The 57,671-nt window shown below is 34.2% G+C and carries 48 protein-coding genes and 1 tRNA gene (2 of these 49 only partly in view); 34 read left to right on the forward strand and 15 right to left on the reverse strand.

The window, feature by feature from the left end:
* Nucleotides 1-183 carry the start of a DJ-1/PfpI family protein gene (locus tag ACM40_RS15580; RefSeq protein ID WP_048503657.1) on the reverse strand. It extends 414 nt beyond the left edge of the window, so 183 of the gene's 597 nt are visible here — the first part of the coding sequence; it begins with the start codon at nucleotides 181-183; the stop codon falls past the left edge of the window.
* Between the two features lie 28 nt (nucleotides 184-211).
* On the reverse strand, nucleotides 212-1,063 hold the full coding sequence (locus tag ACM40_RS15585; protein ID WP_048503658.1) for a hypothetical protein: 852 nt from the start codon (nucleotides 1,061-1,063) through the stop codon (nucleotides 212-214).
* Between the two features lie 77 nt (nucleotides 1,064-1,140).
* Here ACM40_RS15585 and ACM40_RS15590 point away from each other — a divergent pair, with 77 nt between their 5' ends.
* From ACM40_RS15590 to ACM40_RS15620, 7 genes are all read left to right on the forward strand, one after another.
* Entirely contained in the window at nucleotides 1,141-1,659 is a 519-nt protein-coding gene (locus ACM40_RS15590) for a Crp/Fnr family transcriptional regulator (RefSeq protein ID WP_048503659.1), read from the forward strand.
* A 54-nt stretch (nucleotides 1,660-1,713) separates the two neighbouring features.
* Nucleotides 1,714-2,262, forward strand: coding sequence for a DinB family protein (locus ACM40_RS15595; RefSeq protein ID WP_048503660.1), 549 nt, complete (start codon nucleotides 1,714-1,716; stop codon nucleotides 2,260-2,262).
* Nucleotides 2,263-2,303: 41 nt separating this feature from the next.
* On the forward strand, nucleotides 2,304-2,816 hold the full coding sequence (locus ACM40_RS15600) for a methylated-DNA--[protein]-cysteine S-methyltransferase (protein ID WP_048503661.1): 513 nt from the start codon (nucleotides 2,304-2,306) through the stop codon (nucleotides 2,814-2,816).
* A 29-nt stretch (nucleotides 2,817-2,845) separates the two neighbouring features.
* Nucleotides 2,846-3,451 (forward strand): DUF2911 domain-containing protein, encoded by a 606-nt coding sequence (locus ACM40_RS15605; RefSeq protein WP_048503796.1) that lies wholly within the window; start codon nucleotides 2,846-2,848, stop codon nucleotides 3,449-3,451.
* Nucleotides 3,452-3,621: 170 nt separating this feature from the next.
* Nucleotides 3,622-4,482, forward strand: a complete 861-nt coding sequence (locus tag ACM40_RS15610; protein WP_228376188.1) for a hypothetical protein — start codon at nucleotides 3,622-3,624, stop codon at nucleotides 4,480-4,482.
* A 68-nt stretch (nucleotides 4,483-4,550) separates the two neighbouring features.
* Nucleotides 4,551-5,081, forward strand: a complete 531-nt coding sequence (locus tag ACM40_RS15615) for a GNAT family N-acetyltransferase (RefSeq protein ID WP_048503663.1) — start codon at nucleotides 4,551-4,553, stop codon at nucleotides 5,079-5,081.
* Nucleotides 5,078-5,440, forward strand: a complete 363-nt coding sequence (locus ACM40_RS15620; RefSeq protein ID WP_048503664.1) for a cupin domain-containing protein — start codon at nucleotides 5,078-5,080, stop codon at nucleotides 5,438-5,440. The genes ACM40_RS15615 and ACM40_RS15620 overlap by 4 nt, the downstream gene beginning before the upstream one ends.
* Before the next feature lie 94 nt (nucleotides 5,441-5,534).
* Here ACM40_RS15620 and ACM40_RS15625 read toward each other — a convergent pair whose 3' ends face one another.
* The 3 genes from ACM40_RS15625 to ACM40_RS15635 all read right to left on the reverse strand — a co-directional run bounded on the left by ACM40_RS15625 (nucleotide 5,535) and on the right by ACM40_RS15635 (nucleotide 7,653).
* The gene (locus ACM40_RS15625) at nucleotides 5,535-6,278 is read right to left on the reverse strand and encodes a dienelactone hydrolase family protein (protein ID WP_048503665.1); all 744 of its coding nucleotides are present in this window, start codon (nucleotides 6,276-6,278) and stop codon (nucleotides 5,535-5,537) included.
* A 120-nt stretch (nucleotides 6,279-6,398) separates the two neighbouring features.
* A complete protein-coding gene (locus tag ACM40_RS15630) occupies nucleotides 6,399-7,010 on the reverse strand; it encodes an HAD family hydrolase (RefSeq protein ID WP_048503666.1) in 612 nt (203 codons plus the stop codon).
* A gap of 211 nt (nucleotides 7,011-7,221) precedes the next feature.
* Nucleotides 7,222-7,653 (reverse strand): type I restriction enzyme HsdR N-terminal domain-containing protein, encoded by a 432-nt coding sequence (locus ACM40_RS15635; RefSeq protein ID WP_048503667.1) that lies wholly within the window; start codon nucleotides 7,651-7,653, stop codon nucleotides 7,222-7,224.
* 7 nt (nucleotides 7,654-7,660) lie between these two features.
* Here ACM40_RS15635 and holA point away from each other — a divergent pair, with 7 nt between their 5' ends.
* From holA to ACM40_RS15655, 4 genes are all read left to right on the forward strand, one after another.
* Entirely contained in the window at nucleotides 7,661-8,698 is a 1,038-nt protein-coding gene (holA, locus tag ACM40_RS15640) for a DNA polymerase III subunit delta (RefSeq protein WP_048503668.1), read from the forward strand.
* Nucleotides 8,699-8,981: 283 nt separating this feature from the next.
* On the forward strand, nucleotides 8,982-9,923 hold the full coding sequence (gene trxB / locus ACM40_RS15645) for a thioredoxin-disulfide reductase (protein WP_048503669.1): 942 nt from the start codon (nucleotides 8,982-8,984) through the stop codon (nucleotides 9,921-9,923).
* 245 nt (nucleotides 9,924-10,168) lie between these two features.
* Nucleotides 10,169-10,381 carry a hypothetical protein gene (locus ACM40_RS15650; protein ID WP_048503670.1) on the forward strand — a complete coding sequence of 71 codons (213 nt, stop codon included), beginning with the start codon at nucleotides 10,169-10,171 and terminating at the stop codon, nucleotides 10,379-10,381.
* Between the two features lie 142 nt (nucleotides 10,382-10,523).
* Nucleotides 10,524-10,608, forward strand: a tRNA-Ser gene (locus tag ACM40_RS15655).
* Nucleotides 10,609-10,799: 191 nt separating this feature from the next.
* On the opposite strand, the gene ACM40_RS15660 is transcribed toward ACM40_RS15655, so the two are convergent.
* Nucleotides 10,800-12,491, reverse strand: a complete 1,692-nt coding sequence (locus ACM40_RS15660; protein WP_083996877.1) for a recombinase family protein — start codon at nucleotides 12,489-12,491, stop codon at nucleotides 10,800-10,802.
* A gap of 894 nt (nucleotides 12,492-13,385) precedes the next feature.
* Here ACM40_RS15660 and ACM40_RS15670 point away from each other — a divergent pair.
* The 10 genes from ACM40_RS15670 (at nucleotide 13,386) to ACM40_RS15715 (ending at nucleotide 24,915) form a co-directional block, all read left to right on the forward strand.
* A complete protein-coding gene (locus ACM40_RS15670; protein WP_048503672.1) occupies nucleotides 13,386-14,624 on the forward strand; it encodes a GTPase-associated system all-helical protein GASH in 1,239 nt (412 codons plus the stop codon).
* A gap of 1 nt (nucleotide 14,625) precedes the next feature.
* The gene (locus tag ACM40_RS15675; protein WP_048503673.1) at nucleotides 14,626-15,588 is read left to right on the forward strand and encodes a TRAFAC clade GTPase domain-containing protein; all 963 of its coding nucleotides are present in this window, start codon (nucleotides 14,626-14,628) and stop codon (nucleotides 15,586-15,588) included.
* Nucleotides 15,589-16,425, forward strand: coding sequence for a hypothetical protein (locus ACM40_RS15680; RefSeq protein ID WP_048503674.1), 837 nt, complete (start codon nucleotides 15,589-15,591; stop codon nucleotides 16,423-16,425). It abuts the gene before it with no gap.
* Nucleotides 16,422-18,953 carry an effector-associated domain EAD1-containing protein gene (locus tag ACM40_RS15685; RefSeq protein ID WP_048503675.1) on the forward strand — a complete coding sequence of 844 codons (2,532 nt, stop codon included), beginning with the start codon at nucleotides 16,422-16,424 and terminating at the stop codon, nucleotides 18,951-18,953. Before ACM40_RS15680 ends, ACM40_RS15685 begins: the two co-directional genes overlap by 4 nt.
* A gap of 2 nt (nucleotides 18,954-18,955) precedes the next feature.
* Nucleotides 18,956-20,095 carry a hypothetical protein gene (locus tag ACM40_RS15690; protein ID WP_048503676.1) on the forward strand — a complete coding sequence of 380 codons (1,140 nt, stop codon included), beginning with the start codon at nucleotides 18,956-18,958 and terminating at the stop codon, nucleotides 20,093-20,095.
* Entirely contained in the window at nucleotides 20,096-21,127 is a 1,032-nt protein-coding gene (locus tag ACM40_RS15695; protein ID WP_048503677.1) for a trypsin-like peptidase domain-containing protein, read from the forward strand.
* The gene (locus tag ACM40_RS15700) at nucleotides 21,111-22,052 is read left to right on the forward strand and encodes a DNA/RNA non-specific endonuclease (protein ID WP_048503678.1); all 942 of its coding nucleotides are present in this window, start codon (nucleotides 21,111-21,113) and stop codon (nucleotides 22,050-22,052) included. The genes ACM40_RS15695 and ACM40_RS15700 overlap by 17 nt, the downstream gene beginning before the upstream one ends.
* Before the next feature lie 654 nt (nucleotides 22,053-22,706).
* Entirely contained in the window at nucleotides 22,707-23,948 is a 1,242-nt protein-coding gene (locus ACM40_RS15705; RefSeq protein WP_048503679.1) for a site-specific integrase, read from the forward strand.
* 108 nt (nucleotides 23,949-24,056) lie between these two features.
* Complete coding sequence (locus ACM40_RS15710; RefSeq protein ID WP_117614875.1) at nucleotides 24,057-24,299, forward strand: VOC family protein; 243 nt, start codon at nucleotides 24,057-24,059, stop codon at nucleotides 24,297-24,299.
* 109 nt (nucleotides 24,300-24,408) lie between these two features.
* Nucleotides 24,409-24,915: a DUF421 domain-containing protein gene (locus tag ACM40_RS15715; RefSeq protein WP_048503681.1), complete on the forward strand. Its 507-nt coding sequence runs from the start codon at nucleotides 24,409-24,411 to the stop codon at nucleotides 24,913-24,915.
* Nucleotides 24,916-25,036: 121 nt separating this feature from the next.
* On the opposite strand, the gene ACM40_RS15720 is transcribed toward ACM40_RS15715, so the two are convergent.
* The 3 genes from ACM40_RS15720 to ACM40_RS15730 form a co-directional block, all read right to left on the reverse strand.
* Nucleotides 25,037-26,197 (reverse strand): serine hydrolase domain-containing protein, encoded by a 1,161-nt coding sequence (locus ACM40_RS15720; protein WP_048503682.1) that lies wholly within the window; start codon nucleotides 26,195-26,197, stop codon nucleotides 25,037-25,039.
* A 69-nt stretch (nucleotides 26,198-26,266) separates the two neighbouring features.
* A complete protein-coding gene (locus tag ACM40_RS15725) occupies nucleotides 26,267-26,749 on the reverse strand; it encodes a DUF6265 family protein (protein ID WP_048503683.1) in 483 nt (160 codons plus the stop codon).
* Nucleotides 26,750-26,829: 80 nt separating this feature from the next.
* The gene (locus ACM40_RS15730; RefSeq protein ID WP_048503684.1) at nucleotides 26,830-27,645 is read right to left on the reverse strand and encodes a helix-turn-helix domain-containing protein; all 816 of its coding nucleotides are present in this window, start codon (nucleotides 27,643-27,645) and stop codon (nucleotides 26,830-26,832) included.
* Between the two features lie 674 nt (nucleotides 27,646-28,319).
* Between ACM40_RS15730 and ACM40_RS15735 the strand changes: the two genes are divergently transcribed.
* The 8 genes from ACM40_RS15735 to ACM40_RS15770 all read left to right on the forward strand — a co-directional run bounded on the left by ACM40_RS15735 (nucleotide 28,320) and on the right by ACM40_RS15770 (nucleotide 37,233).
* Complete coding sequence (locus ACM40_RS15735; protein WP_048503685.1) at nucleotides 28,320-28,580, forward strand: helix-turn-helix domain-containing protein; 261 nt, start codon at nucleotides 28,320-28,322, stop codon at nucleotides 28,578-28,580.
* A gap of 25 nt (nucleotides 28,581-28,605) precedes the next feature.
* On the forward strand, nucleotides 28,606-28,938 hold the full coding sequence (locus tag ACM40_RS15740; RefSeq protein WP_048503798.1) for a hypothetical protein: 333 nt from the start codon (nucleotides 28,606-28,608) through the stop codon (nucleotides 28,936-28,938).
* 264 nt (nucleotides 28,939-29,202) lie between these two features.
* Nucleotides 29,203-30,099, forward strand: coding sequence for a DUF4007 family protein (locus tag ACM40_RS15745; protein ID WP_048503686.1), 897 nt, complete (start codon nucleotides 29,203-29,205; stop codon nucleotides 30,097-30,099).
* Nucleotides 30,083-33,298, forward strand: coding sequence for a hypothetical protein (locus ACM40_RS15750; RefSeq protein WP_048503687.1), 3,216 nt, complete (start codon nucleotides 30,083-30,085; stop codon nucleotides 33,296-33,298). The genes ACM40_RS15745 and ACM40_RS15750 overlap by 17 nt, the downstream gene beginning before the upstream one ends.
* Nucleotides 33,295-34,401 carry a phosphoadenosine phosphosulfate reductase family protein gene (locus ACM40_RS15755; RefSeq protein ID WP_048503688.1) on the forward strand — a complete coding sequence of 369 codons (1,107 nt, stop codon included), beginning with the start codon at nucleotides 33,295-33,297 and terminating at the stop codon, nucleotides 34,399-34,401. The genes ACM40_RS15750 and ACM40_RS15755 overlap by 4 nt, the downstream gene beginning before the upstream one ends.
* Nucleotide 34,402: 1 nt before the next feature.
* Complete coding sequence (locus ACM40_RS15760) at nucleotides 34,403-35,515, forward strand: hypothetical protein (protein ID WP_165579314.1); 1,113 nt, start codon at nucleotides 34,403-34,405, stop codon at nucleotides 35,513-35,515.
* Nucleotides 35,515-36,135, forward strand: coding sequence for a hypothetical protein (locus tag ACM40_RS15765; protein ID WP_048503690.1), 621 nt, complete (start codon nucleotides 35,515-35,517; stop codon nucleotides 36,133-36,135). The genes ACM40_RS15760 and ACM40_RS15765 overlap by 1 nt, the downstream gene beginning before the upstream one ends.
* Before the next feature lie 6 nt (nucleotides 36,136-36,141).
* Nucleotides 36,142-37,233, forward strand: a complete 1,092-nt coding sequence (locus tag ACM40_RS15770; RefSeq protein ID WP_048503691.1) for a hypothetical protein — start codon at nucleotides 36,142-36,144, stop codon at nucleotides 37,231-37,233.
* Nucleotides 37,234-37,312: 79 nt separating this feature from the next.
* On the opposite strand, the gene ACM40_RS15775 is transcribed toward ACM40_RS15770, so the two are convergent.
* From ACM40_RS15775 to ACM40_RS15785, 3 genes are read right to left on the reverse strand one after another with little or no spacing between them, the layout of a single operon-like run.
* Nucleotides 37,313-39,874 (reverse strand): tetratricopeptide repeat protein, encoded by a 2,562-nt coding sequence (locus ACM40_RS15775; RefSeq protein WP_048503692.1) that lies wholly within the window; start codon nucleotides 39,872-39,874, stop codon nucleotides 37,313-37,315.
* Nucleotides 39,875-39,922: 48 nt separating this feature from the next.
* Nucleotides 39,923-42,325, reverse strand: coding sequence for a hypothetical protein (locus tag ACM40_RS15780; RefSeq protein WP_048503693.1), 2,403 nt, complete (start codon nucleotides 42,323-42,325; stop codon nucleotides 39,923-39,925).
* The gene (locus ACM40_RS15785) at nucleotides 42,318-43,499 is read right to left on the reverse strand and encodes a cysteine desulfurase family protein (RefSeq protein ID WP_228376189.1); all 1,182 of its coding nucleotides are present in this window, start codon (nucleotides 43,497-43,499) and stop codon (nucleotides 42,318-42,320) included. The genes ACM40_RS15780 and ACM40_RS15785 overlap by 8 nt, the downstream gene beginning before the upstream one ends.
* 1,107 nt (nucleotides 43,500-44,606) lie before the next feature.
* Between ACM40_RS15785 and ACM40_RS15790 the strand changes: the two genes are divergently transcribed.
* The 3 genes from ACM40_RS15790 to ACM40_RS15800 all read left to right on the forward strand — a co-directional run bounded on the left by ACM40_RS15790 (nucleotide 44,607) and on the right by ACM40_RS15800 (nucleotide 49,942).
* The gene (locus ACM40_RS15790) at nucleotides 44,607-45,710 is read left to right on the forward strand and encodes a helix-turn-helix domain-containing protein (protein WP_048503695.1); all 1,104 of its coding nucleotides are present in this window, start codon (nucleotides 44,607-44,609) and stop codon (nucleotides 45,708-45,710) included.
* 116 nt (nucleotides 45,711-45,826) lie between these two features.
* Nucleotides 45,827-48,718, forward strand: coding sequence for a TonB-dependent receptor (locus ACM40_RS15795; protein ID WP_228376190.1), 2,892 nt, complete (start codon nucleotides 45,827-45,829; stop codon nucleotides 48,716-48,718).
* Nucleotides 48,719-48,733: 15 nt separating this feature from the next.
* Nucleotides 48,734-49,942: a Ca2+-dependent phosphoinositide-specific phospholipase C gene (locus ACM40_RS15800; protein ID WP_053077120.1), complete on the forward strand. Its 1,209-nt coding sequence runs from the start codon at nucleotides 48,734-48,736 to the stop codon at nucleotides 49,940-49,942.
* Between the two features lie 107 nt (nucleotides 49,943-50,049).
* On the opposite strand, the gene ACM40_RS15805 is transcribed toward ACM40_RS15800, so the two are convergent.
* The 3 genes from ACM40_RS15805 to ACM40_RS15815 all read right to left on the reverse strand — a co-directional run bounded on the left by ACM40_RS15805 (nucleotide 50,050) and on the right by ACM40_RS15815 (nucleotide 52,935).
* Nucleotides 50,050-51,201, reverse strand: a complete 1,152-nt coding sequence (locus tag ACM40_RS15805) for an FAD-dependent oxidoreductase (protein WP_048503696.1) — start codon at nucleotides 51,199-51,201, stop codon at nucleotides 50,050-50,052.
* Nucleotides 51,202-51,225: 24 nt separating this feature from the next.
* A complete protein-coding gene (locus ACM40_RS15810; RefSeq protein ID WP_048503697.1) occupies nucleotides 51,226-51,978 on the reverse strand; it encodes a helix-turn-helix domain-containing protein in 753 nt (250 codons plus the stop codon).
* A 537-nt stretch (nucleotides 51,979-52,515) separates the two neighbouring features.
* Nucleotides 52,516-52,935 carry a fatty acid desaturase family protein gene (locus ACM40_RS15815; RefSeq protein WP_228376195.1) on the reverse strand — a complete coding sequence of 140 codons (420 nt, stop codon included), beginning with the start codon at nucleotides 52,933-52,935 and terminating at the stop codon, nucleotides 52,516-52,518.
* A 954-nt stretch (nucleotides 52,936-53,889) separates the two neighbouring features.
* Between ACM40_RS15815 and ACM40_RS15820 the strand changes: the two genes are divergently transcribed.
* Nucleotides 53,890-55,461 carry a tetratricopeptide repeat protein gene (locus tag ACM40_RS15820; RefSeq protein WP_048503698.1) on the forward strand — a complete coding sequence of 524 codons (1,572 nt, stop codon included), beginning with the start codon at nucleotides 53,890-53,892 and terminating at the stop codon, nucleotides 55,459-55,461.
* 491 nt (nucleotides 55,462-55,952) lie between these two features.
* On the forward strand, nucleotides 55,953-57,671 hold the 5' portion of the coding sequence (locus ACM40_RS15825; protein WP_048503699.1) for a hypothetical protein. 87 nt of this gene lie beyond the right edge of the window; the window shows 1,719 of its 1,806 coding nt (coding positions 1-1,719); the start codon lies at nucleotides 55,953-55,955; its stop codon lies off the right edge, out of view.

The raw sequence follows: 57,671 nt of genomic DNA on the forward strand, positions 1-57,671 counted from the left end.
ATATTTCGGATTAACGGAAAGTCCATTAACAGCAGAAATTGCATTACTATCCCTCGCAACAGTAAACACATTAAAGAGTTCAGAATCTTTTAATTCTGAAGCTACCGAAAACACTTCGAAGGGACCTGCAAAATCAAGCACTTCAGCATTATCGAAAATGAGAATAGCGACATTTTTTTTCATTATTCAGTTTATTTGATTTTTTTGTCCCTTAATTGATCTTATAATACGGTTCCGAAAAATATTTATTCGGCTTGATATAAGCTGTTTTCCTATCTGCATCAAAGATCCAGTTGAACCTTCTCAGCATATCTGCCCCGAAATAATTGACCGTCTGGGTTTTCAGGTCCCCGGCAAAAAATCCTGCTGAAACATCTTTCAGAACAGCATTGCCTAATTTGAAGCGAGGAAGTACTCCCTGCTTGGTAACTACACTTTTTCCACTCGAGTTTTTCAGAGTTTTTTCACCTGTAATCTTTAGCTTTTTGTCCAGTCCTTTTTCGTCTGCAAACTCATTGCTGTACAGCAGTCCGCCCGAGTATCCTGACTGCAGGAGAAAATAAGCTTCTTCTTGTTGATCATCAATCACACTATCCCCGGCGATGAAAAACTGTTCATGATCATAAAGAAGCGTAATAGGCTGGTAGCCCACCAGATCAGGCTGTTTGTCATAAATTACAAACTGATTGTTGTCATAATCGATCTTAAAAGCCTTTCCTGAAAACATGCCCGTCCCGATTTTTCCATCCGCTTCATGCCCTGTCAGTTCATGATCAAAAAACCGGACATTATTCAGGGTGAATTTTCCAATCTGTACAGTGTTTTTTTCACTGATTCCATCTTTATTGAAAACAATATGATCTGCTTTGCGCTGTGTTTCCGGAGAAATAGAAGCATCCTTCATGGCAATCTGGAACATCAGATCCAGGGAATCTTTTTGATTGACCAGCGTTTTTACAATGATGTTGTTATGTTTGGTTATCCTAAAGGGAATAGTATGCTGCGCATGTACACTGGAAAAAAAAGCTGAAAACAGTAGAATAAGACTTGTTTTTTTGAACATTCTGATAGGATTATTGGTTAAGTTCCGGAATTTTAAAATTACCCATTATCTTTGGAACAGCAAACAATAAAAATCAGATGATTCAGAAACTGCTCGAAAGTGGTCTTCACTGGGAAAAAAAAGAATTCAGAAGAAATGATTTTCTGAAGCTTTCAGGAAGTGCCGATACTCAAATTTATTTTATAGAAAAAGGAAGTGTGAGGATCTTTATGACGGACGAAAATGAAGAAAGGATCATCCGTTTCGGATATACAGGAAATATTATTACTTCTATGGATTCCTTTTTGTCCGGAAAACCTTCTGATCTTTGTATTCAGGCTATCAAAAAAACAACTGTAAAAACAGCTTCAAAAAAAGACTTCTCCGAATTTATTCAGAAGAATGACAACAACCTTCATTTTTGGATCAATATTCTCGAAGATCTGGTACTCCAGCAGCTCGAAAGAGAAAAAGACCTGCTGATCAGCTCACCCGGGGAGCGTTTTGAAAGAGTCTTAAAAAGGAGCCCAAAACTTTTTCAGGAAATTCCCAATAAATACATTGCCAATTACCTAAGAATGTCTCCGGAAACTCTGTCCCGACTTAAAAAATCTTGAGTTCAGTCAAGATTTATCAAAAAGACGATTCCGAAATTTGCATAAAAATCATCAATGAAAATTTCTACATCACAATTATTAGATGAATTAAAAACACAGACTGAGAATCATGTTCAATATGCAGAAAAACTGTTGGAACTGCCGGATGAAAAGCTTAATTCGAGAGTTTCAAATGACAGCTGGAGCACATTGGAATGCTTTGAACATCTCAACCGTTATGGTAACTTTTATATTCCCGAAATTAATAAAAGAATTTCTTCTTCAGAAACTTCTTTCACGTCTGTTTTTAAATCCGGGATTTTAGGGAATTACTTTGCTAAATCTATGCTTCCCAAGGAAAAACTGAATAAAATGAAAACTTTCAAAAGCATGGATCCAATCAATAGCCAGCTCGACAAAAATGTAGTGAAAGAATTTATAAAACAACACAACCAGTTAATAGCATTACTCCAAAAGGCTAATCATGTCGATCTTAATAAAGTGAAAACCGACATCAGCATTTCAAAATTAATAAAACTTAGGTTGGGCGATACTTTCCGTTTTATAATCAGCCATAATGAAAGACATATTCAACAGGTTGAAAGAATTTTGATGAATCTTTAACCTTTCGTGGTAAATATCCGGAAATTGATTAATTTTAATTAATGGAAATCATCTATCGTAAAATCATACAGACTCCACTTGGAGAAATGGCCGCTTGTGCTATAAACCAGGGAATCTGCCTACTCGAATTCACCGACCGGAAGAATTTTGATAACCAGTTTATCTCCTTATCAAAAGCATTAAAATCTGATATTAAAGACGGTGAGCACAGCCACTTCATACAGCTTGAAAAGGAATTAAAAGAATACTTTGAAGGAAAAAGGACAAAATTTGATGTGCCTTTATACATCACCGGTACCCAGTTTCAGGAAAAGGTCTGGCAGCTTCTTCGTGAAATTCCGATGGGAGAGACCAGAACTTACAAACAGCAATCAGAATTTCTTGGAAATCCCAAAGCAATACGTGCAGTAGGAACTGCAAACGGAATCAATAAAATTGCCATTCTGATTCCCTGTCACCGCGTCATAGGATCAAACGGTGAGTTGGTGGGCTATGCGGGAGGAATCTGGAGAAAGCAAAAATTATTGGAATTGGAAAAGGCTATTTTGTTTTGATTTTTGTAAATTTAGGCAAAAATTTACACGTGAAAAAGTTACTATTTGCACTTTGCATATCAGCTTCGGCTTTAAGTTTTGCCCAGGATTACTCGGTACCGGCAGTAAGTCCGCGTCAGAAAGTAGAACAGCAGTTTTCCATGTCTAAAATTACAATAGATTACGGAAGACCAGGAGTAAAAGGGCGTAAAATCTTCGGAGAACTGGTTCCTTATGGACAGGTTTGGAGAGCGGGAGCCAATTCATCAACCAAAATCACATTCGGACAATCCGTTAATTTCGGAGGAAAAGTTGTTCAGGCAGGAACATATGGACTTTTCATCGTTCCTACAGAAAAAGAATGGAAGGTAATATTAAATAAAGATTTTCAGCAGTGGGGGGCTTATACCTATGATCCGAAACAGGATGTAGTAGACGTAACCGTACCGGTAAACAAGTTGGCCGACAAACAGGAGTGGTTTGAAATTACGCTCAACCCAACTGATGAAAACTCAGGAAATCTGGTTATCAAATGGGATATGGCTCAGGCAGAAGTTGCTTTGAAACCTGCCAAGCCGGATGCTGTCATCAAAATTTCAGATAAACTGAAAGAAATTAAGAAAATAGAAGCTGACGCTGCAAAAACAAAAAGCTAAACAATATTGTTCTATTGATAAATCCTCTTCAAGTAAGAGGATTTTTTTTGTAATATTTATGAAAAAAAGTAAATGATATTTTTTAGTTAAGATAAAATTTTTATATAATTTGAAGAAATTTTAAAATGTTATTTTAAATAATTTTGATGCCTACTATTTATGATGAAATTATGACTTTTCAAAAATTGTTTTACTTATTATTCTTTGTTTTATTAATCTCCTGTACAGGTGGAAATGAAGATGATGTTACAGCAACACAAAATACTGTATCCAACAGAATATTAAAATTTTATGGCCCGGATCCTGCTCTAACTACTCCAATTGCTCAAAATCAAAGTTTTACAATTGCAAATGGAAAAGTTACCAATTACGATTTTGGAGCATGGGCTGGAAAAGGTGAAATTTTTTATTCGGGAAATAAGATCACAAAAATTATAACATCAAATTACCTTACTCCTGTGTATTCAAATGTAGAATTCTTTTTTGAATATGATAATAATGTCCTGAAAAAAATAAAAGGTGTTTATTCAGGTGGAACTGTTGAAAGAATAGATGTTCTTAGAATATTTTATGAGAATAGTAAAATTAGCAGACTGGTAAATAGTCAGTATCAGGATGAGTATGATATAACAACAAATAATTATAATGCTCTTTCCAGGCAATATGCATTTGCTTACTCTGGTGAAAATATTGCAGAAATTATACAGAATATAGGATATTACAGTGAAGCGCAAGGTTTTAGTGCAGGAATTAATGCTCCAACCAGATTTATTTATGAAGACTATACAGATCAGAAAAATCCATTTTCTACATTTCCTGTCGAGTTAAGAGTATTTTTATCTTCTGTAATATCAACCAATTTTCAGATACAGTGTAAAAATTTTCCTAAAAAGAAGACATTTAAAAATCCCAATTATTATGATTCAGTGGAGCAGGCTGAGTTTAAAAGTGATTCCGAAGGTTGGATTATCTCAGAACATGAACCCAATAATCCTCTTGCAAGAGCGGTTTTTCTTTATGAGATTTACTAAAGAAATCTTTTGTAATATTCAAAAATTATCTTAAATTTAGGTAAAAGTTGATTAGCATATTATTAAAAATGAAAACATTCTCTATACAACTTGTTTTAGAAAATCAGGACTATAAATTAATCCCCTTACAGCAAGGGGATTTTGAGTCTTTATATGAAGTGGCATCCGATCCCAGAGTTTGGGAACAGCATCCGAATCCGGACCGTTATAAAAGAGAAGTTTTTGAATCTTTTTTTAAGGGTGCTATGGAAAGCGAAGGAGCCTTTAAAATTATTGAAAAATCATCCGGTGATGTTTTGGGAAGCACCCGTTTTTATAATTATGATGAGGACGACAACCATATTTTCATAGGATATACTTTCTACGGAACAAAATCCTGGGGAAAAGGAATTAACCCCCAGATAAAAAAAATAATGCTTGATTATATCTTTCAGTTTGTAGATAAGGTACATTTTCATGTCGGGAAAGAAAATCTCCGCTCTCAGATTGCCATGGAAAGAATCGGCGGTAAGAAAATCGCGGAAGAAGAAGTCGCTTATTATGCAGAACCTTCAAGAACCAATTTCGTCTATGAAATCAAAAAGGAAGATCAGTCATGAAGAAATATAAAATCCAGAAATCACCGTTTGCAGTGCCTACTACAGACGGGAAACTTATAGAAGAGCACTGGGGAAATTCTACGGGAAACTCAAATGTTTCCATTGCCCACATGGTAGCACCGCCGGATTGGAGCGAACCGCATCAGACCCCGGATTTCGATGAGTTTACCCTGATTATTTCGGGAAAAAAGCAGTTTGAAATAGACGGGGAAGTTATTATCCTCGAAAAAGGACAGAGCATTTTAATAGAAAAAGGAGCAAGGGTACGTTACAGCAATCCGTTTTCGGAATCGTGCGAGTACATTGCCATTTGTCTTCCTGCATTTTCTATGGATTTGGTCAACAGGGAAGAAGCTTAAATAATATAACAGTTTAACAGTGCAACAATTTACCAATTCCGGTTTTGGTTAAAGTATTGTTACACTGTTAAACTGTTATTGCTACATTAAAAAATTATTTCAAGATCTCCTTCAGAAACATCAGTGTATGATTCCAGGCTCTTTTGGCCATCACTTCATTATAATCCGGTGATTTCGGATCTGTGAAAGTATGCTTTGAATGGGCATAGGTGATGATCTGCCAGTCTGCATTGCCCTCGTTCATTTCTTTGATGAGGTTATTGTAATCTTCCGGAGTCACGCCTTGGTCATCTGCCGGATTTTCAACCAATATTTTCGTGGAAATAGGTCCGTTTTTTCTTGTCTGGTCCTTTCCGATACTTCCGTGAATGGAAACCACTCCTACAACAGGGAGACTTCCTCTTGCAGATTCCAATGCACCCGTTCCCCCGAAACAATATCCGATCACGGCAATTTTATCAGAGATCGCTCCGTTTTTCTTCAACTGTTCCAAAGCCAGGGAAATCCGTTTCTGGTAGGCATCATAATTCTGTTTGTAATATCCCGCTGTTTTGCCTGCAGAAGCATTGTCGGTAGGAATATTTCCTTCACCGTAAATGTCAGCAATAAAGGCGATATATCCTTGCTTTTCAAGTTCGGCTGCGGCAGTTTTGGCCTCATCATCGATCCCTTTCCATGCCGGAAGAATCAGAACTCCCGGAAGTTTTTTCCCTGCGTTGGAAGTGACCAGGCCATTCAGTTTCTGTGAACCATCCTGATAGGAAACACTCTTAAGTTTCTGGCTGAAAACAGTTCCTGCGCTCATCAGGAAAGCCGCTAATAAAAGGGTACGTATCATATTTTGTAATTTTTGTGGATTGTTAAGCTGGTTTCAAACTATAATCAATATAAATTTCCAACTAAATTAATGAAAATAACTCGTATTGAGGATAATAGTGTACTTTCGGTCAGAAATTGTTCAGACTTTAATTCCCATACCTGCCAGTTCCTGTTCCAGATCTGTATCAGGGTCAATTTTGATGGTTTTAAAGCCCAAAGACTCGGCCATTTCAATATTTTTAGGGTTATCATCAATAAAAAGCGATTCCGCTGCCTGAATGTTGTATCTTTCCAACAAAACGTGCCAGATCTTTGGGTCCGGCTTTATGAGCTTTTCTGTTCCTGAAACCACAATTTTCCCTTCAAAAATCTGGAAGAAGTCATAATTTTCCAGGGCATACGGAAAAGTTTCCTCAGACCAGTTGGTAAGTCCGAATAAATGATAATCGGTAGTTGCCAAACGTCTTAGAATGTCTACATTCTGTGGAATATCGCTTTTCAGCATCACTGTCCAGTTATCATAATAGGCTCTGAGCTCCTTTTCCCATTCCGGAAATTTATTGACCTGGAACTCGGTGCCTTCTGCCAGGCTTCTTCCCCGGTCCTGTTCCTCATTCCATTCAGATTGGGCGATATGCTGTAGAAAATATTCCATTTTTTCATCGTCGTTGAAATAATCTTTGAAAAAATATCTCGGATTCCAATCCACTAATACGCCGCCAAAATCGAAGATGATATTTTTGATTTCCATATGCATTTTTAAATTTTTTTAAATGTATTGTTTTCTTTCTTACTGACCCAAAAATGGCATAAAAGTTTTCAATTTGTTAAATCTAGATAACAGAGAAATTTGTCAATTCAAAAAAAACTGCGTAATCTGAGAGATTTGCGAGAGATTTTTTGTTTTTACTCACAGATCTCTCAGATTACGCAGATCTTATAATGATTTAGGGTAGTGAAAATCAATCAGGTTTATAAAACTGATACTGCTCGTTTTCGTAATAGGCATTAATATGCTGCAATCCATTGGTAAGGATAATTTCTTTGGCTCCGATGATGGAGTTGTACCTTGCCGTCTGTTCAAAAGTTTTTTCAGTCAGTTTGATTTGTGGAGCTTTACATTCTATCAGAATAATGGGTTCTGTCTTCTCAGTCACGAGCAGGTCTATTCTTTTGGTAAGTCCGTTCAGAAGAATCTTTTTTTCGGTAATCAGTGCAGAAGGGGAATAGGCTTTTACAGTAAGATAATAGTGTATCCAATGCTGCCTCACCCATTCTTCGGGGGTAAGGAGAAGGTAAGTTTTGCGGACCAAGTCATAAATAAAAAACTTATCTTTGTCTTTCTTGAATTTAAAATCAAAAGTTTCCTGAAAATTCAGTTTTGGAAGTTCCATTTATAAGATGAAAGAATTAGATTTAATCCTCAAAAGTATTAAAAATAAAGAAGTACTACCTATTTATTTTTTCCACGGAGAAGAACCTTACTTTATTGATGCTGCTGTAAAAGCGCTTGAGCACGATTTTCTGGAAGAAGATGAGAAAGCTTTCAACCAGACGGTGGTGTACGGAAAAGATACTTCCTATCAGGAAATCCTTTCCCTGGCAAGACAGTTTCCTATGATGGGGGACAAGCAGGTGATTATTGTAAAGGAAGCTCAGGATCTGAAATTTAATGAGGAGGAAAACCGTATTCTGGAAACTTATGTAGACAATCCCGTTCCTTCTACGGTACTGGTTTTTGCACACAAGCATAAGAAGCTGGACAGCCGTAAAAAAGCGACCAAGGCACTGGACAAGGCAAAAGCTCTTTTCCTAAGTGAATCTGTAAGGGACAGCAACCTTCCCAAGTGGATTGCAGACGAATGTGCACAGCTGAAGATCAAAACAGCTCCGAATATTTCCCATCTGCTTGCAGAATATCTTGGAAACGACCTTTCAAGAATCGCCAACGAGCTGAATAAGCTCAAGATCATCCTCAAAGAAGGCGAAATGCTGGATGGAACCATTGTAGAAAATCACATCGGCATCAGTAAGGAATATAATGTTTTTGAGTTGCAGAAGGCTTTAGGAACCAAAAATGCAGATGCTGCATTCAGGATAGCCCATTTTATGGGTAAAAATCCAAAGAACAATCCTTTTGTGATGATGCTGGCCAACCTTTACAGCTATTTTTCAAATGTGATTATCTACCAAACCATGGCAGGGCAGCCGCCACAGGTGATTGCATCACAGATGGGTGTAAATCCTTATTTCATTAAAGATTATGCGGAAAGTGCCAGGCTGTATCCTTTAAAACATGCCACCAGGGTTATCTCTATTTTAAGGGAATTTGATATGAAAGGGAAGGGGCTTGGTGCTGTCAACATGGGAGAAGCTGAGCTGATCAAGGAACTGGTTTACAAGATCATTAATGTGGATAAGATTAAGATGAAAGTTTAGTAAGCTTGAGAGTGGGAGAGTTTGAGGGTTTGAGAATGGACAGTAAAAAGTGAAAATATAGATGAATCCGTTCCCATTTCCACACCAGACGCGCATCCCGCACCATTTAGCCCGTACCAAATACCCTGTATCCCGTACCCCGAAACACCTATCACGGATCCAGAACCTACAATTGACAATTGACATATTTGATATTGACAAGTATCATCAAAAATACTTTAATAAAACGGTAAAAATTACGAAATTAGCGGACTGAATTAAAATTCTTTGAACAAGTAAATTTATGGAGCAAAATATTTTAGATTGTGTGATCGTCGGATCCGGGCCTTCTGGCTTCACAGCAGCAATTTATGCAGCAAGAGCAGATTTAAAACCGGAATTGTATACAGGTCTGGAACCGGGCGGACAATTGACAACCACTACGGAGGTTGATAACTTCCCAGGGTATCCGGCAGGAATTACAGGGCCTGAAATGATGATGGACTTGCAGAAGCAGGCAGAAAGATTCGACACCAAAGTTCATTACGAAATGATCACCAAAGCAGAGTTCTCCAAAGAAAACGGCGGTGTTCACAAACTATATGCAGGAAACAAAGAGATCCTGGCAAAAACGGTAATTATCTCTACAGGAGCTACTGCAAAATACCTTGGCCTTGAAGATGAGAAGAAATATGCAGGAGGCGGTGTTTCGGCTTGTGCTACGTGCGACGGGTTCTTCTACAGGGGAAAAGACGTTGTGGTAGTAGGAGCAGGAGATACGGCAGCCGAGGAAGCTACTTATCTTGCCAAACTGACCAGAAAAGTAACCATGTTGGTAAGAAAAGATGTATTCCGAGCTTCCAAAGCGATGATCCACAGGGTAGAAAATACCCCGAACATTGAAGTGAAATTCAACCATGAACTGATCGGTATTGAAGGAGAGAATAGCCTTGTAGAAAGAGCTTTGATCATCAACAACCAGACTCAGGAAAAATCTACAGTTGACGTTGAAGGGATCTTCATCGCTATCGGGCACAAACCGAATACGGATATCTTTGTAGGCCAAATCGATCTTGACGAGAACGGATATATTGTTACAGAGAAAGGATCTACAAGAACCAATCTTCCGGGTGTATTCGCTGCAGGAGACGTACAGGATCATATCTACAGACAGGCCATTACGGCAGCAGGAAGTGGATGTATGGCAGCTATGGATGCTGAGAAATACCTTGCTGAATTACATTAATATTCAGTTTATTAATATAAGGCGTGCCCGTTGGGCACGCCTTTTTTCGTTACGGAGCTCGGGCTCAAACGAAGTTTGAGCCCGAGCTTTTTATCTCTGCTTCATCCAATCAACAAAGCTGATTGCCCCTTAGCCACCTTAAACTATACAGCATCTATCATAAAACTTTGCGTTAAAAAACAATTGTATAAACAGAGATTTGAAAAAGAATTAACTTTGAAGAAAACCTGTGAACAATAAAATATATGGAAACAAAAGTCATAAAAATCACACACATCACCGGAACCTACACCATAGAAGTTGCCGAAGGGAAGCTCAATGAAATGAAAACCCAGCTGGACAAATGCCTGAATGACGAACAAGGGGCCATTGTGGTTAAAGGTGAAGACGGAGACCAGTTCGTATATCCGGCGGATCTTTTAAAAAACAGTTTTATTGCTATAGTAGACCGGGAATAGGCGGGAGTGTCCGGGAAAAATAATTCCCCTGATTTTAAGCCTATTATTAAGTTTTGTTAAAATTTATTCTATAAAAGTTTTGCAGAAATATAAAATCATTTTATATTTGCACCACTGAAAACGACGGTACCACCGTTATTCAGGAGAGTTGGCAGAGTGGTCGATTGCGGCAGTCTTGAAAACTGTTGACTGTAACAGGTCCGGGGGTTCGAATCCCTCACTCTCCGCTTAGGGAGACGTTTATTTTTTAACGTCTCCTTTTTTTGTGTTCTATATTTATTGATTTTCAGTTTGTTACATTGTTTTAGTTAAATATGGAAAAGTGTTCGAGTTTTTCCAATGTTTTTTAACAAAAATACATTTGTCTTCAGAATTTTCGTATTATCCATTATTTTGTGTTCAATATTCCTTTAACCAATCAATCTCGCAATTCAAGATTAGTATCCTTTTTAAAGGATGTGGCTAACATATATAGGAAATCTAAGATCATGATGGCTTCATCCTCATTGATATGTATTCCATTTTTTCTCAGGATTTTTATCGCTTGACTAGTAGAAACCATCCGCCCAGAAAAATATTTTGTACTTCGATTGATATTTTTCTCGATAATTTTTAAAACTTTTTCAGTCTTAGTATTGATTATCCCCTCATACATTGTTACCTTTTTTAGAACTGAATTGATTTGTATAGCTTCAAATTCCTTTGTAGATACATTTATTTGAGAAGGTGTAAACATACTTGTAATATGTCTTTTATCAACAAAGTCTTGAAGTTTATAGACTTTAAAAATGTTAATGTGATCTTTCTTCCATATTTCCTTATGTTTATAAAAATCCATATTCAATTTCTGTGTAAGATGCTGTAATCTCTCGTTTAAATTATAAGTAATTTCATTATGTTCTTTTTTCATTTCTCTGAAATCTTCGAAATCTATTTTTCCAGCCAATAGGTATCTTCTTGCTTTTGCTAGGAGTTCCTTATTCTGAGAAATTTCTGTAAAAAGGCTTTTTTTTTCATTTAATGCTTGTCTTCTTGCTGTGAATATATTTTCATCTTCGAGAAGGAGATCAAAAAGTTCATATACATTGGGAAGGAGGGTTATTTTTTTTAAGAGACTTTCGTATGATTTTTCCAGAAAATCTGTTCTAAATCTACCTTTGCATTTAGAAGTGTTACAATGATAATAGCTATATTTTTTATGTTTACCCTGAGAGGTACTGCCTGTCAATGTTCGTCCACAAAAAGGACAATTTATGAATCCTCTAAGGGGGAACAGATATTTCGTTTGAAGTTTTGACTCTCTCTGTTTACGTTTACTTTTGAGTAATAATTGAACCTTACGGTAAAGGCTCTCCGATATGATAGGTTTATGAATTCCTTTTACATATTGAATATCCTCATCTTTGGTTGCTTTAACCGTAATTATTCCACAATAAATAGGATTATGCAATATCTTCCAAAAATTATTCTTACTGCATTGAAGACCTTTTTGAACAGTCATCATTCTAACTTGATTGATCGAATACGTTCCTGTTGCAAACTGGTCAAAAGCCCATTTAATTAAATCCGCCTCCGGTTGTTTAGGTTTCATTATTTTTCTACCTTCTTGTGTAGACTGGTTAATATATCCCATTGGAGCTCTTCCTGGCCATCTTCCCATTTTTCTAGCTCTACGCATTCCATCTGAGGCGTTACGTCCCCTTCTATTGTTTTCGGCTTCGGGTATCGAAAGATATACAGCAAGCATCACAATACTTTCGGGGACATCAAAATCGATTGGTTGGTCAATAGCAAATGGTTTTGCGTTCAATCCTCTTAGAATACCAAGCATTTGATAAGCATACTCAATATTTCGACTAAAGCGATCCCATTTGATGAATAGTATATTTTCTGCTGGCCTTTTTCTATTGCTTTTTAATATTTTAATAAGGTTTTTCCATTCCGGTCGATTAAAATCCTTTGCTGAAAAGTCCTCTCTGAAGATTCCTTTGACAACAATTTGGTTCAATTCACAATATTTCAACAATCTTTCTTCCTGCTCAGGAAGAGAGTAGCCTTTTCTCATTTGTTCGTCAGTACTAACTCTGACATATAAATATGCTGATTTCATAAATATAGGTTTTGAAATATTAACGGTTAAAGAGGGCTACTTTATTGAAATGAAATTTTAGAGGTGGTTTAAATAATCGGTATCTTTAAAATCTGCGTTAAAATAACAACCATATATAATTAATAAAAGAATGACGGTATTATTAATGTATTTCTAATTTTTTACCACCGCAGTGTTTTTCATGGGAATTGTAAGTGGCAATAGGGGCGGCCAGATATTGGAGCAGTTTTCAATGTGCTATATCAGGAAAGTCAGAAATCTCTTTTTACACAACGAACAAAAGGTGATAAATAGGTGTTTGATCATGATAAATTGTAGTCAAAAAAACAATTCCAAAAAGTCAATTATTAAAAAAGATAAATTATTTTTTGTTAAAACCTGATATTTTTTTCTTGCATCTAGATTTAAAGGTATTTTCTTTGTTTATATGCTTAATTGTTTGGATATTTTTTACTAGTTTTTCAAACGGATATGAAGAAATGTTTGAAATTATTTTTTTACAAATACCATCCAATACCTAATTGGTTTATTTGGGTTTGTTTTTCCAGTTTTTGTATATTTGAAATAGTTATTATGAGTTATAGAGATTAAGAACCTTATTTACCCCTCGTTACTTATAGCTTGTTCTATTAGGTTCCCTGAAACCAAACCGATAGGTGTAGTTAGTATCACAAGTTACAATCTTTTATTAATTTGTAACACATGAGATAAAATCTCACTGATTTTACGGTTTTCCATAATTATAATATCTATATTTTTCTTATTTTTATCGTAAACTGATAAAAAACAATTTAGTCATATAATTACACATCTGGTGAATCAATTTTATTGAATATTCTAATAAAGCTTTCTTCAAAAAATTGGTTAGGTGTGCTGTAAAAAATTAGAATATTTATGCTGCAAAAGTACCTGAATGCAAACCTTCTGAATGTCACAGATGATGACGATCATAAAAAATTATTGAAATCCTCGGAAGAACTAACTAAAAAATTATTAAAAAGTAAGGCAAAGGTCGCACTTTTTACTTTAATCGCTATAGATCCTGACATAGATCCTGAAAATCCGTCCATTTTGGAAGTAAAGGCTCTAATTATCAAGCATTGGACAACATTTTCTACAAATGCGAAAGATACAGCTCTAGTGTTTATCAGAGCAGTGATATTTGATTCTTTGAGTCGTTTATTAGATAAAGAGGGATTTGCAGAAACTATTTGGTTTGCAAGTAGGAATATCATAAAATACCGTAAATTAATTGGAAATGAAAAAGAAATCATTTTCGAATTTTTAACTAATATTGGAAAGTCTATTAATCAAAAAGGTATTCAATCATGGTCTATTGAACCTATGAATAACTCAGCCAAACAGTTAGAATTAAAAACGGTTGAAAGGTATACGTTAAGCGAAGAAACTCTAACAAAATATTTAGAGGATGCAGCAGGACCTCAGGGAAAATCAGGAGCAGCAAATTTTGCAACCCCCAATCCTTATTGGAGTAATCAACAAACACATTGGTCTTTAGAATTTGCTCCAAGAGCATCTAAAGGAATTAAAATTAATGTTGATGCCTCATTAAAAGCAATAGTAAATACAGTTAATGAAAATAATGCAACAATTCAAAAAGCAATAAATAGTAATTCATTAACTGAGTCTGATGATGAAAAGCAAAGGATTCTGGCTTTAAGATCTCAATTGTTATGGTGGAAAGAAGCTGGCTATTCAGATTCTACAGATAAAGCCTATGATGAAATAAATTCGAGAACTATGGGTTTAGTCTTAGCTTGTGATTATGCCGAAATTATTCCTACCATTTATCCTAAAAGTGTTGACTATTTTCTAAAGCATACTTACAGGAATATATTGAAAAATAATAGTGGAGAATTAAATCTAAAAGATTTTTTTGATAATATAAAAAATTCTGAAGATCAATTAAATCATGTAATTCCTGAGACCGATTTAATTGAAGAGTTGCCAAACTTGCTAAATTTTGTAAGTAAACTGTCAAGAAATCAGGTTAATATTTCTCAAGTTATGGAATTGACTGGTATTCCTGAAGATACTGAAGTAAAGGAAGACGAATTAGTTGTGTGGTTATTTCACGATTTTTTATTATTAAAAGTTTTAAAACAAAAGTAGTATGGAATATAAATGTTCCAACCCTGATTGTATTCCTGAATCTAATTGCCATGAAGGAAAAGAGACTTATGAGCAATGTGAATATTGGAAAAAAGCAAATTATATAGAAGAAAAAAAATCAAATGTTGTTAAACAAAAAGGTAAAAATTCAACTTTACCGTGGACAGGAAATGCACTAAGTATTTTAGATTTGTCTAAAATAACTTATCGATCTACACCTGTTATTATTGGAGTTGTTGGAAAAGCCGATGCTGGAAAAACGACTTTTTTAGCAATGTTGTATACATTAATGTTAAAAGGCGGAAGTCTTACTGGATTTAAATTTTGTGGCACTAAAACTATACATACATGGGATAGTCTCTACCAAACATTACTTATCGGTAAGGAGGGTGTGAAATTTCCTGATCCAACTCCGGCAGAGTACATAAGGTTCTTACATTTAGCTTTAAGAAATGAACAAGGAAAGTTAAAAGATATTCTTATTTCGGACGTTGCTGGTGAGGTATTTTCAGCCTGGTCTAAGAATAGAAAAGATACCAACGCAGAAAATGCGCGTTGGATATATGAAAACTCCAACGCTTTTATTTTATTTATAGATTGTAAAGACCTAATTGAAAGAAAGGCACAGGGGAAAAATGACGTTTTAGACTTAGCGCAGATGCTGAATCATGATCTTCATGATAGACCTGTAATTGCAGTGTGGTCAAAAAGTGATATAAAACAGGAGATCCACTCAAAAATAGTTACAGATATTAAAGAAGAACTTGCTGAAAAATATAAGAATTTCTATGAAATTGAAATTAGTAATTTTTCAGTTGATGATCCTGACATCTTGGTGCACAAGAATAATCTATCAGTTATTGATTGGATATTATCCAAAGTATATGTTAATACGGGCGCTGTTTTAGATAACGCAGTAGAGATAAAATCCAATGATTATTTTTTAAAATTTAAAAAAGATTAAATGCCTAAATCAATATTACTGCTCGGAAAGCCTCATGCCTCAAAAACTGTTTTTCTTTCACAACTATATTCAAAATTGAAGAAAAATAAAAGTAGTCTTAAGCTCTATAAACCTGTTGAGGATCTTTCTCCAATTGCTGAAGCTAGAGATTCTTTAGCGTCTGGTAAAGGACCTGTTACTACACCAGCGGAAAAAAGTGTGAAATTTTATTTACCACTACAGGTAAATGATAATCAGGTTGATTTAAAATGTCCAGAGTACGGTGGAGAGCAAGTTCTCGATATTATGGAATCAAGGGAACTTAACAGAGAATGGAAATCTTCGATAAAGGAAAGTGATAATTGGGTTTTATTTATAAGATTAAATAACATAGGAAATCGCTTAGATATTGCGGATTCTACCTATAAAGAAAATCCCGCTGCAAAAGGTAATAAAGACCTTGAAACTTTCGAATATCATATATCTGATCAGAGTTTTTTTATTGAACTTTTACAGATTATAATGAATGAAAAAGGAACCGATTTCCATTTGTTAAATAGTGACATAAAACTAACAGTAGTATTAACATGCTGGGATGAAATGGAGGTTAAAGGTAATCCCAGCCCTTGCTCTATATTAAAAGATAAGCTACCTCTTCTTTTAGATTTCGCTGAATCTAATTGGGATAGATCCTCATTAAAAATTTTAGGATTATCCGCACAAGAATTTAATTTAGATTCAGAAGATAATCAGGAAAAATACATGATTGAAGGCCCAGAAAATTTTGGATACTTAATTTTGGAGGACGGGACCAGATCAGAGGATATTACGAAATTAATAGAATTAGCTATACAGTGATAATTCATCAATCAATATATGGTGAAGTGGATCGTGCTTGGTCACTGATCCGGACAAGCCAAAAAGACAATACCTTTGCGAAAAATATTGCCCTTAAAACAGATCTTCAAGAACAGACAAGTGGCACGGTTTGGCAACCTGCAATTAGAGGATTTGTAATTGAAGATCATTTCTTAATTATTAAAACTTTTGATGACAATACGGAAGGCGTACGCAGAGGTAGAAAATTCAGTCATGTTTTAATGGCTGACATTAATGACATTATTAAGTTAAAAAGCATAAAGCCATTATTTAAGCTGTTAATCCAAGAAGTTGATAAAGATTTGCAACTTAGTCCCATTGAATTTGAAATCGGTAAAAACTCACAGGCATCGGAAAAAATAGTTGATCCTCGTTTGCAAAAAATGATTTATGGATATATTCATATTGCAGAATATAAAAATAAAATTTTATGGATTGGCCAAGATTCATTTGACATAGCTGTCGATCAATTATGGAAAGTGCTTACAGTTCCAGAGAAAAAATCATTCAATTTTGGAGTTACCTTTAATAATGATCAAAGTGACAATGAGGGTATTAACTTATTTTCATTACCCGATAGCGTAGCGAATAGGTTTATAAAAACTGAAAATTTCATTGTAAACAAGAAGGAGGCTTTTACATCGGAAGGCCTTTTGGTCAAAATTTTGTGTGGCGATGAAGATGCTATTTTGCGATTACAAAATTTTGAGAAGATTATTGAGTGTAATCCACTTTCGAGAAGTGAAATCAATATTGTAGAAAAGGTCATTGATACCTTTGAGGAAATAGATTTTGTATCTGATCTTAAAAAATTAAATACTTTATCTCATTTAATTGCAAAATATTCCCCTTTGGAATCGAGTGGTGCTAGTTTTAAAAAGAAGTTATTAAAAAAAATTGTACTGCAACTAGAGAATTGTACTTATAAAGATTTAAGTGTATTAAGAATTTTCAAAATTTCAAGTTATAATAATTCTCAAAAAATATTACAGGACTGCCTAGTGAAATTTATTCAGAAAAGAATATTTTCAACTCGCACTACCAAATCTGATTTACAAGAATTCTTTCAAAATTTTAAGACTGAAAATGATCACTGGTGGGATTTAAAAATGGTTGAGGAATTAAAATTATATTTAAATACTATCAATTCGAAAAAAGTTAAAACAGTCTACAATTGGATCGTCGAAATTCCGGAAGTCCTGCAGCAGATTAACAAATTTTTGGATAGTTCCAGCAATCTGGAAGATGAATTCATAACTTGTTTACCTACCCAACATGTCGATAGGTTTTGGAATGAAATTATAAGCTTTTGTTTAGAGAGAAAATGGTATAAACTTTATGCACATTTATTACTTACAAAGTATTCCATGGAACATTCTCTGACGGAACTTTTAAAAGTTGATATTGATGAAAATAATTATTCGGCAATTCATGTAATTGTTGATAAAAAGCCATCTAAATCCATTATAGGTTATACTATAGCGAATGGAGATCCGAGATTGATAAAAATATGTGGAAAATTATGTAATAATGAACCAAACTTACTAGCAAATATAGATCTTTTCGACAATAACTGGCAAAAAATATGGATTGAAGCTATAAATAATGGGAATACTATTACCGATGGCATAAGTAATCCAAATGAGAAATTAGAAACATTTTTAAATGGGCTCATTGAAGGAAAAAAAATTGACGAATTTTTGTTACTAAAATTATCAGAGTCAGTATATGGGAACTTAATAAATTATCCAAATTGTAATAACCTTTGGGTACTTATTGAAAACCCGGTAAAAGATAATTTTCTTAATAAAACTACCACTGCGCTTTTGGAAGAACTTAGTAAAAACCCCTCCTTTTCAATACCAAATGATCCTGTTATTGAACAACATATTAGCGGTAAAGGAATAGCTGATTATCTTTATTATAACAGTAATAACATTATGTCAGTAATCCCTGTATTTGAACGCTTTACTCATTTAACGGATAGAAATTTAGAAGATTACTTAGTTAACTATTCAGGTAGCATTGACGCTATACATGCAAAGCAATTGGGGCAGCTTATTTACAGGAGAAGTCTTAACCGTTCAGCTTATGTTATATATAAAAAAGCTTCAAAAAATAATAATTGGAGATTTGCATTAGTAGAATGTCAACATTTATTGGAATTTTTTACAAGGGCGAAAATCGCATTTCTTAAAATAATTGATAAGGTAAATATTCCAACTGATGAGTGGTGGAGCGCTGTACATGACGTAGTTATCGATTTATATTCGAATGGAAGTAGTTTAAGTACTATCTGGCAAAAAGCAGGAGGTAAAGAATCGGATATTTTAATTTCTGGAAGCTGTGCAGATGCGTGGAGGGATCTCCTTCATAAATTAAGATATGGGAAAATAAAAAACGTAACTATGAATGATTTGCTCGTAGAGATAAATAAGCAATACGGCGGCAATAAAAATTTTGAAATAATATATAAACTTAGAGCAAATTATATAAAAACAAAATAACCATGAGCCTATTTGAACTTCAAAAAGGGACTAACTTTTTGGAAACTTTAGAAAATTATGCTCTTGCGGCAGTTGGAGCAACAAAACCAGAAGAAACTGAGGATGATATAGCAACATTTTATACGGATGAGGAATTCTGGTTTCAAGTTTTAAATGATCCAGATTACCATTGGAACAAGAAAGTTACTTTGGTCGATTTTGTTATTTCTGATTGGATCGCAAGAGTACCGGGATTATATTATATGCCTGGTTCAAAGAATTTGAGAATAAATGCTGAAAGTAATGTATCTAATGTAATAAGAGAATTTAAAGAATTTAATCCTACTGGAAAATCTCAAATGGTAATGGGTGGTATAGGTACACTTTTGCTTCCACCAACATCTGATGGTAAGATTTTAATGTCTGCAACTTCATCCTTCAATTCGTCACTAGGAGTACCATTATTAATATTTCCTGAAGTTCTCAATTTTATAAAACATGGGTTTTTAGTCAGTATTAAAGAAGCTAAATGGCAGGCGATGGAAGAAACTTGGAGTAAGCGGTTTGCTTCAACAGATAACATTCCTAGGGGGTATTTAGTTATCGATTCAATCGAAAAAATAGAAATCATAAGTAAATATGAATTCCCTGTTGTTTACCATCCATTTTCTATTATGGAATACGAGAAAAAGGAAGGGTATTTTTATGACTATGTGTATTTTACATCTGATTCAAAATCTAGAAATGCAGAAGACGATATTGTCGATTTTTTTCATAATTATGCGAAAAAAGAAGATAGGTTTGGGGAGTATTTAATTTCTTCAAATATGGTAAATCCATTATTCCCGTCAAGATACGTTTCGGCATCGGATCTAAATAAAGAATCTGAAAGAGCCAATTTAGAGCTGTTGCAGCATCGAATTCGAGATACATTTTTTAAAAAAGTCTCATTGGAACAGCTAATGATAAAACTCCCGATGCATTATGATTCTCTTGCTTCCTTGAAAACATTGTCAAGAATGGTAGGTATTAATCCAAATAGAATAATGGAAGGCTCTGCGGTTGAATTTAGCAACCAATTAATTAATCAGTGTATTAAACAGAATAAGATAGAAACCCTAGTTGATCGACTATCTTATGAAAACGCAAAAATATTTAAATAAATGGGGAAGACAATAAAATTAACACAATTAACTGATGTATTAAGTGATTTAGTTCCCATTAAAGAGAGCATACCAAAATATGTCAGAGACGCTGGTTTAAAAATTCAGCATATTGACACAACTGGAAGTGCGATGAATGTTTGGAATAATGTGTTATATGAAGCTGATAAACATCACGCTGTGGACGAAGTAGTAAGAGCGGTTCTTAATGTATATCCCGAAAATCCATTTTTGAAAGCGGCGTTGTCAGAACAAGAGATTGATTACACATTAGATAAAGACGTTAATCCTATTTGGCACAAGTTTGAAAATTTGCAACTGGAAAAGTTGACAATGGAACAAAGTACTTTACTTCCAATCAATTTTTTAGCAAAGGGTGTAATAAAAAGCAAAGCTGTTGCCAAAGTAGAAATTGATAAAGGAGGTAATATGGTTGGAAAGGGAACTGGATTTTTAATAAAAGTAAAAGGAATTGATGATCTCTTCTTTATCACAAATTATCATGTTCTTCCGGATAAGGATAAGATTGACAAAATTAGAATAGTTTTTGATTTCGAACTGGATGTCAATGATAATAGTGTGGCATCAAAAAGCTTTTATATTGACGAAGAAGGACCTTGGTATTCTTCTGGGATCCATGAATTAGATACTACAGTGTGTAAGCTTAAAGACGATGACAATCAATTAAAGAATTATGGCTTTTTGGAGTTGGATCATACAGATCTTCCAGAAGATAAATTTGTAAATATAATACAGCATCCTGGAGGAGAAATGAAACAAATATCGCTTTATCACAATATAATAACTTATTCTGATGAAAGGATAGTACAATATCTGACAGATACCTTAAAAGGATCTTCCGGTTCTCCTGTATTTAATTCGAGATGGGAAGTTGTAGCTCTTCATCATAGTGGTGGGGAAAAAAGAAATGGCGAAGTTGAACTTCCCAAAGGTTTCAAATCTCGTAATGAAGGAATTGTCATTAATCCAATTGTAGAATTTATTAAATCAAGCCATGGCAAAAATAATTAATGAAGTACTTTTTAAGGGATACCAATCACAGTTTATTCAGGGACATGAAATCTCGCTTCCAGAGCTTAATGCAGATCAAATAATGGATTTGTCTGGAGACGTCAATGGCAGTACTACAATTCATTATGTAAATTATAGCTTACAAATTTCCAAATTACATAAATTTCCCTTTTACACTGCAACAAACGTTGACGGGGAAATGTTTAAGAAGGCGCCAAGAAAAGATTATTGGCGTAAAGACCCAAGATTATCGAAAGATGCACAGTGGGGAAATGAACTTTATACAGCTGCAAATAGCCAGTTCGACAGAGGTCATATGACAAAGCGTGAAGATGTTCAATGGGGCGATACGGTGGCTAAGGCATTGTATGCTGCAGATTCAACTTTCTATTTTCCAAATGCAGTTCCACAGCATAAAAGATTAAATAGGGTGATTTGGCGTAGTCTTGAGGATTATATTTTACATACTGAATCAAAAGTAAATAATTTAAAAGTTTGTGTATTTACTGGACCGGTACTTTCTGATGAAAATCCGTTTTTTGTGACTCGAGTAGATAATAGCGAAGTTAGAATTCCGATACTATTTTGGAAAGTAGTTATCTTCCAAAAAAATGATGGAAAACTTTATAGAGTTGGTTTTATGATGAATCAAAATAAGTTGCTCTTAGAAGACAATATTATAATGGATCTGGAAAATGACAGTGATTTATATATGAAGTTCAAGGATTCTGAAACATATCAGGTAAAAGTTCCCTTAATTGAAGAACTTAGTGGAATAACCTTTTCTTCCGCCATCGATATTTACAATGATGAACGCTCTTTAAAACTTATATTAAATGAAATTGAAATCGATCCGGATTTAGAAAGTGATGATTTGGATCCCAAAGATTTTTTAGGATTTACTATACAAAATATCGTACTTTAAAAATGAGAAAAAGTCAATAGGTGACACACCTATTGACTTTTAATGCTTTTATCTACTATAACAACTCACCATAAAAATTACTATCAACTTTATAAGTATGGTTGATCTTATCATTTTCACATTTGCCAATGAGGGAAGTAGGCTGGAATGTTGTACAGGTAAATGAATAGTTTAGACCAATAACTAAGTGTGAAGTGACTCAGAATAAGTTGGGATTGCACTTTCATTCAAAAAATATCTAGGTAAATAAAAAGGTATTTCATCTTTTAAAAATTAACAAAGTAATGCAACACTCATATGTTATTTTACTTTAATGATACATAGAGTTTTTATTCTACTTAATATTTTCAAAGAACGATAATAATGGCAGAAGTAGTTCGACAGGATTCCCTCTCTCCCCGCCAGGTTGGAAACCAAAATAAGCTAAAACGCTGTAAACATCGATGTTTACAGCGTTTTTTGTTTTAGCACAGGCGTCAGAAAAAACAAAAAAGGCCATATTAAAAGTGACCTATTCAGTGACCTATCGTAAAAATATCAAAATAGGTTACTGGAATCTTTGGAAAGCCCGACCAATAGGCAGTCTAACGATTGAACATCTTGCAAAAAGTGGTAACAAAAAGTAAATTATTAAACCATTAAAGTTATCACACAATGAACAAAACATTCAACCTGTTATTCTACATCAAAAAGAATAAAATCAGAACAAACGGAACCGCTCCCATCTACTTACGAATTACGATAGACGGCAAGGCAGCCGACATTGCTGCTAAAAGGTATATCGATCCGAAGAAATGGGATGTTAAAGCACACAAGGCATTAGGAAATACTCAAGAAGCCAAAACGCTGAATCTTTATCTAAAAACTTTGGAACAGAAAGTTTACGATTTCCATTACCTGATGCTGAAAGAAGAAAACTTTGTAACTGCAGAGAGTTTAAAATCTAAACTGCTTGGAACAGATATTGAGCAAAGAATGCTTATTCCGATATTCCAGGAAGATAATGACAAAGTGGAAGCTTTGGTCGCTCAGGATTTTGCCCCAGGAACATTGGAGTGCTATAAAACATCTTTAAAGCATACCCAGGAATTCATTAATTGGAAATACAAAGTTTCTGATATCGACATCACGCAAATCGATCACGGTTTTATGAGTGATTACGACTTCTGGCTCCGCAGTGTCCGTAAATGTGGAAACAATACAGCTGTGAAATACCTCAAGAATTTCAAAAAGATCATTCGGTTGTGTATGGCGCACGACTGGATTAGTAAAGACCCTTTTTGGGCTACAAAGCAAAAATCAAAGCTATGGAGCGTCCTTACCAAAGGAGAAATTCAGATCTATGAAAAGAAATTCGCGTCAGATCGATTGAGCCAAGTTCGCAATATCTTTATATTCAGCTGTTATACCGGCCTGGCCTATGTGGATGTCAAGCAATTGTCTAAGTCTAACATCAACGTTGGGATTGATGGCGATCAATGGGTTTTCACTCATCGTCAAAAGACCGATACTTCAACTAGGGTTCCGTTATTGCCTGTAGCTCAGGAACTGGTTTTAAAATATGAGAATTATTTGCAATGTGTGAATTCAGATGTTTTATTCCCTATTCTTAGCAATCAGAAAATGAATTCGTATTTGAAGGAAATTGCGAGTGTTTGCGGTATCAATAAAGATTTAACTTTCCATATCGCAAGGCATACGTTTGCGACTACTGTTACTTTGTCCAATGGTGTCCCTATTGAAAGTGTAAGTAAAATGCTCGGGCATACGAATATTAAGACTACCCAGCATTATGCGAAGATTTTGGATAAGAAAGTGAGTGATGATATGGTTGCATTAAAGGATTTATTTAACACTAAAAATATCAGTGGTTTAAACAACAATAAAAGATTATAATTTTCAGAAATTTCTAATTGTGTTGACTTGAAAAATCATTTAGACAGCTAAACTATTTATGGGAATTTATTTTTTCTGTTATTTTTATCCACACATGATCATTACCTAATGCTGCAGAAAGATGATCTGCAATTGCATTTTTTTGAATTTAAAAACCTTGTTCCGGCCGAAAATTATGGACAAATCTACATCCGGACGACATCCATTGAAAATTTGTACAATACTTTCATCGAAAATAAAGTTCCAATACATCCCAATGGAAATTTAGCGGAAAAACCTTGGGGACAAAAAGAATTTTCCATTCTTGACCCCGATAGTAATCTGATCACATTTGGAGAAGCAATGAATTAAAAACAACTTTGAAGTAAGAGATTACATCGTAAAACATTCGTATGAAGATCATTCTCATTCCAGAGCATTTCTGGCATTATTTTATCAACACTAATGATAAAAATGGGAAATGAAAGATCTACTATTTGAAAATTGGGAAAAGCTTGGAAAGGTCGCATTAATGACCATTGCCTCTTTTGTTATTCTATTCCTTTTCATCAGGGTCTCAGGAAAAAGAACCCTGGCCAAGTTCAACGCTTTTGATTTTGTGGTCACGGTCGCTCTGGGTTCCACATTGGCCTATATGATGCTTGCAATGGTTCCATTGGCAGAGGGTGTAATGGTCTTATTTCTGATAATAGCCTTACAATACCTGTTCGCGAAATTGGCCAGTACTTCCGATAAGATGGAGCACCTTATCAATTCCTATTCGCGCTTACTGTTCTATAAAGGCAAATACCTCAAAGACAATATGAACACCGAGGCCATAACGGTTGATGAGATCAACGCTGTAGTACGTCAGGAAGGACTTGAAAAGTTAGATGATGTTCTGGCAGTTGTCATCGAGCTCAATGGAGAGATCAGTGTCATCAAAAAATCGGATACTCCGGGTGGTAAAAGTTCTTTGGATCCCTGACGGTAAATAAAAAAACATAGATGATCTGTATGAAGTATTGTCTGTATGAAACAATTTGATTATTATACCTAATAGTTTTACTTCACTAAAGGATCATGTTAGCAGGGATTATTTTGAAAATCTATTTTTTAGTCTTAACTGTTTTTAGCCAACTTTGATAGATCGGAAACCAGACCCGGTCACCATTGGATCCGTTACATAGAACGATGATGCCGCTTTTCGTTGGCAGATCCAAAAATAGAGCAGCACTCCAGCCTACATTTTCGCCGGTGTGTCCTATGGTTCTGAAACCTTCATAATTCATAAAACGATATCCCAGTCCGCTTTCACCTTCTTTGGAACTTGGAAGAACAGGCGTTTCCATTAACTTGATGGTGCTCGGTTTCAAGACTTTATTCAATTGTTTTGGATTACGGTTAATTGACAATTCTGCAAAATGTGCCAGATCTTTGATAGTGGTCTGAAGTCCTGCCGCTGCTTTTTCAGTGAAAATTCGGTTTTTTATAGGATTACCATTCTCGTCATATGCCGTTGCTGAAGTAGCCATCATTTCTATTGTCCATTCATAATTGGTATTCTTCATTCCAAGTGGTAGGAAGATATTATTTTTCATATATGTGGCAAAACTCTGGTTCGTTCTCTCTTCCAGGAGCAGTTGTGCAAGAGTGTAGCCTCCCCCGGAATAGTCCCATTTAGTTCCCGGCTCGCTGATAAGATGTACGGTTTCACCATTACGTTTGGTTTTTCCGTTCAGTGATTCTTCCAGACCAAGCAGTGATATTCCTTGGTCTGATCCTCCGTAACCGTGTACCGAAAGCCCTGCAGTATGGCTTAAGATCCGTCTCAGTGTTACTTTTGATCTGTCAAATTTAGATTCCGGTAGATGCCATCGGGTTAGATACTCATCAACAGGGTCGTCCAGTTTAATAAGATCTTTTTCAGTGAGCTGCATAAAGCCCCAGGCTGAGACCAGCTTCGAGATGGAGCCAATATTAAAGATCGTTTCAGAGGTTACAGGCTTTTTGCTTGCAAGATCCGCATAACCGATCGATTGTATCCAGGCAACTTTTCCATCCCGGATCACGGCTACCGCAACTCCGGGAATATTATTTTTTACAGTAAGTTCCCGTCCTAACACTCCAATTTCCTTATACAGCGGATCTGTTGTATGAAGAATTGCATTCTGGGAATGTCTGGTTGCCGAACAAGAGAAAATCATTCCCAAACAGACGATCAACAAGGTCAATGAGAAGAAGCTTTTTAGGTGAATATTATTTCCCATAAATTTTAATTAGCCAATATTCAAATATCCGAAATAATAATCAGCTGCAATAAAATATTAATTACGTTTTTATCTTTTCACTCGTTTCATTGGGAAGGTCTGTTCGCGTTTCTGTCCGTTTTTTGTTCCTGAAATTTCGGCTATCAATGAATCGGAAGTAATTTTTGTGTAAGCAATGATCTGCGGAAAGTCGTGCTGTGGGTTTTCAAAGACCAATTGATTTTCTGAAATTGCTTTGGCGACAAAACGAACAGGTAGACCTTCATTTTGATTTTTAACAGTCGGAATGTAAAACAGCTTTTTATTTTCCTGCACGAGCCGGATATTTTCAAAAACGATCGTGTCTTTGCCCCTCATACTATAACTTTTCCCCGATAATTCATTATTGTCAGCTTTGGTCCAGCTTTCATAGATACTGCCTTTCTGGGTTTTATTTTCCCAGGTACCGACCAGCCATTCAGCTTTTTGAATGTCTTTTTTCTGCTTTATTGTCCAGGCATTAAAAATAATCAAACCGACTACTGTAATAAAAAATTTTGCTCCTGTTCTCATAATTTTACCTAGTTAAATGAATTGTCATTTAGCAAAGTTGCGATGTTTTTGAAAACTAAAATTGTAAAAATGGGACAAGTCTAATCCGTGCCGTAAAAAAGTGAGGACATCTTAAGGTGACTACCGTAAAATTCTTTGGGCGTAGATCCTGTAAATTCTTTAAAATCTTTGATAAAGTGCGCTTGGTCGTAATACTCGTTTTCGTAAGCCAGTTCTGCAAGGTTGGAGAACTGATCGTTCAGCAACATTTTGAGTGCAGCCTGCAATCGAAACGTCCTGGATAGTTGCTTAGGACTGAGGCCAATGGCTGAAGAAAATTTGCGTAACAATTGTCTTCGATTGATTTTAGAGTCTCTGGAGAGTTTATCGACCGAGAGTTGTCCATTGGCTGTTACAATAGTTTCAACAGTTGATTTTACAATGCGGTCAATGGTTTCGATGTCGGTCAGTCGATTAAGTAAAAATATTTCAATAAGCTTTCTTCTTTCTGAAGTAGAATTGGCATTTAACACCTGTTGCTCAATTTCCTGTCCGTCCTTTCCAAATAGCTTTTCCAATGAAACAGCTGTATTTTCCATCTCTTTTATTGAAATGGTGGTAAAAGGCAAAAATCCTTCGGGACGAAAGCGAACGGAGAAAATTCCTGTCTCGCCGGTTGGCTGAATCTCAAGCGGCCGTGTCAGTTGTCCTATGACAAAACACCTGGGCTGGATAATGCTATTCCCATTATTTAAGTATTGTTTGTATGGATCTCCATAATGAAAGATCATCTCCATACATCCGTCAGGAACGATGATTTGCTTTTCAGGCGTTTCTTCTTTCGGGCTTTCTAACGTCCAATAACATTTGATAAATGCTATCAATTCCTGATTCGGTTCAAATGTCTGGTAATTCATCTGGCTTCTTTTGACAGAATTATTCTACTTAAAACTTCAAAGTAAATCAAATATAATCAATCTTTGTATAAACCTGCGTAATGTAAATACAGGTCAATCGGAATAACACACGTTGTGCTTGTTTTACGCACATTTCCCGGGTAGATGCGTAAAATAGATACAAGTTATACGCCGACCTGTGTAAAAAGGATACAGGTAAATCCAAAACCTGCGTAAAAAAGATACATAACGACAACAGGATAAAAATGCCAGCTTTCCTTTTTCTCATTTTAGAGCTCTGAAAAATAAGTTTACAAAAAACAAATATTGATTTTCAATCAACTACGATTTTAATGTAATTTCTTTTTCCGATTTTTAGAACTCTGAAAAACAACATCCATTTTAACAGCAAGATGTGTCTTTGTATATACAAACTTTTCAAGTTGTACATCCAAAAACTCTCTTGCTTTTTTTGCAAAAAGGGGAAAAAACTGCGGAACTTGTTTTTTGTTTTCTTTGAAATCAGGTTTAAGATTCCAGATTAATCCAATTTATTCTTTTTTAATCTCCAAAGATTCCAGAATCATCCACATTCGTCTTGTTTGGCCCAGCTACTATTAAGACTATTGTTTTCAAGGTTTTGATGTTCCAACTTTGTAGAAGAAAATTTAGTCAAAAACAAAAATGAAATAACTATGATAGTAAACCTCATCACAAAGGAAGACCTTCAGGAATTTAAAATAAAATTGCTGGAAGACATACAAAACCTGTTTCAAATCAAGATTTCCCAGCAGAAATTATGGCTGCGTTCGTCAGAGGTCAAAGCAATTCTGAAAATTTCTTCCGGAACAGAGCAAAATTTACGTATTAACGGAACCTTATCTTACACCCGTGTCGGCGGAACACTATATTACAATTACAAAGACATCGAAGAAATGCTGAAGAAGAAGCAATGATAGTTCACAACAGCGAAACCAAATTATGAATTATATCAAACATCTTACAGCTTTTTATGAAAAAGTGGCTCAGGATAACACGCTTAATCCATCACACATCAGCCCCTATTTAGCCTTATTCCAATTCTGGAATTTCAGCCGTTTCCGAAATCCGGTCAGTATTTCCCGCGATGAAGTGATGCGCATCAGTAAAATCCGTTCAAAAGCCACCTATCATAAATGCCTGAAGAATCTCCATTCTTCAGGCTATATTGATTATCAGCCATCTTATAATCCGTTTCAGGGAAGTCAGGTGGTAATGTTGGATTTTGGTGGGGAGTTGAAGTATAGTGGGAAGAAAACAACAATGAGTAAGTGAACTTTCTGAAAAATAAATTTTATATTATTCTATTAATCAAACTTTGCAGAAATTAATTATATCTAGATAATGGTGCTCAAAGCAAAAGCCATTTTAATGTATTCTTTTAAATATAAAAACGTTATAGGATAAAAAGCGTTATTTTAAATTGTAAAAAACAATAAAAAATTCTACACTTTCTGTTTTTTCAATGGTGTCAATAGCGGATAAAATTCGTCAAAAATAAATGTAAAAAAGCTACCTTTGTATATTAGAAATTAATTAATGAGTATAAGTGATATAAACGTCAAACTACAATTTTCAGGACACGAATCCTTTTCTTGCAAGCAATTTTGGCTGAAGAAAGGATACGACTTTGTTTGCAATAATAAAACTTTTACTGATGATGAAGTGGTAATAGATTTAGGGGTTGGAAAAAATATGGTTAGCTCTATCCGATACTGGTGCAAGGCCTTCAATATCATTGATGAGAAACATGATAGTCCTACAGAGTTGGGTAATTATATTTTTTCTGATGATGGTTATGACCCTTATTTAGAAGATATTGGAACTCTTTGGCTTCTTCATTATAATCTCATCAAAAAAAACAAAGCCTCTTTGTATTCATTGTTGTTCAATGAATTTCGTAAGGAGAGAATAGATTTTACTAAAGAACACTTGCATTCTTTTTTAAAACGGAAGTGTAATGAAGATAAGTCTGTCAATTACAATGAAAAAACCATAACTACAGATATCAATGTTTTTTTCAGAAACTATGCTTCTCCCGAAAGAAAAACGAAAGTAGATGTTGAAGATGTATTTTCCAATATATTTTTGGATTTACAATTAATTCATCAGTATAAGAAAATTGATATTGATGGTAAATTGGAAGACTGGTATAAGTTAGGAGGTGGAAAAACTGATAGTTTACCATCTGAAATCGTTTTATACTCCATAATTGATAATTACGAGGATAGTACAATTAGCTTTAAACAATTACTTACTGGAATCAACTCTCCGGGAAATATTTTTGCCCTTAATGCTGAAGAATTATACAAACATATTGTAAATATTAGTAACAAATTTACCGGTATAGTTTATAGTGAGACGGCAGGTAACAGAACACTACAGTTCAAGGAACAGATTAATAAATGGGAAATTCTTAATGAGTACTATAGATAGAAAAAATTATCATTTTTCTCCTTCTGTAAACATAGTAAGAGATAATGGTGCACAGATAGATTATATACTAACTCCGAACGCCGAGTTGGTCCATTCACAATTAGTAACCGGATTTCAGATTGGAATCAGAGCATATAATTTAATTGGAGCTTATGGGACAGGAAAATCTGCTTTTTTAAAAGCTTTTGAGAATGACATAATAAATGTTTCGGATAATTTTCAAAATAAATCTTTAACTGGCTTTGATTTTATAAAATTCATCGGAGAATATACATCCTTTAAAAGGGCATTTGCTGATTTTCTAAATGTAGAGAATCCAAATTCTCAGAATATTATAAAAGCAATAAATGACTATTATTCAAAATTAAATTCAGGATTAATCATTCTTGTTGATGAATTCGGTAAGTTTTTAGAATATGCCGCTCAGAATAATCCTGAAGAAGAGTTGTATTTTATACAGGAACTAGCGGAATATGTCAATGACAAGAATAAGAATATTCTCTTTATATCAACGTTACATCAGGATTTCAATCAATATGCATTCAACTTATCGCAGGCACAAAAAAATGAGTGGGATAAGGTAAAAGGAAGATTAAAAGAGATTACTTTCAATGAGCCTGTAGAACAGCTTTTATTTTTAGCTGCAAAAAGAATTGATAAATTAGAATTTGAAACTGAAAATAATAATTACAGAATCCTTTTCAAGGTTATACAAGATTCAAAATTATTTCCATTAAGAGATTATTTTAATGGAGATATAGGGGGGGAATTATTTCCTTTAGATGTTTTATCCGCATCCGTTCTTGCATTATCATTACAAAAGTATGGGCAAAATGAAAGGTCATTATTTTCATTTTTGGACTCGAACGATCCGTATAATTTATTTGATTATGATCAGGTTGGAAATCCTTATTTCAACGTCGCTTGTGTTTATGATTATTTAATCCATAATTATTATTCATTTTTGACAACCAAATACAATCCGCATTATTCGCAATGGACAAATATTAGAGCTTCTATAGAAATGACTGACGGCAGTGCCATCGGAAGTCCTAGTAATGCCGTTAAAATTGTAAAAACAATTGGTTTATTAAATCTTTTTGGAAATTCATCGGGAAGTATAGATGAAGGTTTCATTGAACAATATGCAAAATTTTCTTTAGGTATCGATGATGCAAAAAATGTTATTAACGAGTTACTAGCATTTCGAATATTAAGATATGTAGGGTATTCCAATCGTTTTGTATTAGCCCAAGGAACTGATTTAGATATTGAGAAAGCCTTAAACGAAGCTTCTTTTTCTGTAGAAAAGCCTAGTAATATTACAGATTACATCAGAGATTATTTTACAGGCAATTATATTGCAGCAAAGTCCATTTATTATACCAAAGGTACACCTCGTTTTTTTGAATTTAGAATAATTGAAAAATTAATTAGTGAAATACCAGCCGGAGAAGTAGATGGTTTTATTAATTTGATTTTTTCTAATGATATAAGTGAGAAGGACGTTGTTGACTTTTCCCAAAATAATGACGAGGCAATACTGATAGGTTACTATCAAAACTACGCACAAATACAGGAAGGTATTTATGAGATTCTAAAAATTCAGAAAATAAAAGGGGATTATCTGAATGATAAAATAGCATTAAATGAACTTGGCGAATTGGAACTATTTCACAAAAACACCTTAAATAAGTTAGTAAACGAAGATTTATATTCTAATAGTGGTAATGTAAAATGGTATTATAAAGGTCAATTGCTAAATATTTCTTCTTCAAAAAGTCTTAATAGAAAACTGTCAAGAATTTGTGATGAAGATATATATACGGGAACTCCAGTTTTCAGAAATGAAATGGTCAATAAAACGAAAATATCTTCCCCTATCTCTACTGCGAAAAAAGTTCTACTTAGAAACTTAGCAGATAATTGGCAGGTTGAAAATTTAGGGTTTGATTCTACCCATTTTCCTCCCGAGAAGACTATTTATTTAAGTTTATTAAAGGAAACAGGAATTCATAGAATAGAAAATGGTTTATTAACAATTTCGAGACCTACAGATAATAGTTACGACCTGCTGTGGGAGCTTGGAGAAAAGTTCCTTGAATCTTCCAAGTATAGCAAAAGAAATTTACAAGATTTTATTGAACTAATGTCTGTAAAGCCTTTCAAATTGAAACAAGGATTTATAGATTTTTGGTTGCCTATATTTCTTTTTATCAAACGAAATGATTTTGCACTTTTTTATGAAGATACATATATTCCTGAGTTGACTTTTGAGAATTTAGAATTGGTTTCTAAAAAAGCGAAAGATTACGAAATAAAAGCTTTCGATGTAGAGGGAGTTAAGCTGAAAATGTTTAACCAATATAGAGAAATGCTAGAACAAACGGAAAAGGATACCATTACAAATCAAAGTTTTATTGAAACAGTAAAACCTTTTCTGAAATTTTATAGAGAAATCCCTGATTACTCAAAGAAAACTTTGCGGTTAGGAAGAAAAGCTTTAAAGCTGAGGGATGCAATTGCCAATTCAAAAGATCCTGAAAAGACTTTTTTTGAAGATTTCCCTTCAGCGATGGAAGTTAGTATTGTCCAGCTACAAAATGACACAAAAAAGCTAGAACAATATATTTCTGAAATTCAATCATCAATAAGAGAAATCAGAACTTCTTATTCAGGACTGATTGAGAGATTTGAGAATTATATTTTAAATGAAATTGTTGGAGAAAATTTAGTTTTTGAAGAATATAAGACAAAGCTTCAGAATAGGTTTAAAAATATCAAAAAACATTTATTAAAGCCTAATCACAAGGTATTTGTTCAAAGACTGAGCTCACCTTTAGATGACAAAAATGCCTGGCTAAATTCATTAGTTCAGGTTTGCTTAGGAAAGACATTAGATAAGATAACTGATGATGAGGAAGCTAAATTATATACAATTTTCACAGATACTATTGCAGAATTGGATAATCTTAGCGAAATTAGTCAAAAAGATTTTGATGAAACAACAGAAGAAATCTTTAAAATAGAAATTACTTCATTTGTGGATGGGCTTAAGAAAAATTTAGTCCGTTTACCTAAGGAGAAAACAAAAGAAATTTCTGAAAAAGAAATAGAACTAAAAAAATTATTGGTAGATGATACCAGAATTAATATAACCATACTTGCAAATTTATTGCAGGAACAACTGAAAAAATGAGAAAAGTAAGGCACGTAATGGGTATTTCTGGAGGCAAGGATAGTGGGGCCTTAGCTATCTATTTATTCGAAAAATATCCTCATTTAGATATTGAATATTACTTTACTGATACCGGAAAAGAGCTGGAAGAAACGTACGAACTTATTCGTAACATTGAAACACATACCGGCAAAAAAGTAATACGTATTGAAGCTGCGGAAGATAGCCACGAAGATCCCTTTGACCATTTCTTAAAATTATATGGAGGTTATTTACCTTCTTCCAATGCTCGTTGGTGTACAAAAAAGCTTAAACTTGAACCTTTTGAAGATTGGGTTGGTGATGATTTGGTTATTTCCTATGTTGGCATCAGAGGTGATGAAGACAGAGAAGGATACATCTCAAGAAAAGGTAACATCCAGTCAATTTTTCCTTTTCGCAAAAATATTTGGAGTGAAGACGTAGTTAGTAAAGTTTTAAAAAATTCAAATATTGAAAACCTTCTCACTTGGTACAATGATTACATACCAGCTCAAAAATTATCACGAATTCAAGAAGTTGCTAATGAGCTTGTATCTCCCAGATATTTGGTTAAAGATAAATTGAATGATTTATTGGATATCGATATCCAGGCATTTAATAGAGTTGTTTTTGAGTTTTTAAAAACAACGGAATATCCATTAGCCTATGAAAATGATTTTGCCTTGTTAGATAACGAAGATAATCTAGTGAGGGAAGATATTTTTAGCATATTAAAAAATAGTGGTGTTGGAATTCCTAAGTACTATGAAAAAGTTGAATTTGAAGTAAACGGTCAAAAAGGAGAATATGCTAGAAGCCGCTCAGGTTGTTTTTTCTGCTTTTATCAACAAAAAATAGAATGGATTTGGTTGTATGAGCAACATCGCGAACGGTTTGATAAAGCAATGGAATACGAAAAAGATGGTTATACTTGGATGCAAGATGAAAGTCTTGAGGACATTATTAAACCGGAGCGAATGGCTCAGATCAAAGAGCAACAAATAAAAAAACTACAAAAAAATAACCAAAACAAAAAATCAGCTTATCTCTTAGACCTTTTAGATGATTCTGAAGGAGAAGGTTGTGCAAGTTGTTTTATTTAGTATGAATGATTCTAATATAATATATAAGGTTGATGGCTTCCGTTTTATTAATAGCTTACATACAACTGCAAGACAATTACCTATATGCTCTGAAATAATAAAACAACTTTCTAATAAACAGCTGCCTAAAGACATTTTGTTTCAGTTAATGGTTAAATGGAGTATACAGGAAGAATCTATTAATGATAAATATAAAAATAGTAAAGGAAAACTAACCCAAAATGGAAAAGCAACAACAGCATTTAAAAATTATTTAGATTTATGTGAGTCATTGAAACTTGTAATTCGGTTGAATGATTTTTACGCTAGTTCTCGACTTTCTTTTGTTCTAAAATATTTTATGGAACATAATGATGATAATTTTTCCAAAGCTGAGAAGATCTTTTATTTATTACAATTATTTTTAGTGGATTCAGATGGAATTTTATATGTGTTAGATGAAATAAATACTAGTTCCTTAAATCAAAAAGCCTTACAAGTGAATTTTAAAGACAATTTTAACTTAAGACTTGTAACAAAGCAAATTTTAGCTACACCCATTGTTAAAAACTCTATTAACGAAAGATATAGAACGATTAATTATGTTTGGCAAAATCCTGAAAAATATGCTGAGCATTTGTTAATACCACGATGTGAATGGCTGACAACTTTGGGTATTTTAGACATAAAAAAAAATGGAAGTAGTACTATTTATTCCTTTACTAGTAATGGAAGAGTTTTTTTCGAAAAATTGCCAGTTCTTTCAAACTCTAAATTAAAAGATATTAATGAAATTTGGATTTTTCAGAATTTTTTTTCTATTATTAATTTTCTTTATCCAGGAAATAATACTATTTCATTTAAAGATATGGATCCTAAACAAAAGATTAATGAACTAGGCTTTAGTTTAGATAATGCTTTAAAGGTAGTTAAGACAAGTAATTCCTTTAAAATACCACTTTTTGATTGTTTAGTTTTTATTTGTATTGATTTATTTTCTAGCAAAAATATAATAATCGAAATGTCAGATGTTTTGGATATGTTAAAGGCGGGAATAACTTACGGTTTAAAGTCTTTTAATTTAAAGCATGAGGGTAGACTGAACGAAAGTTATATAATATCAGAAATTATCTAATGAAATTAAATTGTATAATTGATACATGTACTTGTATCGCTCTAAGCAATACTGAATTTAAGCAGAAAAGGGTCCTTGATCATCTGAATAATATTGCTGTTCTAAATTTCAGTCCTGAGGTTCATATAGAATTAAGAGATCACAGTGATAAAAATCTTCCGAAGTTTATTCACAATAAGTCAAGGAAATTAGGAACTAGCAAACACTCTATCAGTGAGTACGAACGCCGTATGCTAGGTAAAACTTTAACGTCTAGAGCTAAAAAAGGAAATAAAGGGGAAATAGATAATTTTTTAGTATCTGTTGATCAAATTCATACCTTTAAAAAGAATAATGTTATATACATTACTGATGATAAAAAAGCCTTGAATGGTGTTTTAGAAGAGTGGGCTCCCTGCTTTCCTGTTATCTCTGTATGGACCTCCTATGAAGTAATATTATACTTATATGCAGAGAAGATCATTCCATCAAAAGACATAGCAAATGACCTTATTCAAGACATTATTAACTTTACAGCGCCAAAACCTGCAGAGAGAAGTCCGAAGACAACTTCTGAAATAATGAGTTTAAAGGTCTCATACAAAAATAAAATAGAGAACATTAGTAAATTACTAAACTAAACCATTATGAGTAATTTAAGATTAATCAATTTACAGTTTAATCCATTTAGAGATATCACTCCTTCATTAAGTAATAACTTAGTGTGGGCTGATATGAAGGATGTCAAATCAAAAATCAGCAAGGCTTATACTGATTGCATAAATAATAGCTCTAAACAAATTATTTTAAATTGGGGTGCCTATGGTGGTGGTAAGACTTTTAGTGCTTACTATTTCATAAAGGAAAAGTCAACTGAAAAGAATTTACAACATATTTACATCAGATGTCCGAAAGATGGAAGTAAAGCCACTGACGAGTTCTTTAAAAGTATCATTGACTATATTTCATTTGAAAAACTCCAACAACATATTAATTCAATAATTAATAATCATGGAGAATCAGCTTTAATGAATTTTTTAACTCCTATTAGTAGTAGAGAATATGCTAAAGCTATTTGCTTAATAGGATCGGATGATCAGGATATATCTGAGTTAATGAATAGATTTCTTTATGTAGGGTTAACAAAAACTGAATTAAAAAAATTGGGATTAGCGAAAGATATTCAAACAGATACAGATTCCATAAAATTTCTAGCTGGTATAATATCATGTTTTATTGGGGACGGAACTTTTTATGACGGGCGTGTTGTCTTTTGGATTGACGAAATGGAAGATTTAATATATTATGCTTCTAAAAATTACAAAGCTTTTTCTCAAGTCCTAAGAGACTTAATGGATAGTATCTCGACTAGTTTTTTGCTTTTTATGAATTTTACTTTAGCCGAAGGAGAAGAGAGTACTATTGAGTTAATACTAGGCGGTGCAGTTTGGTCGAGAGTTACAAGAAAAATCAGATATAAGCAGTTTTCATTTGAAAATGCCAAAGATTATAGTTTGGAATTATTAGAACAATCGAGGATAGATAAAAAAGATAAAGCTCCATTTAATGATGATGTAGTTGACACAGTTTTGAACTACATTCCAGAAAGCGCATTGACTCCAAGAGAAATTAATAAACATTTTAACTCTTTAATCGCTTATGTAATTGAAAATGATGCTAAGATTATTGACACTTCATTAGTCAATAGTTGGATCGCAGAATATAATGAAGATAATTAATTTCTATTCTTTATATGTGAAATTTTACTTAGTTACCTAAATAAGCTTCGGTTTCTTGTGCTAGCTATTAAGACACCTCTTAATCTTTGATACGAAGTAGATTATCTATATGGTCAAGGAAAGTGTCATAAATATTTCGATTAGGATGTCCTTCTGCAAAATTTTTTTTCGAGATTGAAATTGCACGTTCAACATATTGTTTTGCCTCGATTAGGTTGCCTAACTGCAGTTGAATTACAGCCATTGTGCTATAGGTATTACCAAGAGTATAATGACTGTCTCCTAAAGCATCTACTTCTATAGAAATCGCTTGCATTTGAAACTCATGAGCTTTTTGAAAGTCTTTTCTTTTTAAATAAATAGAAGCTAGATTGTTATAGGAAGCTCCAAGTGTATAATGATTATTTGAATAAATTTCTTTTCTGATTTCTATAGATTTCAGTGTATGATATTCTGCTTCATCAAGCTTATCTATAGATTCGTACATGGCAGCTATGTTTCCATGAGCTTGTGCAAGTTCAGGGTGATTTTCAGCTAATACTTGTTTCCGTATATCAAAGGATTTTTGTTGATAAAGTAATGCTTTGTCTATTAATCCTATTTTATGAAGCAATAAGGAGTAATTATTATATGCTCCTGCTAGATGTGGGTGATTTTCGGCTAGATTATATTCTGCAATCAATATAGCCCTCTCTTGGTAATCTAATGCCGATTCTAAGTCTCCTTCAATTTCATAAAGCAGCGATAGATTATTGTAAGAGGTCCCCACATCAGGATGAAGGGGATGTTGATACTCTTCCTCTAGCTCTATTGCCTTAAACTGAAAATTAAACGCTTCATCAATTCGACCTAGTGTTTTGTAAACTGATTGGAGATTATTATAGCGTCCTGAAAGTTCTATAGCATTACTTGGTATATCCTTCTCATATATTGATACTGCCTTGTGATTGAATAAAAGTGATTTTTCTAGGTTAAAAAGATCCTCTTCTCTTAAACCTAGAATACTATAAAGTTCAGCAATTTCTTTACTGTCATCTGAGTTTTCTATATGACTAGCAACGCTTTCAGCATATTCAACAAACCTCCTAATATCAAAAGGATTCGTTTCCCAAGAGATAGTTAGAACTTTTGATAGCGTATTAAGTAGCAATATACAATTGCTTTCATTTGGTTCTAATTTAGCTCTCAATACTTCTTGTACTATTTGATGTATTTGATAGTTCCCATCTAATTCTTTTAGCCATCCCTTTGAAGCAAGTTCTGAGATATTATCGAAAAACTCATTGTCAACTTCAGGAATCCCAAAAAGCAATTTTGAATCGTCATAAGAGATTGGGGTTGAGTTTAAAATAGAAAAGTATCGTAAATATTGAATTTGTTCTTCAGTTAGGTCTGAAATTGAGAATATTTTGAGTAAATATTCAAAAAGTGTTGTTGGATTTTTTTGTGGGTCATGATCTACAAAGACCTTAGCTGTTTTCGGAATCTGCAATCCATTTTGTTCTAATAATTCGACTAATTTGTGAATACTGAGCCTTCTTTTTTGAGCAGTCTTAGCTAATAGTTCAATAGTTAAAGTATGGTTTCCAATGTAATTTAAAAGATTAATAACTAAATTGCTTCTTTCAATTCTGTAATACTGATAAAAAAGGCGAATAGCATCTTCATCATTTAAGACTTCTAAGTTGAACAATGAATAGCCTTCAATTTCCTCACGAGATGTTAACAGTATTTTCCAATTATCAAATGGAAATTTATTTTCGAGTTCTCTTATATCAGCTGAAGTATTGTCAATTACCAATAAATTAAGGCCTGAAATATTCTGTAATTTATTAAGAATCATCATTAATTGATCCTCTGGAGCTAGATCCTCAATAGGAAGCTGCAAATTATTAAGCAATGTTATATTATTTGCAAAAGCGTCTAGTAATGGAGATATTCCTACAAGTTTCTTTTTTGAAAAATCTGCGTGGACATCTAACCAAATTATGTGTGAAAACCTACGAAAATTCTTACGTACGAAAAGTTTAGCAAGTGTACTTTTTCCTACTCCTCCTAAACCATTAACCAATACAGTTCTTCTGGAGGAGTCAATTAGTGTTTCTAGGTTTAATAAATCTGTCTCTCGACCAACTATTTCTTCCTCGTGAATATTAGGTATATATGTAATTACTTGTGGTATTACTGATTCATTTTGGAATAAATGAGGATAATACTTGCTTCTTAATTCTACATATTGGGCAATAAATTTTTCTATATCCTCCCAGCTCCAGAAAATAATCTCAAAGCTATTTGATTGAGAAAGAAATATAGCACGATCCTGAACACGACCATATTTCTTAGTAGTAGTTATTAATACAAAACGACGGCTATCAATTGGCGAACCTAAAAACAGTTTTATACTTTCATCCAAATCATTAATAAGTTCTCTTTCTAAAGCCTTGTCAGAACGCAACAGTTTCTTTTTTTTACACTGGGCAACTACTTTATGTGTTGTAGATAAAATGTCAATTCCAGATTGTGTTGCACCTTTTGTTTTGTAGAGTTCGAATGATTGGGTTTGATAAACACAATTTAATAGGTCTTTACAAAAATCTTGAAATATGTTTTCATCTCCTATTGGTTCATATTGAAAATGCATATTTAAAATTTAATTTTAATTTGTTGTCTAAATTTCGAAATATAAATATCAATCTTCCAAAGCCCCCATTAACTGCTCCATCCCAAAATTCAATAGAAAATCAGAATAGTAATGGTCAAATATATCCCTGATGTATTCGTCTATTGTTATACTTTCAGTACCTGTTTCTTTATCTACAGATATGGAGTATTTCCTTCTTTTTGTAATCATATAAAGAAATAATGTATGAAAATAAACAGAAGAAATATACTTTCTTTCAGCGGTAAGAATCTGATCTTCTCCTTTTAATTTGGAACGATGGTTCAAGAATACGGAGCTATCGAGATTAATGAATATTTCCTGCAATTGATCACCTTCTGAAACCGGATACATTACAATATTGCGTCCCATTTCAATTCCGTTTTCTTCCAAGGAACTCCAATTTTCTTCTTTCACTCGATGAAGTTTGGGTAATCCAATATAATCTTCCTGATCTTCTTCTTGAGGTATTTTTTGTTTAGGAGCTTCTTTGTCAGTGACTTTTACAAGAATTATTTCCTCGAAGGTTTGTCCTGGTGCGGTGAGAGAAGCTTTTATTTCAATTTCATCACCAACATTTAATTCTTCTGTAGGCTCTAGTGTTAGTTTTATGGTTCCCTGATTAGGGCTGCTCTTAGCAATATTTAACACTCCTGAAACCTCCTTTTTTGTTCCAGGTTCTGTCCCTCCGGAAGTCGCATTTCTTTTTATTTGTAAAACGCTGATTTCTAAATCACCGGAATCCTCGGAACGATCAAAATAATCATTTGCTACATCTGTATCAAATTTAATTGTTCTCTCTCCGTTTTTAGGCAATGAGATGATATTGATACCTTCTTTTTTGTTATGTAATTGAAATAACGATGGAAATCGTTGTGGCAAAAATGGCTTTACCTCTGTTTTAGGTTTTTGAGAAGCAGGCTTTCTATCCTTTTTTTCTTCCTTTTTCTCCTCTAGTTTTAAAGTGTTTTGCAGCAATTTAAATAGATCACTGTTTTTAGGTAAATTTTTCGCAAATGATTTTATAAGTTCAGTAGTATCTTCATTCTCTAATCCAATACTTTCTTTACGTTTCCGATTAATTTCGTCTAATTCACTCTTCCTTAATTTCTTGCCCAAATATTCTCTCAATGCATTTGCTTCAGGTCCATCTTTTAGACGATCTCTAGAAGCCATAAATAACTCTTCTCTAAAGTCAGGATCCATTTCAGTACAATCCACGTGAATCAGAAGATAATCTTTAAGAAGATTGAGTTTGAGAGTTCTGGATATAAATTCAGTTGTATAACTGCCGTGTACCTGCCCGTTAATGGAAAACATAACAGACATATTATTTTTAAAAAACCTGCTTCTTATAATTTCTCTGCTCTTTTTAACATCGTGTTTTTCTGTTTTAGGCTTAAAAACATAACAGGTTACTTTAGCCTTACCGAATAATTTATCAACATATTCTTCAGAAAAATAAGTATCTATATAATCGCTTTGTGCCTCTTCTAATCTTCTTTTTAATCCGAACAAATCTAATTCTAAAACTTTATTATTAGGATATCTCTCTTTGTTATCTGCCGTTAAAAGAGGGAGTACGGGTTCAAATAAAAATTCATTCAGACTTTGATTGAGATCCTGCGCAAAACCTGAATAACCAGTAGGGAATTGATACGAGTACATTTTTATAATACTTCCTGTGTTAAAATTTCTTCCGTGGAGTTTTAAGTCTAAATCGGTTATAGGAAAATTAGGAATTTGGTTATCTATCTTTAAATATTCAAAATGACTTGATCTTCTATTGGTTCCAGATTCACTAATTTTTCTTTGACGAATTAAAGTAAAGCCAAAATTGCCGGTATTATCATATCTTTTGGATGCAATCAATTGAAATCTTCTTTTTCCGCAAAATACTAAAGCACCGCTTCCTCCCATATTATACTTACCCTGAACAAACTGAATATGAATTTTATTTCCTCTTACTAAAGAGAGAAATGTATCTTCAAATTTCTCAGGATGCTGTCCTTCACCATTGTCATATACAATCACAGAAGTATTACGAGGTGGGCCATCTGCTAAAATCTGTATTTCTTCAGATTGCTTACGCCTATTCTGTTTTAAATCCCAGTTTTTATAATCCGGATAAAATAGATTGATAGCTTCTTCCATAGACTTAGGAGCTTCATCAGAATCAGGAGCAACTCCTTTCTCTAAGCATTTTTTGGTCAGAATCGCATCAATAGAGTTGGTAACCTTTTCTACCAATGCGGCAATAGGACTTGATTGTTGATTTCGGACGATACCAAACATATTTTCGTTTCCACCTAAAGGAAACCAGTTTTCATCTTTGAATACATTAGGATTTTGTTTAATTACCTCTTCGACTTCCTCTTCAGTAGGACTAAAATATAAAAGTTTAAAAAGGTCTTCTGTAGAAATATCAGGCATAGTTAGAAGTTTTTAGTTGAGAAATAATTTCTTTAACTTTTCTAATAGTGTAAAGAATTTCACTTTTGGTATTGTATTTACTTAGGCTGAATCTTATACTCGAGAAAGCATATTTATTACTTAATCCCATTGCTACTAGAACATGTGAGGGTTCTATGAGTTCAGAATGACAAGCAGAACCGTTTGATACGCAAATGTTATCAAGCATCTTAATGAGTATATCAGCCTCAATATTAGGAAAACAAATATTTGAGATATTATAAATCCTATTCTCTCGGTCTCCATTCACAAATGCTCCTTCAATGGTCAATAGTTCATTTTCCAATAAATCTCGCAGCTCTTGTACCGAAGACTTATTCCTTTCTATTTCATTTATACATATTTCACAGCTTTTGCCTACTCCAATTACTCCAGGAATATTTAATGTACCACTTCTTTTTCCTTTCTCTTGACCACCACCGTGTAATAAGGGTTGAAAATTTAAACTTTGGGAATTTTGATAATATCCGCCAATTCCTTTTGGTGCATAAAACTTATGTCCTGAAAAAACCAGATAATCTATCTTTAAATCTTTCACATCAATTGGAATTTTACCAACTGCTTGTGTCGCATCCGTCATCATTAGCGCTCCAAACCGATGTGATATTTTTGTAATTTCTTTTATAGGCTGTATTACACCAGTTTCATTATTTACTAACATAACTGAAACTAAAAGTGTTTTTTCTGAAATTACTTTTTTTAATTCATTTAAGTCTACTAATCCAGATTCGAGAACAGGTAAGTAAACAACATCAAAACCTATTTCTTCCAAATATCTGCAGGTATCAAGTATTGCAGAATGTTCAGTTTTAACTGTGATAACTTGTGATCGTTTTGTTCTATTTGAAATAACTACACCTTTTAAAATAGTATTAATTGCTTCGGTTGCCCCAGAAGTAAACGTAATTTCTTTTGCTTCTGAATTAAATAATTTGGCAACATTTTCTCTCGCCCTTACAATTTTTTTATTGATTTCAACTCCCAAAGAATGAGCACTTGAACTATTTCCATAAAGTTCTGAGAGATATGGAATTATTTCCCTTATCACTTCATCATCAACCTTCGTAGTTGAAGCATTATCAAGATATATATAATTTTGAGATGTAGACATTTTATTAAAATCAGATAGTATCAAATATACTCATTTTACCTCATTATATTTTCTTAATCGTTTACCATATATTTAAAAATCACATTTTATAATTTTTAATTTACAACATAGGATTAATCAAGATTTCATCTTACAATTTCGTGAAATCTAAGTTTAATCTATTAGCTTGCAATATATAATGAATGATTTGAATTTGTTTACGATAATCCGTAATTATAAAATTTTATTTTCTCTAGCCATTAAGCTTAAGAAATGTTTGTAACCTTATTAGTAATTTGAATTATCAGTACACAAAAAATAAAAACAGAAACCAAAGATAATGAGCTACTAAATCCACCACCTAAATTCTGTCAAGGTCAAGTCCTCCGGATTTTCAGAAAAACTTTTTACGTATAAAATCTACGCAAAAACTTTTTCCAAAAAACCTTGACAGAATGCCACGCTCATTTTCAAAAGGCTTTCTTTTTTTAATTTTTTTTCTTAGTTTTCTTTTAGAAATATTTTAAATGAGAAATTTCAAGCGCAAAGAGAGGGATTAAATTCTTGGTTTGGACTAAAAAAACATGTTCAATTTTTAGCCTTTTTACTTGCAGATTTGAGCAGAAATTTTTAGCTTTACTACGTAAAATTTAAATTAGGATTTTACCACTTTCTTGCAAATGTCCTATTTAAGGACATTCACAAAGATGCTACAGCGAAAATATTATCCATAAAGCGATGAGAAATGGGTACAAAATCCCTCACTCTCCGCAGAGTAAATCTCAAAAATTATTAAAATCCTTTAAAATCTACATTTTAAAGGATTTTTTATTTTCAGAATATTAAGATACACCAGATTATTTTATTTTTTAAGTGAGTTGTTGGTGTAATTGAATTTTCTAATAAATCTATTCATTTGTTTTGTAATAATCTTGATTAACTTTGTATCATACAAAAGCAATTCACCAAAAAACTCCAACAAGTAATAGACATGATATCGTAAGGAAGATTTATAAATTATCAGATGAAAAACGACTCTACTTTATTAAGTGTTGTTTTTGTTCCTCTATATTTAATGTTTAATTAATTCATCATTCTCAGTATTCTTGCTAAAAAAGATTATTTTTCTGGAAATTTTTTTACTGATTCATTATGGAAATTTCCGGGGCTTTTCTGGCTGTAATTTTAGAAGCCGTTCTATCGTTTTTTTTAATTAAAAAAGAAAATTCAAAGAAAAATATTTTCTTAATACTTTATATAGTAACGGTAATTTTAGATCTTCTTTATGAATATTTCATCTTCAATTTAGGGCACGGCAGCACTTTTCTGATCGATCAGTATCCGTCAAGTTTTCGGCTTGTAAAAGGGCCGCTGTTGTTTCTTACAGGCAGGCTTTTACTGAAATATAATTTTAACTGGAAAAACTACTTTCACTTTCTTCCTTTTTTCGTTGTATTCATCTGTAACATTATTGTTGTGTTTATCGGTTCGGAATCCCAGAGTTTTCACCGGTTTTATTTATGGATTTTTAAAATTTATCCCTTTTATTGGGTAAGTTATCTCATAGTTACCCTTACTGAGCAGATCAGGCGCAGAAATAAAGAAAATCCATTTCAGAAGCTGTTTATACAGTTTTTATGTTTTGTACTTACTTTAATTTTTACCTATATGATATGCGGATACGGGGGATTGGTAGACAGGGAGCTTTTGAGAATTATTTATACCTTTTCCTTCTTTGTACAGTTTGTTTTTCTCATCCGGCTGACTCAAATAGACAAGCCGCTTTCCGGAGTGAATGTGGTCAATAACGACATAGATGTAAATGAAGTCACGGAAACTTTGACAGAACATAAAAAAAGCAGAAAATACAAAAATTCCGTCCTGAGTAAAGACTATATAGCCAATACCAACAACAGGTTAATTGAACTCTTAAGGAATAAAAAAATATACACAAAAGAAGATCTGAGCATGGATGATATTTCCAATATGATCCATATTTCTAAAAACCATTTATCCCAATGTATTTCTGAAGGCCTTGAGACTACTTTTTACGATCTCATCAATAAGTACCGGATTGAGGAATTTATAGAGCAGATCAATCAAAATCCGGAGCAGCAGATCAGTGAACTTTATTACCAGTGCGGGTTCAGGTCTAAAGCTACTTTTTATAAATATTTCAAACAGGAAACCGGGGTAAATCCCAACGATTACCGCAGGAAAATTCTCAGGGAAAAAGAATTCCATCACGATTATTAACTTTTGGTTTTTATTCGTTAATAAATAATTAAAACAATTTAAAATACTGATAATCAGTTATTTATTTGTCTGTTTTATGGAAATAAGTTCATCTTAATCCGGATGAACTTTTCAAAATGAAAGTCGGAATAGTTTTGCAGCAGATAAAAGCATCTGTAAAAATGAAAAAACTAACATCAACTTTGGCCGTTGCACTCTTCTTTGCTTCAATACAATCTTATGCACAGATCCAGGTAAGCGGAAAGATAGAAGACTCACAGGGGAAACTTCCGCAGGCAAAAGTTCTGACTTATGACAAAAAAAACTTTGTTCTGACAGATAACCAGGGGAATTTCAGTATTACCATTCCTGAAGGTTCCGCTTCTGTTATTGTAACTTACGAAGGATATACCGATAAAACGGTTGATATTGATACCTCCGCCAATCCAAAGGTTGCAGATTTAGGAATCATTGTCCTGGAAAATAAAGAAAATACAAAAAGCATTGAAGGCGTTGTCATCACTTCCGCCTACAAACCTTCTCAGGCCAGGGCACTGAATATTAAAAAGAATTCCGAAACCATCTCTGATGTCTTGGCCTCCGATGTCATCGGAAAACTTCCCGACAGAAACGCCGCCGAAGCCATCCAGAGATTACCTGCTGTAACCATTGAAAGAGACATGGGTGAAGGTCGTTTTGCAGCCGTAAGGGGAACGCCTATCCAATGGAGCTCATCCACCCTCAATGGAAACAGGATGCCAAGTGCCAGTGGAGATTATGCCAACAGGGGACTGCAGATGGATATTTTTCCTTCGGAACTGATCCAGTTTGTAAAGCTATCAAAAACACTTACTCCCGATATGGATGGTGACGCCATCGGGGGAACGATAGATTTTATCACAAAAACAGCTGTAAGTAAAGAAACACTGTCTGTAAATGCGGCTGGAGGCTTTGTTAATCAATCCAAATCTCCCAGCTACAATGCTTCAGTGGTGTATGGGAACAAAATCACAGATAAGCTGAGATTCATTACTTCTGCTGTAATATGGAACAGAGACACCGGGATAGATAACTTCCAGATGGTGTATGATTTCAATAATAAGGATAAGGTTAAATCTTTTGCGATCAATCAGTTACAGCTGAGGGATTATATTGCGCAAAGAAGAACTTTAGGCTTCAACGGAGCTTTGGATTATCAGATCAATAAAAATAATAAACTTTATTTTAAAGGACTGTACAGTCAATATATTGATGGACAGAACGTTCGCGAGACCTATTTTAACTTCAATACAAAAAATGTTCAGTTACAGGCCAGGCATTCGGATTATGTTACCGATCTCTATTCCTTCGATCTTGGAGGGGAGCACAAATTATCAGATAAGTTAAAACTCGACTGGTCTTTAGTAAAGGCAAGATCAAGTTTTGAGTTCAATTCTCCCAAAAATCTGAGTAAAGACGAACGAGGGTACCCGATTGTTTTGTTTAGACAAAATATGACTTATGGAAATCTCTCGGCAGACGGATTGAAATACCTGGCAATGGATTCTCCCGACGGTACAGGTGATGCTTCCGATGTTGTCCTGCCACATAACCTGAGTGCATTAGATCCCGCTCAGATTTACCTCTATCAAACCATTATCAGCAGGAATAAAAACAGTGAAAGGGATTACAGAGGGCAGTTCAATTTCAGCTACAGGCTCAATGATAAAATCAATTTAAAAGCTGGAGGAAAGTTAGTAGATAAAGATAAAAATTTTGCTTCAAGTGTTTACGTTTGGATGCCTTCAAAGCTCATGGGAATACCGGGATCAGCACCTCTTGTCTATCTGAATCAGCTGCAGACAGAAGGTTTCGCTTATAATGGCGGATTTCTGAACCCGCTTGGCCAGCCTTACAATAATGTCATCATCGACCAGATTACCAACGGGCAGATCGATCAGATGTATACCCCGGAATTCATAGCAAATAATACGATGTTCAATGTACAGGGGCCTAATACTGCAAGCAATCTTGCTGCATCGTATTCCGGAAAGGAAAACGTATATTCGGCGTATGTGATGGGAAATTTCAGGCTGACTGAGAAATTGACGGTGATCGGAGGGTTCAGGAATGAATATAATGTGACCAATTTCAAAGGCAACAGTGTTGTCATAAAAGGAAATACTACGGTCGCGGAGCCTGTTGAAAAGGAGAATACATATAACGCCTTCCTTCCAATGGTGAATATGAAATATAATCTGGATGAAAATACCATCTTCAGAGCTTCGTACACCAGATCGTTTGCAAGACCGGATTTCAGTGACCTTAATCCAGGGTTACAGATTAACGATGCCCTTCAGACCATCACACAAGGTAATGCAGGACTGAAACCTACCTATGCCAACAGTTTTGACCTGATGTTTGAAAAATATTTTTCCAATTTAGGAATCATTTCTGTGGGAAGCTTCTATAAAAGCCTTAGCAGTATCATTTATCAGGATCAGACGACGGAGCAGAGAAACGGGTTGGTATATCTTAAAAGCTCGCCAGGAAATTTAGAGAAAGGCTGGCTGTTTGGTCTGGAAGCCAATTTCAGTAAACGCTTTACAGAATTGCCGGGCTTTTTGCAGCATTTTGGATTTGAAGGGAATTACACTTTTGTGGATTCAAAAACCGAAATACCGGTATATAACGGGGCAGCGGTGGAAAAGATCGAAACCACTTTACCCAAACAGGCAAAACACATCTTCAATGCAAGTATTTTCTATGAAACGGATAAGCTGATGATAAGGTTGGCAGGAAATTACAAAGGGAAATACCTCAATGCTATCCGTTCTCTGGCCGGGCCCGATCATTACCAGTGGTTTGATAAAAACTTTACCCTTGATGCTACAGCTTCTTATGCCATTTCAAAGAAAATAAGGCTTTTTGCAGAGCTTAATAATCTTTTCAACGAACCTAACAGATTTTATCATGGGAAACAGGACCGAACAGAAAACGTTTCCTATACAGGCTTCCGAGGACAAATGGGAGTTTCACTCAACTTTTAATTTAAATATTTTAACATGAAAAAAATAATACTATCCACATTCGGATTGTTATCGGTATTGGCAATAGCGCAGAATAAAAAAGAATTCAGCGGATATCCGAAAGATTTGAAAATTAATCAGATCCAGGTACTGGGAACTCACAACAGCTATGCAAAACCTGTAGATTCCAAAGTTTTGAAGATGGCAGGCAGCATTATGGAGAAATTCAAAGGTTCTTTTTTTGATAAAATGTCTGCAGAAGAAAAAGCCAAATTCCAGGAATATCATCCCAACGGACTTGATTTTGCTGAGGGCTTAAATTATAATCATCCCGATTTTAACGAGCAGCTTAATGCCGGTATGAGGAATATTGAAATTGATGTTTACTATGATCCTACAGGAAACAGATTCAATAAGCCTGCTTCTTACGAAATGCTGAAAAAGCAGGGCGTAACGGATCTTGCCCCTTTTTCTACGGAAGACCTGGATAAGCCGGGTTTCAAAGTAATGCATATTGCAGACCTGGATTTCAGAACCCATTACACTACTTTTAAAAAGGCACTTCAGGCTTTGAAAGACTGGTCTGATAAAAATCCTGATCATGTTCCCGTTTTCATTCAGGTTGAAGCCAAAGATTCCGGGCTTCCTATTTTCCCCAATCCTGCAGAAGTTCTTAAATTCGATCAGAAAGCATTTGACGATCTGGATCAGGAAGTACTTTCTGTATTGGGAAGAGATAAAATTATTGCCCCTGATGATGTTAAAGGAAAATATAAAACCCTCAATGAAGCGGTACTTCACCATAACTGGCCGACGGTAAATGATTCAAAAGGGAAATTTGTTTTTATACTGTTGCCTTCCAGTGCCGGAATCAGCAATAACGAATCTCCTTATTTATCAGGGCGTCCGGGCCTTAAAGGAAGAATGATGTTCATAGAATCTGCTCCGGGCAAAGATTATTCGGCTTTCATCCTTTATGATAATGCCATCGTAAGACAAAATGAGATTCAGAAGCTGGTAAAAGAAGGATACCTTGTGAGAACCCGTTCAGATATAGAAACGTATGAGGCAAAGGTAAACGATAGGACAAGGGAAAAAGCAGCGTTCAGCAGCGGGGCACAGGTTGTTTCCACAGATTTTTTCAGGAAAGGGAATGCCTATGGAACAGATTATTATGTTACGATGCCTAATGGTGAAACGGCAAGATGCAATCCTGTGAATTCTCCTAAAAACTGCCCTAAATAAATTCCGAACTTTAAGCATAAAAGCATTTTAGGAAAAACGGTTTATCAACATTGCTGATAAACCGTTTTTGTGTCTACAAATTCTGAACAGAATAATAATATTTACCATCAGATTTTATGTTCCACCTGATTAAAAAACGAAATCATTTGCTCCAATCCGTTTTTTGAGAACATTCTTTCCATATTTTCCAGAGTATCTTGTGTTGCTGCAGCTCCTCTTATAACCATATTCTTTTCAAAATGAGCGATGGCGGATTTAATATCAGAAAATGTATTGCCTGTTAAGCATTCGGCTAACTCAAACGCATCCTGCATGGCTACATTGGCGCCCTCGCCTGCGAAAGGCGGCATTTTGTGGGCAGCATCGCCAATCATGGTTAAATTTTCCTGAGTTTCCCAGGTTTGATTGAACGGATAATAATATTGAGGCCGCGGAGTAAAGTGAACGCTTTCATTGGTAAATAATTCCAGCCAATTTTCGCTCCAGTTTGAAAATTCCTGTTTAAACCAAGCGGTCACCTGTTCTTTATTGTTGAAATCAATTTTACTTTCGGAAAGCCAGTTTTCAGAAGTTTTGAAGGCCACTATAAACATAATTGAGCCGTCGCCTTTTGTACCGTAACCCAGCATTTTTTCATCATCAAAAGCCATTACTTTTCCAAAAGAAAAAAGTTGGGATGTGTTTTTTTCCACTTCGTAAATATCACCCTGAATCAGTGTAATACCTGAAAAAATAGCTTTAAGATCGCTAAGGTAAGGACGGATTTTTGAATTGGCTCCGTCGGCAGCAATTACCAAATCTGCATAAGCGCTTGTTCCGTTGCGGAAATGCAGAAGCCAGTCATTGTCCTGTTTTTCCATGGAAATAAAACGGCTGTCCCAGACAACGGTATCGGGCTGTAAAGAATTTAATAAAATATTACGCAATGGCGCACGGTCAATTTCCGGGCGGGTTTCGGAAATCGTTTTTGCAAAATTACGGTCGTCGAAATGGATGTTGAGCGACTTATCCGCCAATATCATTTTACTTGCTTCAGGACGGTGATGCTTATAAAATTCATCAAGCAAACCTGCACGTTTCAAAGCCTCCAAACCGGTTGTTTCGTGCAGATCCAGAGTGGAGCCCTGCACACGGACATTTCTGTTGAAGTCTCTTTCATAGACTTTAACATCAGCATTTTGCATTTGTAATAATCTCGCTAAGGTTAAGCCAGCCGGTCCGCCACCTACAATGGCGATTTTTTTATTTTGTATGAGCATAATTTTAAAATTGATGCTGCAAAATTATTTCTTGTCAGTTATTAAAAATTGTAAAAATCGGCGGTCTTTGTTTTTGAATAATTCTTTGGGCGAGGCACCTGAAAGTTTTTTGATTTCTTTGATGAAATGCGACTGATCGTAATAGTTCAGCTGCGGAAAAAGCTTGCCTTCCTTGATATGCGAAAGTGAAGCCTGAAAACGCAGAATGCTGCAATATGCCTTTAATGAAAGCCCGAATTGCTGATTGAAATATTGATTGATCTGTCTTGCGCTCCATGCTACTTTTTCCGAAAGCTCCTTCACTGAAATTTCGCCGTTGGTTGCCGTAATCAATTCAAACAATTGGCGTTTCCGGTTATCGATTTCTTTTGGTAAAAGCGATTGAATTTTTAGGGTGGCTTTTTCGCAGAACAAATCAAAATCATTTAAATCGCCGATGTTGAACCCCCAAAAATTATCTGGCAAAGATTTTCCTGTATTCAGAATGTCTGCGATAGAGTGGCGTAAAATATATTCTACGGCAAGCGGATTAAAATTAATGGCAAAAAAAGTTGAAATACTTTGCTCCGGTGTGATTTTAGGTTTTGTTTCCAGGCCTAAAAGCGAAATGTGAAATTGACCATCTGAGGTTTTATAAAAAGATAGATCAATTTTTCCGTTCGGAATAATCACGCCTTCGGTAATAGAAGACAGGTTTTGTATCGATGAAAAGCAATAGACGAAATCGGCAATCGACTGGTCGGGTTTGACGAGTTGATGTTGGGGGATATCATTCATTTTCCTGACTGGCTTATTTTTATACGGCTTAAGTGAACTTTTGTAACATCTAAATAAGAAACAATATCATGTTGCGGAATATGCTGAATAATATGAGAACATTCGTAGTATATTGTTTTTTTTAAAATCCAATAACCAACAACTCAAATTTGCATCCTTACAACTAATACTGCAACCCGTATCTCCACACGAGTATAAATTTAAGAAATATTGATCACCCATAAAATAGGTCTGTTCAATAAAAACGACTAAACCATATAATACTGTATCTCTCGAAAAATCCCAAACTAAAAATATTTTATCTTTTTGAGACAAATAGAAAAGAGTCTGATTTCAAAAGAGGGTACATTACCAAAGATTTGAAATGATTAAACGTAAACCATATGCTTTATAACATTTAAGAGACTTTAAATCAATTATTCATTAAAATATTGAATTGAATAAAGATGGAATTAGCATTTGATTTTTTTATCAAACTAGAAGTCTAAAAGCTTGGTTCCATTGGCACAAAAGTTAACAGGCATGCTTTGATTAAGATTAATCCACGGTTGCTTCCCTGCCAAATTTCTTCAGGATTAGAAAATGCGAGCGCAGCGCAGATAAAAAGCTCTTATTCTCAATGTACGGCAAATTGAATTCCAGAGCAGTCTTCTTCACAATGATGGAGATTTCGCCATAGTGAATGTGGCAGACCTTAGGAAACAGGTGATGCTCTATCTGCCTGTTAAGCCCGCCGAGAAAAAATGCCGCGAGCTTATTATGTGTTGCAAAATTCGCTGTGGTATACATCTGATGTTCTGCCCAGGCTTCTTCCATTTGCCCGGTTTCATTAGGCACAGGAAAATGGGTGCCTTCAACTACATGTGCCAACTGAAAAACCAGTCCCATTGTTAACCCTTCGGCAATATGTAAAAGCAGAAAGCCGATCAGAAACTGCCACCAGCTTACATCCAGCACCAATAGCGGCAATACAATAACAGGAAGTAATAAAGTGCTTTATAGAAAAATAAATTGAAATACTCTGACGTAGGATGCCTGTTTTGATGAGCGCCGATTTTTTTCTGGAAGAACTTCACATAATCCTTACGGAATACCCATGAAAGAGAGGCGAGACTGTAAAGTGGAAAGGCATACCAATGCTGATATCGCTAAATTGGATTCACTTTGCTTCTTCACACATGATAAAATTCTTAATATCTTGAGAGATCAATTCTACTGATATTATACTGAACTAATTAGGTATGACCACCTTTCTACATCGAAAATAAATTTATTTCCGAAAAATAGTTGGCAACTATCAACTATTTTTTATGTGGATTTCCAAGTTTACGCAGTCTGGGACAGGCTAAAAGGCTACAATGGCAAAATTATACTTTTTATTAAAGGCTGCACACAGCAGTTACATCTGTTCAATTGTTCCGTCTGAAATCTGAAGCAAGAGTAACAATCCACTTGATTATGGATTTAAATGCTTAATGAATTACAGAGCGTTATTTTAATTTTCATAGATGGATTTAATTTCTTTTGAATCAGAAAAATCGGCTGGTGACGCTGAAGTTAAACATGTAAAATTCCGGTAGGCGCTTCTTTAAATGGATTTCTGAAGCAGTTGATCCCTTATCTTTTTATCTCTAGTTTAATAGAAATAATATTTTTTAGTTTTGTAAAAAAACATGAATAAAATGGGAGTATTCTTTAAAGCTTTTATCTATTTCGGAAATAAGACATGGTTATTTCGGAATTGAATAAATTTAATATATTGAAAATCAAAGTATTAATGATTCTTTGTGAAAATAAACTCACGTTCTGCAAAACTAATTTAGTTAACTTTGTCAAAGCTATAATTTATGTCTCCAAATAGGGAAGTATCTAAAAGTGAATTTTTGAAATTTTCTACAAATAATAATCACAATGAATAAATTTATCTATTCCTTATTGGTCATATTATCATTAACGAAGATAATAAATGCTCAGTCGTTACCTGTAGATTTAACAAAGGAATTTATCAACATTTCAGCAATAGGAAATGGAGATTTTAATAAAGCCGAAAAGGATTACAAAAATTTAATAAATCTTTGTGAAGAAGAAAAACAATACAATATAATGTCCTTATGCTATGCTAACCTGGGATATATTTATCATGCTAAGGGAGACTTTGAAAAAGCAAAAGCTTATTTTGAAAAAGGAATAGAGGCAGGCAATAAATCTTTACAAAAATCCGGTGTAGCAAGTAATTTTGGGGGAATTGGCCAAATCTATCAAGAAATGGAAGCTCATGAAATGGGAAGAAGCTTTATCAATCAGGGAATAGATTTACTAGAAAAAAATAAAACAAATGATGAATTTCGTAATACTACGTTGGGAAATCTATACACATTTTTAAGCTTCTCCAAAATCAGTGTTCCCAATATAAAATATACGATCGCTGATAGTTTAAAAATTAGATTAAAACTCGTGGAAAAAGCTTTGAAATATTATAACGAAGCTCCTTTAAACTATTTTGATAGGCGCTCAGTAGGATATATTAATTTAGCATCTGTCCAGCAGGATATGAAACTTTATCATTCAGCTGTATTTAATCTTGGACAAGCACTAAAATATAACCATAAGAAAAAAAATATCCGTACTTATTCCCGTATTTACTTAGGTTTGGCTATGTCCTATCAAGGTATGGAGAAATATGACAGCGTAATATTCTATAGTTATAAATTTTTAAATCTTCAAAATAACAATGATGCGGCCGGACAGTTAGAGGCTTATGAATGCCTGGCAGATGCTTACAAAAGCACCAATCAGCAGAAATTAAGTGAAAAATATTATAATCAATATCTGGAATTAGACAATAAGCTAAATAAGAATAAGCTGAAATCAGTGGCAAAGGTCTATGAAGAAAACACTCAAAAGACAAAAAAGCTTGGCCAATATAATATAATGATCATTAATATTTCATTTTTTATTCTCATATTATTGCTAGGCAGCACATTTTATATGAGAAGCAAGTACAGGAAAGAGAAAAAACTGTTTTCTGACTTCCGTAACCAGTTAAATGAAATAAAAGTACTCCCTGAAACCAATAGAGTTTTAAAAAATAATATTAAACTCACGGAAGCAATAAGCAACAGTACTGAATTGCATATTTTGAATGGATTGAAAGAATTTGAAAATAATTTGCAGTTTATACAAAAAGGAATTACCCAGGGAAATCTTGCTTCTGAACTACAAACCAATGTGAGATATCTATCTGAGATTATAAAAAAATATAAAGCAGAAAACTTTAATTCATATATTAATAATCTAAGAATAAATTATATAATTCATAAAATAGAAACGGAATCATTATATAGGAAATATAAAATAAGTTATCTGGCAGAAGCTTGTGGCTTTCCAACATCTGCTTCATTTACAAAAATATTTAAAGAAATAACGGGATTAACGCCATCTTCCTATTTGGTTTTGCTTTCTAAAGAAAAAGATTTGGATTAACGGATAATATTAGCCTTTCTTTTTTAAATATCAATGCAATTTTCTCCTCTCTCCATTTTTCCGTGTTTCATTTATCCGATTGAATTTAAACTGATCTGTTTGGTGTTTGGCAGATTCGGGTTGATAATTTTTATTGTCCGGAAGTGAGAATCACAATGAATGCAATAAACTAAAACAGCCTGTCTGGTGAGAAGTATTCAACTGAAATCTTCCAGTTAAAAATATGTCTTTTATAACGGTCTTTTCATTTTTATGTATTTGGGTGGTGAGTTATAATATATTGTATACTAATGTTTTATTTTGAATTTATACGTGGTGAATATCGGAAATAACTACTGCTTATTTCGGAAAATTATATATCAATACCGCGGACTTTATGAGGATAAGTATCAATTTTGCAAACATAAAGCAGTTACGAAAATAACTTATGAAGTATAAAATATCCACACGAAAAATGATATTTCAATTTAAACACAAAATTATAAACACAAATGAAAAAAATAGGATTATTATGTCTTTTTTGGGCTGAAATAATATCGGCTCAAACAGCTTTTACTGCAACCACAACCAATACTACAGGAAGCAGTACCTCTTACAATGCAACTATTGAGAATCCTTCTTCCAGCAGTCTTACTTCAACGTTTACGGTAGGCAAAAGTTTTCCGCACAATTTTCTGGGGACTAAAAATAGAAAACTGACAGGTATTACCATCGATGGTAAGAATTATTTGGTAGGCCCTGATGCTCCTCAAGTTTATATCAGGCGTAATTCTGCAAGTGGTCAGGTTGGCCCGAACTCCGGTAACCAGGCTATACCCTGGAATGACAAACAAATATTTTATGCTGAAGGTTCGGTTGATACCACTAATAAAACCATCAATGCGGTGACAAGCTATCCCGGAGTTGTAAATTCAACTGATCAGCCGATTTTGAGCTTACTTACTAATGCCTATATTAATACAGGAATTGATAATTTATTCAATAATACTGAAAGTCCTGTAACAAATGGTGATTCAAATGCTAATAATATTGAACGTGTTGATTTTATATACTCTACTCCGGTAAAAATTACTGCTAATAATATAACGAGTGGGGGAATTGTAATTTCAAACCGTGGTAATAATGATGATCCGGTTACTTTTTCGGCCATAAGAAATTTATCTGAGGGAAGTAATACAGGATCAGGAACCAACTTTATTTATTCAAATATTATAAAACTCAATAGCAATTGGACGCAAAAAAGTATTAACGGAGGTGCTTTCGTTAACCTTTCAGCTTCCAGTACTGAAATCTATTCCATGTCTTCTGTCATTACCTATAGGGAAAGAGATACAGATGGGGCATTAAACGATAAAACCTCTACTAATAATCCTTCTGCTGACAATGTGCTTGGAAAACAAATCATTTACGGCTTGTTCTTTTCTTTTCAGGATCTGGGGCTAAAGGTAGGTGATAATTTTTATGGGATTTCAACTGCCGGAGGAGATTTTCCAGCCACTGCAGGTGGTACTGAAATGAACAGCTATCTTGATCCTCAGAACTTTCCTTTAAAAACCAATGTTATTGACGGAGGTGTTGACCTTGTTGTAAATGGATTATTTTACCTACTGAATGTTACCGGCAATGTTTGGAATGATATAAATTCCAATGGTGTCAAGGACAATGCTGAACCTTATACCAATGCCGGGGGATTAAATACGGTACTGGTAAATTCTTCCAATACAGTTTTAGATGTGGCTGCGGTAGATGCATCCACAGGTAATTACAAACTAAATAATTTAGCTTTTAATACATCTGGATACAAGATCATTCTTACTACAAACCATCCTGCCATTGGAAGTACATATGCTTCAGGAGCTTCTTTACCTCCTTATTGGGTGAATACGGCAGATGCGGTGGATCCATCCAATACAGCTGTTCAGGGAATCGAACTGGGAGTTATTGAATTAAGCACCCAAACCAATGATGTCACCAACCAAAATTTTGGAATAAAATTAACATATTGTTTCAAGCCAGCTGCAACTTCTGGGGCGACTTTACCTACTAAATTTGGTATCACCTCATTAGGCCGAGCGGGGGAAGACAATAAAGCTAATTGGCCAATGGTAAGAACCGGTGCATGGGCGGCTTTAGAATCTAAAACAAAAGGCTTTGTCATCAACAGGCTTACTTCTGCACAAAAAAACGCGCTTATTCCCGTGGAGGGCATG

Origin of the sequence: Chryseobacterium sp. BLS98, assembly GCF_001045445.1 — a bacterium.
Classification (GTDB): domain Bacteria; phylum Bacteroidota; class Bacteroidia; order Flavobacteriales; family Weeksellaceae; genus Chryseobacterium.

Bases quoted from the DNA above. Each gene is read 5' to 3' on its own strand.
- ACM40_RS15585 (WP_048503658.1), bottom strand. From the start codon at position 1,063: ATGTTCAAAAAAACAAGTCTTATTCTACTGTTTTCAGCTTTTTTTTCC.
- ACM40_RS15590 (WP_048503659.1), top strand. From the start codon at position 1,141: ATGATTCAGAAACTGCTCGAAAGTGGTCTTCACTGGGAAAAAAAAGAA.
- ACM40_RS15595 (WP_048503660.1), top strand. From the start codon at position 1,714: ATGAAAATTTCTACATCACAATTATTAGATGAATTAAAAACACAGACT.
- ACM40_RS15600 (WP_048503661.1), top strand. From the start codon at position 2,304: ATGGAAATCATCTATCGTAAAATCATACAGACTCCACTTGGAGAAATG.
- ACM40_RS15610 (WP_228376188.1), top strand. From the start codon at position 3,622: ATGACTTTTCAAAAATTGTTTTACTTATTATTCTTTGTTTTATTAATC.
- ACM40_RS15615 (WP_048503663.1), top strand. From the start codon at position 4,551: ATGAAAACATTCTCTATACAACTTGTTTTAGAAAATCAGGACTATAAA.
- ACM40_RS15620 (WP_048503664.1), top strand. From the start codon at position 5,078: ATGAAGAAATATAAAATCCAGAAATCACCGTTTGCAGTGCCTACTACA.
- ACM40_RS15625 (WP_048503665.1), bottom strand. From the start codon at position 6,278: ATGATACGTACCCTTTTATTAGCGGCTTTCCTGATGAGCGCAGGAACT.
- ACM40_RS15630 (WP_048503666.1), bottom strand. From the start codon at position 7,010: ATGGAAATCAAAAATATCATCTTCGATTTTGGCGGCGTATTAGTGGAT.
- ACM40_RS15635 (WP_048503667.1), bottom strand. From the start codon at position 7,653: ATGGAACTTCCAAAACTGAATTTTCAGGAAACTTTTGATTTTAAATTC.
- holA (WP_048503668.1), top strand. From the start codon at position 7,661: ATGAAAGAATTAGATTTAATCCTCAAAAGTATTAAAAATAAAGAAGTA.
- trxB (WP_048503669.1), top strand. From the start codon at position 8,982: ATGGAGCAAAATATTTTAGATTGTGTGATCGTCGGATCCGGGCCTTCT.
- ACM40_RS15650 (WP_048503670.1), top strand. From the start codon at position 10,169: ATGGAAACAAAAGTCATAAAAATCACACACATCACCGGAACCTACACC.
- ACM40_RS15660 (WP_083996877.1), bottom strand. From the start codon at position 12,491: ATGAAATCAGCATATTTATATGTCAGAGTTAGTACTGACGAACAAATG.
- ACM40_RS15670 (WP_048503672.1), top strand. From the start codon at position 13,386: ATGCTGCAAAAGTACCTGAATGCAAACCTTCTGAATGTCACAGATGAT.
- ACM40_RS15675 (WP_048503673.1), top strand. From the start codon at position 14,626: ATGGAATATAAATGTTCCAACCCTGATTGTATTCCTGAATCTAATTGC.
- ACM40_RS15680 (WP_048503674.1), top strand. From the start codon at position 15,589: ATGCCTAAATCAATATTACTGCTCGGAAAGCCTCATGCCTCAAAAACT.
- ACM40_RS15690 (WP_048503676.1), top strand. From the start codon at position 18,956: ATGAGCCTATTTGAACTTCAAAAAGGGACTAACTTTTTGGAAACTTTA.
- ACM40_RS15695 (WP_048503677.1), top strand. From the start codon at position 20,096: ATGGGGAAGACAATAAAATTAACACAATTAACTGATGTATTAAGTGAT.
- ACM40_RS15700 (WP_048503678.1), top strand. From the start codon at position 21,111: ATGGCAAAAATAATTAATGAAGTACTTTTTAAGGGATACCAATCACAG.
- ACM40_RS15705 (WP_048503679.1), top strand. From the start codon at position 22,707: ATGAACAAAACATTCAACCTGTTATTCTACATCAAAAAGAATAAAATC.
- ACM40_RS15710 (WP_117614875.1), top strand. From the start codon at position 24,057: ATGCTGCAGAAAGATGATCTGCAATTGCATTTTTTTGAATTTAAAAAC.
- ACM40_RS15715 (WP_048503681.1), top strand. From the start codon at position 24,409: ATGAAAGATCTACTATTTGAAAATTGGGAAAAGCTTGGAAAGGTCGCA.
- ACM40_RS15720 (WP_048503682.1), bottom strand. From the start codon at position 26,197: ATGGGAAATAATATTCACCTAAAAAGCTTCTTCTCATTGACCTTGTTG.
- ACM40_RS15725 (WP_048503683.1), bottom strand. From the start codon at position 26,749: ATGAGAACAGGAGCAAAATTTTTTATTACAGTAGTCGGTTTGATTATT.
- ACM40_RS15730 (WP_048503684.1), bottom strand. From the start codon at position 27,645: ATGAATTACCAGACATTTGAACCGAATCAGGAATTGATAGCATTTATC.
- ACM40_RS15735 (WP_048503685.1), top strand. From the start codon at position 28,320: ATGATAGTAAACCTCATCACAAAGGAAGACCTTCAGGAATTTAAAATA.
- ACM40_RS15740 (WP_048503798.1), top strand. From the start codon at position 28,606: ATGAATTATATCAAACATCTTACAGCTTTTTATGAAAAAGTGGCTCAG.
- ACM40_RS15745 (WP_048503686.1), top strand. From the start codon at position 29,203: ATGAGTATAAGTGATATAAACGTCAAACTACAATTTTCAGGACACGAA.
- ACM40_RS15750 (WP_048503687.1), top strand. From the start codon at position 30,083: ATGAGTACTATAGATAGAAAAAATTATCATTTTTCTCCTTCTGTAAAC.
- ACM40_RS15755 (WP_048503688.1), top strand. From the start codon at position 33,295: ATGAGAAAAGTAAGGCACGTAATGGGTATTTCTGGAGGCAAGGATAGT.
- ACM40_RS15760 (WP_165579314.1), top strand. From the start codon at position 34,403: ATGAATGATTCTAATATAATATATAAGGTTGATGGCTTCCGTTTTATT.
- ACM40_RS15765 (WP_048503690.1), top strand. From the start codon at position 35,515: ATGAAATTAAATTGTATAATTGATACATGTACTTGTATCGCTCTAAGC.
- ACM40_RS15770 (WP_048503691.1), top strand. From the start codon at position 36,142: ATGAGTAATTTAAGATTAATCAATTTACAGTTTAATCCATTTAGAGAT.
- ACM40_RS15775 (WP_048503692.1), bottom strand. From the start codon at position 39,874: ATGCATTTTCAATATGAACCAATAGGAGATGAAAACATATTTCAAGAT.
- ACM40_RS15780 (WP_048503693.1), bottom strand. From the start codon at position 42,325: ATGCCTGATATTTCTACAGAAGACCTTTTTAAACTTTTATATTTTAGT.
- ACM40_RS15790 (WP_048503695.1), top strand. From the start codon at position 44,607: ATGGAAATTTCCGGGGCTTTTCTGGCTGTAATTTTAGAAGCCGTTCTA.
- ACM40_RS15795 (WP_228376190.1), top strand. From the start codon at position 45,827: ATGAAAGTCGGAATAGTTTTGCAGCAGATAAAAGCATCTGTAAAAATG.
- ACM40_RS15800 (WP_053077120.1), top strand. From the start codon at position 48,734: ATGAAAAAAATAATACTATCCACATTCGGATTGTTATCGGTATTGGCA.
- ACM40_RS15805 (WP_048503696.1), bottom strand. From the start codon at position 51,201: ATGCTCATACAAAATAAAAAAATCGCCATTGTAGGTGGCGGACCGGCT.
- ACM40_RS15810 (WP_048503697.1), bottom strand. From the start codon at position 51,978: ATGAATGATATCCCCCAACATCAACTCGTCAAACCCGACCAGTCGATT.
- ACM40_RS15820 (WP_048503698.1), top strand. From the start codon at position 53,890: ATGAATAAATTTATCTATTCCTTATTGGTCATATTATCATTAACGAAG.